The sequence below is a fragment of the Rhodococcus sp. MALMAid1271 genome (genome assembly GCF_049195265.1).
Lineage (GTDB): Bacteria > Actinomycetota > Actinomycetes > Mycobacteriales > Mycobacteriaceae > Rhodococcoides.
Genome location: NZ_JBMIRQ010000127.1, coordinates 1 through 57,671, shown reverse-complemented (window position 1 = coordinate 57,671; position 57,671 = coordinate 1). Strand labels below are relative to the sequence as shown.

General features: G+C 64.5%; 52 protein-coding genes and 2 tRNA genes (1 of these 54 running past the window's edge). 30 read left to right on the top strand and 24 right to left on the bottom strand.

Annotated elements, in window-relative coordinates; translation table 11 throughout:
• Together ACOQFP_RS25105 and rsmA are read left to right on the top strand one after the other, a co-directional pair.
• Positions 1–434, top strand: the 3' end of a protein-coding gene (locus ACOQFP_RS25105; RefSeq protein WP_206490107.1) for a resuscitation-promoting factor. 694 nt of this gene lie to the left of the window's left edge; 434 of the gene's 1,128 nt are visible here — the last part of the coding sequence; its start codon lies beyond the left edge, outside the window; its stop codon occupies positions 432–434.
• Between the two features lie 22 nt (positions 435–456).
• Positions 457–1,332: a 16S rRNA (adenine(1518)-N(6)/adenine(1519)-N(6))-dimethyltransferase RsmA gene (gene rsmA / locus ACOQFP_RS25100; RefSeq protein ID WP_421585820.1), complete on the top strand. Its 876-nt coding sequence runs from the start codon at positions 457–459 to the stop codon at positions 1,330–1,332.
• A gap of 8 nt (positions 1,333–1,340) precedes the next feature.
• Here rsmA and ACOQFP_RS25095 read toward each other — a convergent pair whose 3' ends face one another.
• Positions 1,341–2,192, bottom strand: coding sequence for a DNA/RNA non-specific endonuclease (locus tag ACOQFP_RS25095; protein ID WP_421585819.1), 852 nt, complete (start codon positions 2,190–2,192; stop codon positions 1,341–1,343).
• A 12-nt stretch (positions 2,193–2,204) separates the two neighbouring features.
• The gene (locus ACOQFP_RS25090; RefSeq protein ID WP_421585818.1) at positions 2,205–3,194 is read right to left on the bottom strand and encodes a helix-turn-helix transcriptional regulator; all 990 of its coding nucleotides are present in this window, start codon (positions 3,192–3,194) and stop codon (positions 2,205–2,207) included.
• 215 nt (positions 3,195–3,409) lie between these two features.
• Here ACOQFP_RS25090 and ACOQFP_RS25085 point away from each other — a divergent pair, with 215 nt between their 5' ends.
• From ACOQFP_RS25085 to ACOQFP_RS25070, 4 genes are all read left to right on the top strand, one after another.
• Positions 3,410–4,345 carry a 4-(cytidine 5'-diphospho)-2-C-methyl-D-erythritol kinase gene (locus tag ACOQFP_RS25085; protein WP_206490111.1) on the top strand — a complete coding sequence of 312 codons (936 nt, stop codon included), beginning with the start codon at positions 3,410–3,412 and terminating at the stop codon, positions 4,343–4,345.
• On the top strand, positions 4,345–6,141 hold the full coding sequence (locus ACOQFP_RS25080) for an ABC-F family ATP-binding cassette domain-containing protein (RefSeq protein ID WP_206490112.1): 1,797 nt from the start codon (positions 4,345–4,347) through the stop codon (positions 6,139–6,141). The genes ACOQFP_RS25085 and ACOQFP_RS25080 overlap by 1 nt, the downstream gene beginning before the upstream one ends.
• Before the next feature lie 179 nt (positions 6,142–6,320).
• Complete coding sequence (locus ACOQFP_RS25075; RefSeq protein WP_206490113.1) at positions 6,321–7,004, top strand: DUF4166 domain-containing protein; 684 nt, start codon at positions 6,321–6,323, stop codon at positions 7,002–7,004.
• Between the two features lie 46 nt (positions 7,005–7,050).
• On the top strand, positions 7,051–8,046 hold the full coding sequence (locus ACOQFP_RS25070) for an enoyl-CoA hydratase/isomerase family protein (RefSeq protein WP_421585817.1): 996 nt from the start codon (positions 7,051–7,053) through the stop codon (positions 8,044–8,046).
• 11 nt (positions 8,047–8,057) lie between these two features.
• On the opposite strand, the gene ACOQFP_RS25065 is transcribed toward ACOQFP_RS25070, so the two are convergent.
• The gene (locus tag ACOQFP_RS25065) at positions 8,058–8,411 is read right to left on the bottom strand and encodes a hypothetical protein (protein WP_241256956.1); all 354 of its coding nucleotides are present in this window, start codon (positions 8,409–8,411) and stop codon (positions 8,058–8,060) included.
• A 70-nt stretch (positions 8,412–8,481) separates the two neighbouring features.
• Here ACOQFP_RS25065 and ACOQFP_RS25060 point away from each other — a divergent pair, with 70 nt between their 5' ends.
• A complete protein-coding gene (locus ACOQFP_RS25060; RefSeq protein ID WP_241256957.1) occupies positions 8,482–8,706 on the top strand; it encodes a hypothetical protein in 225 nt (74 codons plus the stop codon).
• 164 nt (positions 8,707–8,870) lie between these two features.
• On the opposite strand, the gene pnuC is transcribed toward ACOQFP_RS25060, so the two are convergent.
• Both pnuC and ACOQFP_RS25050 read right to left on the bottom strand, forming a co-directional pair.
• Positions 8,871–9,524, bottom strand: coding sequence for a nicotinamide riboside transporter PnuC (pnuC, locus tag ACOQFP_RS25055; protein ID WP_341244438.1), 654 nt, complete (start codon positions 9,522–9,524; stop codon positions 8,871–8,873).
• Positions 9,525–9,548: 24 nt separating this feature from the next.
• Positions 9,549–11,141, bottom strand: a complete 1,593-nt coding sequence (locus ACOQFP_RS25050) for a peptide chain release factor 3 (RefSeq protein ID WP_421585841.1) — start codon at positions 11,139–11,141, stop codon at positions 9,549–9,551.
• Between the two features lie 251 nt (positions 11,142–11,392).
• On the opposite strand from ACOQFP_RS25050, the gene ACOQFP_RS25045 reads away from it, so the two are divergent.
• The gene (locus ACOQFP_RS25045; protein WP_206490118.1) at positions 11,393–13,027 is read left to right on the top strand and encodes a fatty acyl-AMP ligase; all 1,635 of its coding nucleotides are present in this window, start codon (positions 11,393–11,395) and stop codon (positions 13,025–13,027) included.
• A 91-nt stretch (positions 13,028–13,118) separates the two neighbouring features.
• On the opposite strand, the gene pth is transcribed toward ACOQFP_RS25045, so the two are convergent.
• The 3 genes from pth to ACOQFP_RS25030 all read right to left on the bottom strand — a co-directional run bounded on the left by pth (position 13,119) and on the right by ACOQFP_RS25030 (position 15,234).
• Complete coding sequence (gene pth, locus ACOQFP_RS25040; RefSeq protein WP_421585816.1) at positions 13,119–13,706, bottom strand: aminoacyl-tRNA hydrolase; 588 nt, start codon at positions 13,704–13,706, stop codon at positions 13,119–13,121.
• A gap of 87 nt (positions 13,707–13,793) precedes the next feature.
• Positions 13,794–14,441 (bottom strand): 50S ribosomal protein L25/general stress protein Ctc, encoded by a 648-nt coding sequence (locus ACOQFP_RS25035; protein WP_206490120.1) that lies wholly within the window; start codon positions 14,439–14,441, stop codon positions 13,794–13,796.
• A 196-nt stretch (positions 14,442–14,637) separates the two neighbouring features.
• On the bottom strand, positions 14,638–15,234 hold the full coding sequence (locus tag ACOQFP_RS25030; protein ID WP_421585815.1) for a TetR/AcrR family transcriptional regulator: 597 nt from the start codon (positions 15,232–15,234) through the stop codon (positions 14,638–14,640).
• 73 nt (positions 15,235–15,307) lie between these two features.
• On the opposite strand from ACOQFP_RS25030, the gene ACOQFP_RS25025 reads away from it, so the two are divergent.
• A complete protein-coding gene (locus ACOQFP_RS25025) occupies positions 15,308–16,255 on the top strand; it encodes a DMT family transporter (RefSeq protein ID WP_421585814.1) in 948 nt (315 codons plus the stop codon).
• Here the strand turns inward: ACOQFP_RS25025 and ACOQFP_RS25020 are convergent.
• Positions 16,198–17,367 (bottom strand): aminotransferase class V-fold PLP-dependent enzyme, encoded by a 1,170-nt coding sequence (locus tag ACOQFP_RS25020; protein WP_421585813.1) that lies wholly within the window; start codon positions 17,365–17,367, stop codon positions 16,198–16,200. The genes ACOQFP_RS25025 and ACOQFP_RS25020 overlap by 58 nt on opposite strands.
• 157 nt (positions 17,368–17,524) lie before the next feature.
• Between ACOQFP_RS25020 and egtA the strand changes: the two genes are divergently transcribed.
• The 4 genes from egtA to egtD are packed head-to-tail and all read left to right on the top strand — an operon-like array spanning position 17,525 to position 21,809.
• The gene (egtA, locus tag ACOQFP_RS25015) at positions 17,525–18,781 is read left to right on the top strand and encodes an ergothioneine biosynthesis glutamate--cysteine ligase EgtA (protein ID WP_421585812.1); all 1,257 of its coding nucleotides are present in this window, start codon (positions 17,525–17,527) and stop codon (positions 18,779–18,781) included.
• The gene (gene egtB, locus ACOQFP_RS25010; protein WP_421585811.1) at positions 18,778–20,082 is read left to right on the top strand and encodes an ergothioneine biosynthesis protein EgtB; all 1,305 of its coding nucleotides are present in this window, start codon (positions 18,778–18,780) and stop codon (positions 20,080–20,082) included. Before egtA ends, egtB begins: the two co-directional genes overlap by 4 nt.
• The gene (gene egtC / locus ACOQFP_RS25005) at positions 20,083–20,817 is read left to right on the top strand and encodes an ergothioneine biosynthesis protein EgtC (protein WP_421585810.1); all 735 of its coding nucleotides are present in this window, start codon (positions 20,083–20,085) and stop codon (positions 20,815–20,817) included.
• A gap of 17 nt (positions 20,818–20,834) precedes the next feature.
• Positions 20,835–21,809 (top strand): L-histidine N(alpha)-methyltransferase, encoded by a 975-nt coding sequence (egtD, locus tag ACOQFP_RS25000; RefSeq protein WP_341244444.1) that lies wholly within the window; start codon positions 20,835–20,837, stop codon positions 21,807–21,809.
• A gap of 132 nt (positions 21,810–21,941) precedes the next feature.
• Here the strand turns inward: egtD and ACOQFP_RS24995 are convergent, their stop codons facing one another.
• Positions 21,942–22,337: a RidA family protein gene (locus tag ACOQFP_RS24995; protein ID WP_421585809.1), complete on the bottom strand. Its 396-nt coding sequence runs from the start codon at positions 22,335–22,337 to the stop codon at positions 21,942–21,944.
• Between the two features lie 95 nt (positions 22,338–22,432).
• On the opposite strand from ACOQFP_RS24995, the gene ACOQFP_RS24990 reads away from it, so the two are divergent.
• A complete protein-coding gene (locus tag ACOQFP_RS24990) occupies positions 22,433–23,443 on the top strand; it encodes a helix-turn-helix transcriptional regulator (protein ID WP_421585808.1) in 1,011 nt (336 codons plus the stop codon).
• Here ACOQFP_RS24990 and ACOQFP_RS24985 read toward each other — a convergent pair.
• The 8 genes from ACOQFP_RS24985 to ACOQFP_RS24950 all read right to left on the bottom strand — a co-directional run bounded on the left by ACOQFP_RS24985 (position 23,407) and on the right by ACOQFP_RS24950 (position 30,974).
• Positions 23,407–24,786 (bottom strand): FtsX-like permease family protein, encoded by a 1,380-nt coding sequence (locus ACOQFP_RS24985; RefSeq protein ID WP_421585807.1) that lies wholly within the window; start codon positions 24,784–24,786, stop codon positions 23,407–23,409. The two genes, ACOQFP_RS24990 and ACOQFP_RS24985, sit on opposite strands and share 37 nt — an antisense overlap.
• Positions 24,783–25,535 carry an ABC transporter ATP-binding protein gene (locus tag ACOQFP_RS24980; protein ID WP_421585806.1) on the bottom strand — a complete coding sequence of 251 codons (753 nt, stop codon included), beginning with the start codon at positions 25,533–25,535 and terminating at the stop codon, positions 24,783–24,785. Before ACOQFP_RS24980 ends, ACOQFP_RS24985 begins: the two co-directional genes overlap by 4 nt.
• Positions 25,536–25,628: 93 nt before the next feature.
• The gene (locus tag ACOQFP_RS24975) at positions 25,629–26,291 is read right to left on the bottom strand and encodes a response regulator (RefSeq protein WP_421585805.1); all 663 of its coding nucleotides are present in this window, start codon (positions 26,289–26,291) and stop codon (positions 25,629–25,631) included.
• A complete protein-coding gene (locus ACOQFP_RS24970; protein ID WP_421585804.1) occupies positions 26,288–27,484 on the bottom strand; it encodes a sensor histidine kinase in 1,197 nt (398 codons plus the stop codon). Before ACOQFP_RS24970 ends, ACOQFP_RS24975 begins: the two co-directional genes overlap by 4 nt.
• Positions 27,485–27,502: 18 nt before the next feature.
• Positions 27,503–28,132, bottom strand: coding sequence for a hypothetical protein (locus ACOQFP_RS24965; RefSeq protein ID WP_421585803.1), 630 nt, complete (start codon positions 28,130–28,132; stop codon positions 27,503–27,505).
• Positions 28,133–28,386: 254 nt separating this feature from the next.
• Complete coding sequence (locus ACOQFP_RS24960) at positions 28,387–29,370, bottom strand: ribose-phosphate diphosphokinase (RefSeq protein WP_206490134.1); 984 nt, start codon at positions 29,368–29,370, stop codon at positions 28,387–28,389.
• Positions 29,367–30,851, bottom strand: a complete 1,485-nt coding sequence (gene glmU / locus ACOQFP_RS24955) for a bifunctional UDP-N-acetylglucosamine diphosphorylase/glucosamine-1-phosphate N-acetyltransferase GlmU (protein WP_206490135.1) — start codon at positions 30,849–30,851, stop codon at positions 29,367–29,369. Before glmU ends, ACOQFP_RS24960 begins: the two co-directional genes overlap by 4 nt.
• Before the next feature lie 52 nt (positions 30,852–30,903).
• Positions 30,904–30,974, bottom strand: a tRNA-Gln gene (locus tag ACOQFP_RS24950).
• Positions 30,975–31,265: 291 nt separating this feature from the next.
• Between ACOQFP_RS24950 and ACOQFP_RS24945 the strand changes: the two genes are divergently transcribed.
• The 4 genes from ACOQFP_RS24945 to ACOQFP_RS24930 all read left to right on the top strand — a co-directional run bounded on the left by ACOQFP_RS24945 (position 31,266) and on the right by ACOQFP_RS24930 (position 37,528).
• On the top strand, positions 31,266–31,904 hold the full coding sequence (locus ACOQFP_RS24945) for a TetR/AcrR family transcriptional regulator (RefSeq protein ID WP_206490136.1): 639 nt from the start codon (positions 31,266–31,268) through the stop codon (positions 31,902–31,904).
• A 190-nt stretch (positions 31,905–32,094) separates the two neighbouring features.
• On the top strand, positions 32,095–32,739 hold the full coding sequence (locus tag ACOQFP_RS24940; RefSeq protein ID WP_206490137.1) for a ScbR family autoregulator-binding transcription factor: 645 nt from the start codon (positions 32,095–32,097) through the stop codon (positions 32,737–32,739).
• 293 nt (positions 32,740–33,032) lie between these two features.
• Positions 33,033–36,611 (top strand): transcription-repair coupling factor, encoded by a 3,579-nt coding sequence (gene mfd, locus ACOQFP_RS24935; protein ID WP_421585840.1) that lies wholly within the window; start codon positions 33,033–33,035, stop codon positions 36,609–36,611.
• A 2-nt stretch (positions 36,612–36,613) separates the two neighbouring features.
• Positions 36,614–37,528 (top strand): MazG family protein, encoded by a 915-nt coding sequence (locus ACOQFP_RS24930; protein WP_206490138.1) that lies wholly within the window; start codon positions 36,614–36,616, stop codon positions 37,526–37,528.
• A 91-nt stretch (positions 37,529–37,619) separates the two neighbouring features.
• Here the strand turns inward: ACOQFP_RS24930 and ACOQFP_RS24925 are convergent, their stop codons facing one another.
• The 4 genes from ACOQFP_RS24925 to efeU all read right to left on the bottom strand — a co-directional run bounded on the left by ACOQFP_RS24925 (position 37,620) and on the right by efeU (position 41,856).
• Positions 37,620–38,261, bottom strand: coding sequence for a dihydrofolate reductase family protein (locus ACOQFP_RS24925; protein WP_421585802.1), 642 nt, complete (start codon positions 38,259–38,261; stop codon positions 37,620–37,622).
• A 295-nt stretch (positions 38,262–38,556) separates the two neighbouring features.
• On the bottom strand, positions 38,557–39,807 hold the full coding sequence (gene efeB / locus ACOQFP_RS24920; RefSeq protein ID WP_421585801.1) for an iron uptake transporter deferrochelatase/peroxidase subunit: 1,251 nt from the start codon (positions 39,805–39,807) through the stop codon (positions 38,557–38,559).
• Complete coding sequence (gene efeO, locus ACOQFP_RS24915; protein ID WP_421585800.1) at positions 39,788–40,927, bottom strand: iron uptake system protein EfeO; 1,140 nt, start codon at positions 40,925–40,927, stop codon at positions 39,788–39,790. The genes efeB and efeO overlap by 20 nt, the downstream gene beginning before the upstream one ends.
• 14 nt (positions 40,928–40,941) lie before the next feature.
• Positions 40,942–41,856: an iron uptake transporter permease EfeU gene (gene efeU / locus ACOQFP_RS24910; protein ID WP_421585799.1), complete on the bottom strand. Its 915-nt coding sequence runs from the start codon at positions 41,854–41,856 to the stop codon at positions 40,942–40,944.
• Positions 41,857–42,015: 159 nt separating this feature from the next.
• Here efeU and ACOQFP_RS24905 point away from each other — a divergent pair, with 159 nt between their 5' ends.
• The 6 genes from ACOQFP_RS24905 (at position 42,016) to ACOQFP_RS24880 (ending at position 46,398) form a co-directional block, all read left to right on the top strand.
• Positions 42,016–42,726, top strand: a complete 711-nt coding sequence (locus ACOQFP_RS24905; protein WP_307830834.1) for a lytic transglycosylase domain-containing protein — start codon at positions 42,016–42,018, stop codon at positions 42,724–42,726.
• Positions 42,727–42,813: 87 nt separating this feature from the next.
• On the top strand, positions 42,814–44,100 hold the full coding sequence (eno, locus tag ACOQFP_RS24900) for a phosphopyruvate hydratase (protein ID WP_206490144.1): 1,287 nt from the start codon (positions 42,814–42,816) through the stop codon (positions 44,098–44,100).
• A 130-nt stretch (positions 44,101–44,230) separates the two neighbouring features.
• Positions 44,231–44,842 carry a septum formation initiator family protein gene (locus ACOQFP_RS24895; protein WP_341245194.1) on the top strand — a complete coding sequence of 204 codons (612 nt, stop codon included), beginning with the start codon at positions 44,231–44,233 and terminating at the stop codon, positions 44,840–44,842.
• Positions 44,839–45,369, top strand: coding sequence for a DUF501 domain-containing protein (locus tag ACOQFP_RS24890; RefSeq protein WP_421585798.1), 531 nt, complete (start codon positions 44,839–44,841; stop codon positions 45,367–45,369). The genes ACOQFP_RS24895 and ACOQFP_RS24890 overlap by 4 nt, the downstream gene beginning before the upstream one ends.
• Positions 45,366–46,310, top strand: a complete 945-nt coding sequence (locus ACOQFP_RS24885) for an exopolyphosphatase (RefSeq protein WP_421585797.1) — start codon at positions 45,366–45,368, stop codon at positions 46,308–46,310. The genes ACOQFP_RS24890 and ACOQFP_RS24885 overlap by 4 nt, the downstream gene beginning before the upstream one ends.
• 11 nt (positions 46,311–46,321) lie before the next feature.
• A tRNA-Leu gene (locus tag ACOQFP_RS24880) sits at positions 46,322–46,398 on the top strand.
• A 180-nt stretch (positions 46,399–46,578) separates the two neighbouring features.
• Here the strand turns inward: ACOQFP_RS24880 and ACOQFP_RS24875 are convergent.
• Both ACOQFP_RS24875 and ACOQFP_RS24870 read right to left on the bottom strand, forming a co-directional pair.
• Positions 46,579–47,751 (bottom strand): MFS transporter, encoded by a 1,173-nt coding sequence (locus ACOQFP_RS24875; protein WP_421585839.1) that lies wholly within the window; start codon positions 47,749–47,751, stop codon positions 46,579–46,581.
• 49 nt (positions 47,752–47,800) lie between these two features.
• Positions 47,801–48,502: a GntR family transcriptional regulator gene (locus ACOQFP_RS24870; protein ID WP_032405656.1), complete on the bottom strand. Its 702-nt coding sequence runs from the start codon at positions 48,500–48,502 to the stop codon at positions 47,801–47,803.
• Positions 48,503–48,738: 236 nt separating this feature from the next.
• On the opposite strand from ACOQFP_RS24870, the gene ACOQFP_RS24865 reads away from it, so the two are divergent.
• From ACOQFP_RS24865 to ACOQFP_RS24840, 6 genes are all read left to right on the top strand, one after another.
• Positions 48,739–50,130, top strand: coding sequence for an MmgE/PrpD family protein (locus ACOQFP_RS24865; protein ID WP_421585796.1), 1,392 nt, complete (start codon positions 48,739–48,741; stop codon positions 50,128–50,130).
• Between the two features lie 46 nt (positions 50,131–50,176).
• Positions 50,177–51,313, top strand: a complete 1,137-nt coding sequence (locus ACOQFP_RS24860) for an ABC transporter ATP-binding protein (RefSeq protein WP_421585795.1) — start codon at positions 50,177–50,179, stop codon at positions 51,311–51,313.
• Positions 51,310–53,079: an ABC transporter permease gene (locus tag ACOQFP_RS24855; RefSeq protein ID WP_421585794.1), complete on the top strand. Its 1,770-nt coding sequence runs from the start codon at positions 51,310–51,312 to the stop codon at positions 53,077–53,079. The genes ACOQFP_RS24860 and ACOQFP_RS24855 overlap by 4 nt, the downstream gene beginning before the upstream one ends.
• A gap of 25 nt (positions 53,080–53,104) precedes the next feature.
• Positions 53,105–54,247 (top strand): ABC transporter substrate-binding protein, encoded by a 1,143-nt coding sequence (locus ACOQFP_RS24850; protein ID WP_421585793.1) that lies wholly within the window; start codon positions 53,105–53,107, stop codon positions 54,245–54,247.
• 67 nt (positions 54,248–54,314) lie between these two features.
• Entirely contained in the window at positions 54,315–55,478 is a 1,164-nt protein-coding gene (locus ACOQFP_RS24845; protein ID WP_421585792.1) for an acyl-CoA dehydrogenase family protein, read from the top strand.
• On the top strand, positions 55,475–57,535 hold the full coding sequence (locus tag ACOQFP_RS24840; protein WP_421585791.1) for a 3-hydroxyacyl-CoA dehydrogenase NAD-binding domain-containing protein: 2,061 nt from the start codon (positions 55,475–55,477) through the stop codon (positions 57,533–57,535). Before ACOQFP_RS24845 ends, ACOQFP_RS24840 begins: the two co-directional genes overlap by 4 nt.
• Positions 57,536–57,671: the final 136 nt, after the last annotated feature.

Below are 57,671 nucleotides of genomic sequence, written 5' to 3'. Positions count from 1 at the left end.
ACATGAGTCGGACGGTGGTCGAGGACCCCGGCGCTCCGGGTGTCTCCGACATCACCTGGAAGATCAACATGGTCAACGGCGTCGAGGTCGGCCGTGAGAAGGTCGACGAAGAGGTGAAGGTGCCCGCTCAGCCCAAGACCGTGCGCGTCGGAGCCAAGCCCGGCACCGAGGTGCCGCCAGTGGAGAACGGTGCGATCTGGGACGCGCTCGCACAGTGCGAGGCCACCGGTAACTGGGCCATCAACACCGGCAACGGCTTCTACGGCGGCGTGCAGTTCGATCAGAACACCTGGGAACGCCAGGGCGGACTCAAGTACGCACCGCGCGCCGATCTCGCCACCCGCGAAGAACAGATCGCCATCGCATCGGTGACGCAGAAGTCCCAGGGTTGGGGCGCATGGCCTGCCTGCACCTCCCGACTGGGTTACCGCTGAGCGCCTGCGTAGAGTTTCGGCTGTGTCCGAACATGTGAGGGGATCTGCGGCACTGCTCGGTCCCGCCGAGGTCCGCTCCCTCGCCGCCGAGCTCGATGTCCGACCCACCAAGCAACTCGGCCAGAATTTCGTCCACGACGCCAACACCGTTCGACGCATCGTCGCCTCGGCCGGCGTCGGCCCACAGGACTCGGTACTCGAGGTCGGCCCCGGACTCGGTTCGTTGACGCTCGCACTGCTCGACGTCGCGGAGTCGGTCGTCGCCGTCGAAATCGACCCCAAGCTCGCGACCCGGTTGCCCATCACGGTGGCAGAGCGGGCTCCGACTCTGGCCGACCGACTGACCGTGATCGAGGCGGACGCCCTGCGCGTGCGGGCCGCAGACATCGCAGGGGAACCGACAGCGCTGGTGGCGAACCTGCCGTACAACGTCGCGGTGCCGGTCCTGATCCACTTGTTCTCGGAGCTGCCGAGTCTCCGCGTTGCCGTGGTGATGGTGCAGGCCGAGGTGGCCGATCGGCTCGCGGCAGTGCCGGGCAGCAAGATCTACGGCATTCCGAGCGTCAAGGCCAGATTCTTCGGTGACGTCAAAAGGGCAGGCGCTGTGGGGCGTTCGGTGTTCTGGCCGGTGCCCAAGGTCGAGTCCGGTCTGGTGCGCATCGATCGGTACGCCGAGCCGCCGTGGCCGACCGACACCGCTCATCGCAAGGCCGTGTTCGCGGTGATCGACGCCGCATTCGCGCAGCGACGCAAGACCTTACGTGCCGCCCTGGCCGGGTGGGCCGGCTCTCCGACTGCCGCCGAGCGCCGACTCCGCGAGGCAGGAATCGACCCGACGGCGCGCGGCGAAACCATCGACGCCGCAGCCTTCGTCCGTTTGGCCGCCACCGAAGCCTGAGGGCTGCTCTACAGGTGGATGTCCGACAATCGCGTCAGCTCGGTCCACCTCGACGCCTCCGCACGAGCGGCGGCCACCGGTGCATAGCGATCGGCGTCGATCAGCACCTCCAGATCGAGACCGGTGGCCGAGGAGATATCGGCCACCGGTACCTGATAAGTCCGGTAGGGGCCGAGCGGCGGGGGATCGGTCTCCACTCGCAGGGGTTTGTCGAGAATCGGATCGAGGGACGGCGACTGGTCCAGCACGTAACCGGTGCAGGCGGGAGCCGCATCCTGCGACCACACGGCGATCTTGAAGAACCGCCGCGGAATGGCGAAGCCGCGGTACCCCGGATCGTCCTGCGCGAAGATGCATCCGCTGAACACCGAAAGGCGTCGGCCGTACTGCTCGGCGTAGCCGAGAACGTAGTCCTCGAGCCCGAGCCAGAGCGTCTTGGACTGGTTCAGGGTGGCCGTCTGTGGAGCGCACACCGTGTAGTGGAAGGTGTCGGCGTTGGCGCGCCGTGCTACCGACAGCTCACCCCACACCGGATCTCGCCTGCGCACCAGATGTCCGCGATCGAGGTCGTTGTTCGAGTACAACTCGTTGCCGGCCTGCTGCGACGCGGGAAGTCGGTCGTCCAACCTCCAATTGTCGCTCCGCGCAACATCCTTCAGGCTCCCACCGTCGATGTTGACTCCGGTGACCGCCGCGAGGCGTCGGGCAGGATCGATGGACACCGAGAAGTGCGTGTACGCAAGCGTCACCAGGTCGGGGTGATCGGGCAACCTGGGCCGATCGGGCGACCTGGGCCGATCGGGCAACGGAACGTCGACATCGGCCAGAAACTTCGGGTCGAAACCGAGGGCTGTCGTCATCGCTGCATTGACTCACGTTCCGGTTACCGGCACGTGAACCGCCGCACGATAGCGTTCGGTCAGGCGTGCGTGCCGCTCGGCGACCAGCCGGCACTCCTCGCGCAGCTCCGGTGGATCGAGCACGGTGAAATCGGTGTCGAATGCCGCCAACCACCGCGCGATCGACGGCAGCGAATCACCCGAGAGCACCACAGCACATGTGCTCTCGTCGATGGTCTCGAGTGCGCCCCACTGCTCGTCCACCATCGGCGCGATCGTCTCGATAGGGGCGTGCAGCGCGATCCTCGCCTGCACCACTGCGAATGCCCGATCGATTCCTCTCGAGACGAACGCGGCTGCGCCACCCTCCGGCAACTCTCGCGGGGTGAACCGAGGACCCGTGGGAATCTTCGGAACCAGCCGATCCACCCGATACGATCGCCAATCCTCCCGCAGCACATCCCAGCCCAGTAGATACCAACGGGCACCCGCCCGCACCAGGCTGTACGGCTCCACCTCGCGCCTGGACTCCGAACCGTCGTGCTTGCGGTAGTCGAAGCGCAGCCGCTCATGCCCGTGGCACACCGCCGCCACCGTCGACAGCACCGAAGCGTCCACCGCCGAGCGCGGGGTGCGTTCGACTACATCGATGCGCAGAGCATCGAGTCGATGCCGAATGCGCGAGGGCATCACCTGACGCAATTTCGTCAACGCCCGCAACGACGCCTCCCCGATGCCCGCCACCGACCCACCGGCCGCCGACTGCAACCCGAACGCCACGGCGAGGGCCTCGTCGTCGTCGAGCAGCAACGGCGGCATCTCGGCACCGGGACCAAGTTGATAGCCGCCGCCCACTCCCGGCGTCGCATTGACCGGATAACCGATCTCACGCAGCTTGTCCACATCGCGCCGCAGCGTCCGAGGAGTGACATCGAGCCGTTCCGCCAACTCGGAGCCCGCCCAATCGCGACGGGTCTGGAGCAGAGACAGCAGCCGCAGCAGCCGAGCCGAGGTTTCTTTCATACCGACACACTGCCACGTAATGCGGACATGTTCGGTCCGCTTTCCCGCCTCGATACCGCCACCGCAGTCCACTCGATGTGACATCGACCCCCGAAAAGTGCTCGATGGTCGTTCCGCGGGCTCCACTCCAGTCCACTGAACGTCACATCGAGTACTCGATGGCGGCCGCCCTGGTGGTGAACTCAGGCCTCGTTTCTCCACTACTGTGGTTACCCGTGCTGTCTGTCGTTCCCACACCCGTCGTCGTTCGGGCCCCCTCGAAGGTGAATCTGCATCTGTCGGTCGGTGACCTGCGTCCCGACGGCTTTCACGAGTTGACGACGGTGTTCCAGGCCCTCTCGCTCTCGGACGAGCTGTCGGTCGTTCCGGCGAAAGCTCTGTCGGTGCGGGTCCGCGGCGACGACGCGAGGGTGGTTCCCACGGATTCGCGAAATCTCGTGTGGAAAGCAGCGGAGCTGTTGGGGCGTCGAGTCGGGCGCGAGCCGTTGGTCGAGATCACCATCGACAAGGGCATTCCGGTTGCAGGCGGGATGGCAGGCGGCAGTGCCGATGCCGCCGCGGCGTTGGTCGCGCTCAATTCGATGTGGCATCTGGACCTGTCGCGTGACGAGTTGGACGAGGTCGCCGCTGAGCTCGGCAGCGACGTGCCGTTCTCGCTGCACGGCGGCACCGCTGTGGGGACAGGTCGCGGAGAGAAGCTGCTTCCGGTGCTCTCGCGCAACAGTTTTCACTGGGTGCTGGCATTGGCGAAGGGTGGTCTGCAGACGCCTGCGGTGTACAACGAGCTCGACGAGTTGCGGGCCAAGGGCGATCCGCCGCGTCTCGGGGGCACCGAAGACCTGATGCATGCGCTCGCGTCCGGCGATCCGCGGGCGCTGGCACCGTTGCTCGGCAACGATCTCCAGGCTGCGGCGGTGTCGCTGATGCCACAGTTGCGTCGGACATTGCGTGCGGGGGTCACCGCGGGCGCGTTGGCGGGAATCGTGTCCGGTTCGGGACCGACCTGCGCGTTCCTGTGTGCCGATGCCGATGCGGCGGTGTCGGTGAGTGCTGAATTGTCCGGTGCAGGCGTATGCCGCACCGTCCGCGTTGCGAGTGGGCCGGTTCCCGGTGCTCGTGTTGTCACTAGCGAATCGATTGGTTCTTCCTGATGGTCAATCTCGTCAATCTCGAAAACGTCAGCAAGTCTTTCGGCGTCAAACCTCTGCTCGACGGTGTCTCCCTCGGCGTGCAAGAGGGCGAACGCATCGGCATGGTCGGCCTCAACGGTGGCGGTAAGACCACCACCCTCGAGGTTCTCGCCGGCATCGAACCGCCCGATTCGGGACGCGTCAGTCGGGTCAACGGCCTGCGGATGGCGGTGGTCACCCAGCGCGGTGTGCTGCCGCCCGGGTCGACTGTCGGCCAGGTGGTGCTCGACCCGCTCGGTATGGCCGAGCACGAGTGGGCAGGCGACTCGAGGGTGCGCAACATCTTGACCGGTATCGGTATCGCCGATCTGGGGCCGTCGGGCAGTTCGGGGCTCGACGCGCCGATCGACAACCTCTCCGGTGGCGAGCGTCGACGAGTTGCGTTGGCTGCGGCTCTGGTTCAGGATCTCGACCTCCTGGTGCTCGACGAGCCGACCAACCACCTCGACGTCGAGGGTGTGCAGTGGTTGGCCGCGCACCTGGTCAGCCGTCGTAGCGCGCTGGTGGTCGTGACCCACGATCGCTGGTTCCTCGATACCGTCGCCAATCGGACGTGGGAAGTGGTCGGCGGCGGGGTCGAGGCCTACGAGGGTGGCTACAACGACTGGGTGTTCGCTCGCGCCGAGCGATCCCGCCAGGCGGACGCGTCCGAGGAGCGGCGACGCAACCTCGCCCGCAAGGAATTGGCGTGGCTGCGCCGCGGCGCTCCGGCCCGTACCTCCAAGCCGAAGTACCGCATCGAAGCGGCCGAGGCCCTGATTGCCGACGTGCCTGCACCCCGCGACTCGGTGGCGTTGGCGTCGTTCGCTCAGCGCAGGCTCGGGAAGGTCGTTATCGAACTCGAAGACGCTCGCCTGGAAACCCCGGACGGCCGCGAGTTGGTGAAGGATTTCACGTGGCGGCTGGCACCGGGGGAGCGCGTCGGACTCGTCGGGGTCAACGGCTCCGGCAAGACGACTTTGCTGCGCACCCTCGCCGGAGAGCTGCAGCCGGCTCGGGGCAAGCGCATCCAGGGCCAGACCGTCAGCATCGGTTGGCTCAAGCAGGAACTCGACGACCTGCCCAAGAACCTGCGGGTGCTCGACGCGGTCAAGGAAGTCGCCGAGCGAATAACGCTGGGGGACAAGGAAGTATCGGCCGGTCAGCTTGCCGAGCGGCTGGGCTTCACCCCGGCTCGCCAGCGAACTCCCGTCGGTGATCTTTCCGGTGGTGAGCGGCGTCGGCTGCAACTGACGCGGGTGCTGATGGCCGAGCCCAACGTGTTGCTGCTCGACGAGCCGACCAACGATCTCGACATCGACACCTTGCAACAGCTCGAGGATCTGCTCGACGGCTGGGCAGGCACGTTGGTGGTCATCAGCCACGATCGATACCTGATCGAGCGCATCTGCGATTCGACCTGGGCGCTGTTCGGCGACGGCAAGCTCACCAACCTGCCCGGCGGAATCGACGAGTATCTGCGTCGACGTGCGGTCCTTGCCGCCGAGGCCACGCCGGATTCACTGACCACCGGTAGCGTGCCGCGCAAGGCGACCCGTGATGCCGCGTCCGAGCGTGCTGCTCGCAAAGAGCTCAGCAAGCTCGAGAAGCTCGTCGTCCGGCTGTCCAAGCGGGAGACCGAATTGCACGCGGAGCTGGCGGAAGCGGCCACTGCGCCGGACAAGCTGGTGGTGCTCGACACCGAACTCAAGCAGGTCCTCGCCGACAAGGACGTCGCCGAGGAGCGCTGGATGGAACTGGCTGCCGAGTTGGAGTGAGCCGCTCCGCCGCATGTGCGTGACTGAGAAAAGGGTCGTTCCGCAGGCTCCACTCCTGGCATAGCGGGTCGTTCCGCAGGCTCCACTCCCGGCGTAGTGGGTCGTTCCGCAGGCTCCACTCCCGGCTCTCAGCCCCGCTGCGAAGTTTCGTGCACATGCGCGCAGCGCATACTGGAGGCATGGCATCGGTCGTCGCGAAAGTACTGGGCTCGGATTTTTCCCGTCTTCATCCCAAGGTGCAGTGGCGTTTCGGGTTGCAGTCTTCGGATGACCTCGCCCAGTTCGGGGTGGGTGTGATGGAGGAGATGACGCATTCGCGTCTGGTTCCGCCGCCGTTGTTGTGGGCGGGCCGTACACGCGGCCTCTTTCCGGCCGGTGTCGGTAAGGACGTGCCGTTCACTATCGCCAACTATGCGTATGTCGACGAATTGGGCCGCGAGACTTTGTCTTTCGTGCGTCGCTTCGCGTTCCCCGGCCGTCCGCAAGGGATGAATTCGGTGATGGTGTCCTCCGCCGTGTCCGACGCCTATGCCCTGGATTATCTGGGATTCTCCTCGGACATGGTGGTGCACACCACGTGTCGGGTGGACGACGAGGGCGGCCTGGTGCTCGAGAGCGAGGTGCCGCGATTTCTGCTCGGTCCCGTGGCTCCGAAGTTACCGAAGGTGGCGTCGGCTGTGACGATCGGTCGGGAGTGGTGGGATTCGGCCGAGGAACGACATCGCATCGAGATCGAGGTGCAGAGTCCTGTTCTCGGGCAGCTGTTTCTGTATCGCGGGTGGTTCACTGCGGAGGAGCGGCCGTGCCGGTCGGCAGATGTTCCCGAACAGGCGCGTCCGAGATCGGTCGAGTCTCGCGAATAGCGATACTCTTACGCCTCGGAGGATCTGCGGGGTGAAGGAGCGAACAGTGGCCGTTGTCGAAGCCGAGGTTGTCGGCGGGGTGGGGCATATCGTCCTGAATCGGCCGGAGGCGCTGAACTCGTTGAACAGTGCCATGATCGACGGTATTCGGGCCGCACTCGATGCTTGGCGCGACGACGACGCGGTTGCATTGGTTCTGGTGACGAGTAGTTCTCCGCGGGCATTCTGTGCGGGCGGAGACATCAAGGCTGTTCGGCAGGCTGTGGTCGAGGGGGATCGTGCGGCGGGTCCACGCTATTTCGCAGCGGAGTACGACCTCGACGAGATCATTGCGCATTACCCCAAGCCGTACATCTCGGTCATCGACGCGGCGGCGTTCGGCGGAGGTCTGGGCATCTCGATCCACGGCAGTATTCGGATCGTCACGGAGAACGCAGTGCTGGCGATGCCGGAGACAGCGATCGGATTCGTGCCGGATGTGGGATCGAGCTATTTTCTGTCGCGGCTTCCCGGTCATATCGGGCGCTATCTGGCCTTGACCGGTACGCGCATCACCGGATCGGATGCGCTTGCGCTGGGTTTGGCCACGCACTTCTGCCCGAGCGACGCAGTGGGTGCGCTCGAGTCGGAGATCCTCGGTGGCACCGATATCGAGGACGTGCTCAGCCGCTACACGATATTGCCAGCGACCGAGTTGTCGTTCGGTGCGGAGGCGGTGGCAGCGGTATTCGACAGGAAGTCGCTCGTCGACATCATCGATGCCTTGCAGTGCGACACACCGTGGTCTCGTGTGACCAAGACCCAGCTTGCGACACTGTCGCCGACATCGTTGATGGCCACGGACGCCTTGATCGCGCATGGTGCTCGGAGCACGTTGCGTGAATGCCTCGACCGGGAACTGCGGGTCGCGACATGGGTCATCGACCAACCGGACTTCGCCGAGGGAGTGCGTGCGGTGTTGGTCGACAAGGACCGAGCCCCGCAATGGAAGCCTCTGGTACTCGAGATGGTGCGACCAGAGGCATTCCAGCAGTTGTTGTGACCGTCAGCGGATCAGCGGTAACCCTTGGCCGGGTTCTGCAGGTCCAGCACGATGGTCTGACCGTTGGAACGCACGTGGATCTCGGGGTTCTGCAGGCCACCCGAGACGAGGTACTCGCCGAGGAGCTGGAGCAGTTCGTCGGGGCCGACGGAGGTGTCGGGCGTGCGGATGTCGCCGGTGCGGCTGCCGAGCTCGTTCTGCGTCAGCCGGCCTGCGATACGCACGGATGCGACGCCCATCGCGGTGCGACGGTCCGGTGCCTGGCCGCGACCGAGCGTCGGCGAGGAGCTGGAGTTGGATCCGTGAGACGTGGAGCGGCCGTTGGTGGGCAGGCCGTGTTCTGAGATCTGATCGCTTGTAGTCACTTCAACCTCGTTCGATTCCTTGGCGGGCTTCTCTGGAAGACGTCGGTCCGCGCGGGAAGGCGTTGACTCCGTGCCGGACGACGTTGCTGGTGTTGGCGTTTTTGCGGACGCCTTCTCGGTGGACGCGGGCGCTACCGACGACTTCTCGGTGGTAGCGGACTCGACCGGCTTCTCGGCGGGGGCTGCCGCCGAAGAATCGGAGCGGGCACCGGCGGGCGAAGCAGAGTCGGACCTGGATGGCGTCGCCAACCGATGGGCGGGAACGCCACCGACCTTGATCCCGGCCAATGGGTAGTTCGATCCCTTTGTCATGTCGTCTTCCACTTCATCGTGATTCCCAGGTGGTTCCGCGCCGAGATGTCACGATCGAGTACCGATCGCAACGAACAACTCGACGTCGAGCACGTGAAAACGTACTCGAAGTTTGTTCGGACACTCTGAGAGTAGCATCACGATTGTTTAAGACGCCATTTTTTGACCGATGTATTTGTTCTGGATCCTGAACCACACCGCGAAACCCCAGGCCACGAACGCCGCATATATCAGATAAAGCACCGCGGACGGGTAGAAGCCGGCGACGATCAGCAGGGGAACGCCCACCACGTCGACCGCTATCCAGATCAGCCAGAACTCGGTGAGACCGCGCGCCATCCCGAAGGTCGCCAGCATCGATCCGGTGAAGATCCACGCATCGGCCCACTTGCCGAACGAGCCGAGGTAGCCGAACAGTTGCGCGAACACCACCGTGCCGACGATCGCGACGACGAGCATTGCCGACCGCTCACGCGCCGTGGCCCAACGCGGAAGCACCGCAGCCCCCGTGCGCTTGGAATCTCGTAGCCAGCGCACCAGTCCGTAGACACTCACGGCGATGAACATCAACTGACGTCCCGCCTGACCGTAGAGATCGAGCGCCTGCGGCGTATGGAACACGCCGCCGAGAAAGACGGTGAACAGCAACGCATTTCCGATGATCCCCACCGGCCATGCCCAGACGACGCGTCGCATTCCGCCGATTGCCGAGGCCAACCCGAAGCCGTTGCCGACCACCTCACGCCACAGCACGGGATGGCCGAACACGCTGAATTCGGCGTTCAGTAGCTCGATCAGCATGAGGCAGCAACGAGCGAGAGCATGCTACTGATCGCCGGCGGCGACGAGTGGCTCCAGGGTCAGCTCGGGCATCTCCTTCTGGAGGTACTGCAAGCGCCACTTGTCGCTCACCAGTGCCAGAAGCGCGCCATCGGTGCGGGTGAAGATCTCGACACCACGCTGACGACCCAGTTCGGCCGCGGAGGCCGCGTCGGTCCGCCGAGCCAGCGAGTACCCGAGGGGTTCCATGCGGGCGTCGACGCCGAACTCGGTCTTCATTCGAGCGGTGACCACCTCGAACTGCATCGGACCGACGGCCGCGAGGACCGGCGACGCGTCGCCGCGAACGTCGTTGCGCAGTACCTGCACCACACCTTCGGAATCGAGTTGCTCGACGGCGCGGCGGAACTTCTTGTACTTGTCTGCGCTGTCGACCCGCAGTGCGGAGAAGTGCTCGGGCGCGAACGACGGAATCGGCGGGAACTCGACCTTCTTGTCGGTGTAGAGCGTGTGGCCCGGGGCGAGTGCGGTGGCGTTGACCAGGCCGACGATGTCTCCCGGGTAGGCGTGCTCGACGGTCGTGCGATCGCGTCCGAACACCGTCAGTGCATATTTGGTGGTGAACGGCTTCTTGGTCTGGGCGTGAGTGACGACCATGCCGCGCTCGAAGACTCCGGAGACGACGCGCATGAAGGCCAGTCGGTCTCGGTGCGCGGTGTCCATGCCTGCCTGCACTTTGAACACGACAGCGCTGAACGGGTCGGTCACCTTGCGCTCGCCGCCCGAGGCGTCTTCACGAGGTCCCGGCGCGGGTGCGAGCGCCACCAGGGTGTCGAGGATCTGGCGGACGCCGAAGTTGAGCATCGCCGAGCCGAAGATCACCGGCGACGTCTGACCGGCGAGGAACATTTCCTGATCGTGCTGCTGGCCGCTCGAGAGCAGCAGATCGCTCTCCTCCACGGCGGTGTCCCAGTCGACGCCCTCGCGTTCGGCGGCGGCCTCGGCCGTCATCAGTTCCTCGGGTGCGATGGTCGCGCCACCGGCGGTGCGGGTGAAACGGATGTAGCTGCCGTCTCGCACGTCGAGCAGACCGCGGAAGTCGCCTGCGATGCCGACGGGCCAGTACAGCGGCGTCGGGGTGAGGCCGATCCGTGACTCGATCTCGTCGAGCAGTTCGAGGGGTGCCTGGCCAGGGCGGTCCCACTTGTTGATCACGGTGATGACCGGAATGCCGAACTGACGGCACACCTGGAACAGCTTGAGGGTCTGCGGTTCGAGGCCCTTCGCTGCGTCGATGAGCATCACGGCTGCGTCGACGGCCGTGAGCACGCGGTAGGTGTCCTCGGAGAAGTCGGCGTGGCCGGGAGTGTCGACGAGGTTGACGACGTTGGTGATCTCGACATCGGGGGAGGTTTGATAGTTGAACTGCAGTGCGGTCGAACTGACCGAAATGCCGCGCGCCTTCTCCATTTCCATCCAGTCGGAGACGGTCGATCGCCTGCCTGCTTTGCCGTGGATGGCACCGGCCTCGGAAATGACGCGCGCGTGCAGTGCGAGGGCCTCGGTGAGTGTCGACTTGCCTGCGTCGGGGTGAGAGATCACCGCAAATGTTCGACGTCGGGCGACCTCGGTCTCCACTTCGGTTGCCGGGTTCCGAGACGAGCCGCCGTTCGATCCGGACCCTTCGAGCGTTGCATCGACGTCGGGGGTACTGGACGGGGTACTCACTGAAACCTCATTCTTCTGGCAAGGGCTGCACCGACAAGGGTCATCGGGCAGAAATCCGGCGGTCGAATTCATAGGATACGCGGCCTGTTGTGCCCCGCGATCGGGGCAGGACTGCCTAGTGTGAAGGGTGGGGCGGGGCTGACCTCACGAGGAGAAGCGCGTTGAGCAAGTTCACCGAGGAGATGTTCGAGACGGCGAGCTCGAGCAAGCGTGGTCTGGTCACCGGCGAGCCCGACGAAGCGCTGCGGCAGTCCTGGGGAGAAATTCACGAGCAGGCGCGTCGTATGGCGGGTGCTCTGGCCGATGCGGGCGTCGAACACGGAGATGCCATCGGCATTCTGGCGGGCCAGCCCGTGGACATCGCGCCTGCGTGCCAGGCGACGTGGATGCGCGGGGGATCGGTGACGATGCTGCATCAGCCGACACCGCGAACGGATCTGGCCGTGTGGGGCGCGGACACCGAAACCGTGGTGCGGATGATCGCGGCCAAGGCGGTGATCCTCGGGCCCCCGTTCGACATCGCCGCGCCGGTGCTCGCGGAGCGCGGCATCACGGTGCTCTCGATAGCGGACATGAAGACCGGTCGCGACATCGATCCGGTACCGACGGCCGAGTCCGATATCGCGTTGCAGCAGCTCACATCCGGTTCAACCGGTTCGCCGAAAGCGGTACGGATCACGCACGAGAACTTCTACGTCAATGCATACGCCATGATCGATCGCATCGAGTTCGACGTCGATTCCGATGTGATGGTCAGTTGGCTGCCGCTGTTCCACGACATGGGGATGGTGGGTTTCCTGTCGGTGCCGATGCAGGTCGGTGCCGAGGTCGTCAGCATCACGCCCCTGGACTTCCTGCGCTCCCCGCTGTTGTGGGCCAAGCTCATTCACAAGTATCGCGGAACCGTCACGGCGGCACCGAATTTCGCGTACTCGTTGCTCGCCCGGAGACTGCGTCAGGCCGAGGACGATCTGGATCTGGACCTGTCGACGCTGCGGTATGCCTGGAACGGAGCCGAACCGGTCGATCCGGAGACCATGATCTCGCTGGCCGAGGCAGGCGCTGCATACAAGCTCGATCCGCTCGCGCTGGCACCGGTGTACGGGATGGCGGAAACGACTCTTGCGGTGTCGATTCCGGATCCGGGGCGGGGGCAGGTGATCGACGTGGTCGACGCGGACCTGCTCGAGACGTTGGGGCGCGCTGTCCCCTCCACCCGGGGAAACACCCGATCCCTCGCCACTCTCGGCAAATTCGTTCCCGGTCTCGAGGGTCGCGTCGTGGACAAGGAGGGGCAGGTGCTCACCGCTCGCGGCGTCGGCATCATCGAGGTGCGGGGTAAGGCGGTCACGCCCGGATACATCACCGTCGACGGTCCGGTCTCGACTCTCGACGAGGACGGCTGGCTCGATACCGGCGACGTCGGCTACATCACCGAGGACGAACTGGTGGTGGTATGCGGACGTATCAAGGACGTCATCATCATGGGTGGCCGCAACATCTATCCCACCGACATCGAACGGGCTGCAGGCACCGTCGCGGGTGTGCGACCGGGAAATGCCGTCGCGATTCGGCTCGATGCCGGGGACAAGCGCGAAAGCTTTGCTGTGGCAGTGGAAACCAACGACATCGGCAATCCGGACGAGGTCAAACGCATCGAACGTGAGGTGGTCCACGCGGTGCACTCGGAGGTGGGGGTGCGGCCGCGTACCGTCGCCGTGCTCGGGCCGGGCAGTATTCCGAAGACATCGAGCGGCAAACTGCGACGAGCGAACTCGGCGTCGCTGCTGAACTGACGCGGCTGGAGACCTCACACCCTTTGTGCCGGGTGCGCGCGTGTGCTCGGTGGCGAGAACGGGCGCGCACCTCACAACAGGGGTGTGAGGTTCAGCGTGGATGCACCCTGTTCTGCGCTGCTTCGAGGCCGGCCGAGAGCAGTAGCTCTGCGGCATCGGCAGCTTCTTCGACGACGACGCCGAGATCCTTGCGCTCGGCTGCGGAGAACGGTTTGAGGACGAACGACGCCGGATCCATTCGGCCGGGTGGCCGCCCGACGCCGACGCGAACCCGCAGGTAGTCCTTGGTGCTCAGGTGCTGGGAGATCGAGCGCAGTCCGTTGTGGCCGCCCTCGCCGCCGCCGAGTTTGAGTCGGAGAGTGCCGAAGTCGATGTCCAATTCGTCGTGGACCACCACGATGTTCGCCGGTTCGATGGAGAAGAAGCGCGCCAACGCCGCCACCGGTTGGCCCGAGAGATTCATGAACGTGCGCGGCTTGGCGACGACCACGGAGCGAGCGCCCAGGCGGGCCTGCACGATGTCGGAGTTGGACTTCTTGTGCGAGGAGAACGTCGACCCGACGCGTCCGGCAAGCGCGTCGGCGACCATGAAACCCACGTTGTGGCGGGTCTTTTCGTACTGTGGGCCGGGATTGCCCAGCCCGATGATCAGGGCAGGCGCTTCGGGGTCAACACTCACGGTCTCGATTGTCTCATCACGCCTTCGAAACGAACGGCGCGCCGCTCCCGGGGGAGACGGCGCGCCGTTGTACGTGCTGGGGTGGAATCAGCTCTCGTCAGAAGACGCTGCTTCTTCCTGGGTCTCGGCCTCGCCGGTCTCGGAGACAGGCTCGGTGCCTTCGCCCTCTGCCTCGAGCTCGTCCTCGGACGGTGCCTCGACGACGTTGACGAGCAGGAGCTCCGCATCGGAGATCAGCACGACGCCGTCGCCGAGCTGCAGGTCACCGGCGGTGATCTGCGTGCCGATCTCGGCATCCTCGACGGAGACGGTGATGGACTCCGGGATTTCCAGGGCGTCGGCTTCGATCTCGACGTAGGTGGAGTCGACGGTAACCAGCGTGCCGGGAGCGGCGTCGCCCTCGACGACGACGTTGACCTCGACGGTGACGCGCTCGCCCTTCTTCAGGACGAGGAGATCGGCGTGCTCGATGGTGCGACGGATCGGGTGCACGACGACCGACTTGGTCAGTGCGACCTGCTCGGCACCTGCGATGTCGAGTGTCAGCACAGCGTTGGTTCCGCTGTTACGGAGCACGGCTGCGAACTCGCGCGCGTCGAGAGCGAGGTGGCGGGGATCGGTGGCGTGTCCGTACAGAACGGCGGGGACGAGGCCGTCGCGACGTGCGCGGCGAGCGGCACCCTTGCCGAATTCGGTGCGGACCTGCGCGGTGAGATTGTTTACCTTCGATGCCATGGTGCTACTGCTCCTGATTGCTGTGATCTGTGGTTCGTGCGGCTACTTCGTCGGGCGGTCAAGCTCGTCGGGGCGGACACGTACGAGCGCGGCCAACGGGGCCGAGCCGCGTCGATAACGGTGGATCCGGAAATCGTGGATCTACCCTCGCCGAGACAACCTGGAAGACAATACACGATGCTGCGCAGTGGCTTGGTTATGTGCCCCCTGGGGCACCTACGCGTGCCATTGCGAGCGCAGCGAGCAACTCGGCAGCCACCGACCGCGCCACCGCGATCGCATCGTCTCGTCCCCCTGCGGTCCCCATCACGACGGCACCTTCGTGCAACAACGACAACCGGGTTCCCAGGTCTTCTGCATCGGGGTATCCGGCCTCCGTCGCCAGCCGCGCAAACAATGATCTCGTCCACGCCTTCTCGGATTCGATGATCGCGAGTACGGGGCTGTCGGTGCCGCCGAACTCTGCGAATGCGTTGACGAACCCGCAGCCGCGACGGTTGCCGCGCATCCAGGCATCGAGTGCGTCGTACACCCCGAGGATGCGGGTGGAGCCGGGTTCGAGGGTGTCGACGTACTGCGTGACGTGCTCGCACCACAGTCGGTATCGACGAGCGAGATAGTGCTGCACCAGGCCGTCCTTGGAGCCGAAGCGGTCGTACAGGGTTTTCTTGGTGGTGCCGGCTTCCTCGGCGATGAGGTCGACGCCGACGGCCCGGATTCCGTGGGCATAGAACAACTCGCTGGCGACGGTGAGGATGCGTTCGCCGGCGGGGGTGAGCGGCTTGTCGAGCATGGTTGCCTTTCGAAAGCGCTGGTCAGTCTGGGGTGCACTGCGAGTATACAGACCTGTATGTTTACATCTGCTCATGAAAGCAAATGTCGATGTCTTCGCGGGAACAGCCCTGGTGGTGCTGTGGAGTTCCGGGTTCATCGGTGCCGAGCTCGGCACGGCCGAAGCGCCCGCTCACACACTGCTGGCCTGGCGCTACTCCGCAGCTGCGGTGCTGCTCGTCGCCTGGTGTTGGTACCGGCAGCTGAGACCGACCTGGCACGCCATCCGAATCCACACGATCATCGGCCTGCTCTGCCAGGTCCTGTACCTCGGTGCCACCATCACCGGCATCGGGATGGGCGTGCCGCCCGGAGTCTCCGCGTTGATCGCGGCGCTGCAGCCGCTGGTGGTCGCGGTGGCGTCGAGCGGAGTCTTCGGCGATCGCATCGGGCGAGTGCAGGTGCTCGGGCTGCTCGTCGGAGTCGCGGGAGTCTCGATCGTCGTGGCCGGCGACCTGTCTGCTGCCGGTCTCTCTTGGCCGGTCTATCTGCTACCGGTCGCCGGAATGCTGGCGTTGTCAGCGGGAACCATCGGCCAGCGAACACTGGCACCGAAGGAGCCGATCGCACTGTCGATGGCCATCCAATGTTCGGTCAGTGCGGTGAGTTTCATGACCTGGAGCGTGCTGGCGGGAGATGCAGCGCCACCGATGACGGGTGGTTTCGGGGCGGCCATCGTCTGGACGGTCGTGCTGTCGACCTTCGGGGCGTACGGCGCGTTCTTGTACGTGGTGCGCCGTAGTGGACCCACCCGCGCCAGCGTGCTGCTCTACCTCACGCCGCCGACGACGATGCTGTGGGCCTGGCTCATGTTCGGCGACGCGATCACCTGGTTCGGAGTCGCCGGACTGATGGTCTCGGCAGTCGGGGTCGCGCTGTTCCTGCGCAGACCCCAGGTGAGCGGAAGTATCGATCGGATTTCCTGTCACTCACCTGCCAGCGCAGCGAGCATCGTGTCCAGTTCTGCGAAGGTGACGAAATAGTGCGCAGATGCGCGGACGACGGAGTCCAATCCCCGGTCCGTCATGTCCAGTCGCGTCGAACTGCGGTAACTCACTCGCACGCTCACACCCTGCTCTCCCAGCCGGTCGCGAACAGCCTCGGGCTCCTCACCGTCCACGGTGAACGAGACGATGCCGCTCTTGCGATCGCCGAGATCGCGCACGGTCACTCCGGGAATCTTCCTGAGTCCGGTGCGCAGGTATTCGGCACGCTCGACCACGGCCTGCTCGACCTGATCGATGCCGAGTTCGAGCAGATAGTCGACGGCAGCACCGAGTGCCAGCCTGGCGGCCACGTCGCATTCCCAGAACTCGAATCGTGTGGCGTCGTCGGCCACGCGATACCTCTGCGCGTCGATCCACTGCGCGCTGTGCAGGTCCAGAGCCGGGGGATGCAGCGTCGACGCCAATCCAGGACGCACATACAGAAATCCTGTTCCGCGGGGCCCGCGGAGCCATTTGCGACCGGTGGCCGACAGAGCGTCGACACCGAGTTCCTCGACGTCGACGCGCAGCTGCCCGATGGATTGGCAGGCGTCGAGCAGGACCAGTGCGCCGTGTCGGTGGGCGAGGTCTGCGATGGCGCGGGCGGGGTTGACCAGCCCACCGTTGGTGGGCGCGTGCACCACCGAGATCAGTTTCACGCGATCATCGAGCATCGCCTCCAGGGCCCGGACGTCGATTTGCCCCGACTCGTCGCTCGCTATCACCTCGACGGTCGCTCCGGTGACCTCGGCGCGGTGTAGAGCGGAGATCGCGTTGCTGGCATATTCGGCCTCGCACAGCAGGATTCGGTCACCGGGTGCCAGCGGCACGGAGTAGAAGAAATCGGTCCAGGCGCGCGTCGCAGAATCGGACAGTGCAATGCTCGACGCCTGCGCTCCGATCAAGGTTCCGATCGAGGTCTTGACGGCAGCGAGCTCGGTCGCTCGTTCGGCCGCGGCGGAGTAGCCACCGATTTCTGCTTCCCGACGCAGGTGCGCGACGGCGGTGTCGACAACGACGGTGGGGGGAAGCGAGGACCCGGCGCTGTCGAGAAATACTCGACCCGACGACCCAGGGGTATCGCGGCGAATGCGGTCGTGATCGAGCATCGATTGTCCTTACTCGTGGATCAGGCACGAACTCTCGGGCATCAGGGTTCCACAATCGGTAGCCTCGATCGGAGGCGGGATCACCGCGTTTTCGATCCTCGCAGCTGGGTACGTTCGGAAGCAGAGAACGTGTTGAGTGCGGAAGGTAGGAACGGCAGTGTCTTCCAACGAGAAGTCCCTCGGGCTGAGTTCGCGCCCAGCAGCAGAGGCATACATATCGAAGGTGTGCTTCAAGCAGGGTCCACCGGCTCTGATCGGTGTCGAACTCGAGTGGCTCACCGCCCTCGATGACGGAACGCGACCCACGCTCTCTGCTCTGTCCGCTGCGCTCGGTGTCCACTCCCCACGCAGCCTCGATCCTCGGTCACCCGCCCTGACGTTGCCGGGCGGAAGTATCGTCACCGTCGAACCCGGCGGCCAAGTCGAATTGTCCAGTTCGCCTTGTACATCCGTTTCTCGTCTCGAACCGATGCTCGACGCCGATGCGCGGTTGTTGCACGACCTGCTTGCCGATGCCGGCATCACGATCCTCGCCGCTGCGGCCGATGTCGATCGCGCTCCCGAGCGGCTGCTCACACTGCCGCGGTACTGCGCGATGGAGACTCGGTTCACCACCATCGGCCCTTACGGCAAACTGATGATGTGCAGTACCGCTGCGGCGCAGGTCAGTGTCGACGCCGGTCGTGATCGGGCCGAGATCGGCGCGCGGTGGCGCATGCTACACGTCATCGGCCCGGCGTTCGTGGCCGCGTTCGCGCGCTCTCCGAAGCTCGCAGGCGCGCCCGCCGGGAACTGGGTATCCCAGCGGATGCGGACCTGGCTCGAACTCGATTCCAGTAGAACCGATTCCACCAGAACGATCGCCTCCGATACTGCAGATCCGATCGCCGAGTATGCGCGGTGGGCGCTCGACGTTCCGCTGTTGTGCATACAGGGCGTCACGCAGAATTGGGAAGCACCCGCGGGGACGACGTTCGCGCACTGGCTCGATGATCCCGATGTCGTGGGACGGCCGCCCACGTACGGCGATCTCGATTATCACCTGACCACCTTGTTCCCCCCGGTGCGGGCCTGCGGGCACCTCGAGATCCGCTATCTCGATGCTCAGCCGGACGGGCAATGGGCGGTTCCCGCGGCGGCATTCGAGGCGCTGTTGTCCACTCCACAACTCGTGGCCCGTGCCACCGAGATCGGTGCCGAGACGGCCGGGCGGTGGCTCGACGCGGCCCGCGTCGGACTCGCGGATCGCGATCTGCGCACGGCTGCAACCGGATTGCTGAACCTCGCGGCGGAGTCCAGCGGCGAGTACGCCGAGCAACTGTCGGCCGCGTCCCGCCGGTGCCGTTCCGGCCTGCCGCCCAGCGAATTCGACGCGAGGTCGGCAGCATTCGAGAGTCGAAAGGAATCGGTGTGAGCCCCGAACAACTCAGGAACCGGATCGAGACGGTCCTCGTGCGAAGTCGAAACCGCAGTGCTGCGCTCACCGACTGCATCGACGAGACCGAACTGATGGCGCAGCACTCGCCGCTGATGAGTCCGCTGGTCTGGGATCTCGCCCACATCGGGAGCCAGGAGGAGCTCTGGCTCGTTCGCGACGTCGGTGGCCGTGACCCCGTGCGTCCCGATATCGACGAGCTGTACGACGCATTCAAGCACTCGCGTTCGTCACGCACCTCGCTGCCGTTGCTCACTCCGGAGGAGGCGCGTGCCTACGTCCAGACTGTGCGCGACAAGGCCTGGGATGTGCTCGACCACAGCACTTTCGAGGGTAGGCCGGTGGAGAAACACGGCTTTGCGTTCGGCATGATCGCTCAGCACGAGCAGCAGCACGACGAGACGATGCTCGCGACCCATCAATTGCGTTCGGGGCCCGCGGTTCTGACGGCTCCTGCTCCGCCGGACCCGGAGGTGCCGGTATCGGGTGAGGCGGTCATCGCCGGTGGCCCGTTCTCGATGGGGACCTCGCTCGACCCGTGGGCACTGGACAACGAGCGGCCTGCTCATGTCGTGCATGTGCCGACCTTCGCGATCGACCGAGCCCCGATCACCAACGGGCAGTTCATGACATTCATCGCCGACGGTGGTTACGAACGCCGCGAACTCTGGTCCGAGAGGGGCTGGCAGCATCGCCTCGACGCCGACCTGACTGCTCCGCAGTTCTGGGAGACCGACTCCGACGGCACGTGGTGGCGTCGCAGCTTCGGGGTACGCCGGCCGGTGCGAACCCGGCAACCGGTGGTGCACGTGAGTTGGTTCGAGGCCGATGCGTACGCCCGCTGGGCAGGCAAGCGGCTGCCGACGGAGGCGGAGTGGGAGAAGGCGGCGCGGTTCGACTCCGAGACGCGAACCAGTCGCACCTACCCGTGGGGCGATGCCGAACCCACTGCGGCGCATGCGAATCTGAATCAGCGTCACCTCGAACCAGCAGATGTGGGCGCATACCCGGTCGGTGCGTCTGCGGCGGGCGTGCATCAGCTCATCGGCGACGTGTGGGAGTGGACGTCCTCGGATTTCGAGCCGTATCCCGGGTTCGAGGCGTTCCCGTACGCCGAGTACTCCGAGGTGTTTCTGCGCGGGGACTACAAGGTGTTGCGCGGTGGATCTTTCGGCACCGACGAGGTGGCGTGCCGGGGCACGTTCCGCAACTGGGATCATCCGATCAGGCGGCAGATCTTCAGCGGATTCAGGTTGGCTCGCGACGTGGAGCACAGCTGAATGTGCCGACATCTCGGGTACCTGGGGGTGGACACCTCGGTGGGGTCGCTGCTGACCGAGGGTGACCATTCGCTGCGGGCCCAGTCCTACGCGCCGAGCGAGATGCGTGGCGGTGGCACCATCAATGCCGATGGATTCGGTGTCGCTTGGTGGGACGGCGACCGAGCCGCGCACAGCTATCGCAATCCGATGCCGATCTGGACCGACCCTGCGGTCGACGACGCCTTGCGTCAGATCCGGTCGGGGGCTGTGATCGCCGCGGTGCGTTCGGCAACGGTCGGCATGCCGGTCGAGCGCAGCGCCTGTGCTCCGTTCACCGACGGCCGATGGGCGTTCAGCCACAACGGTGTGGTGTTCGGCTGGCCGCACTCGATGGCCGAATTGTGGTCGGAGGTACCGCCGATCGACGCCTTGGCATTGCCCGCGCCCACCGATGCCGCCGCCCTGTGGGTCGTGTTGCAGAACCTGCTGCGTACCCACGATCCCGAGTCGGCTCTCCGGATTCTGGTTCAACGCGTCGAGGCGAAGTCACCGGACGCCAGATTGAACCTGCTGCTCGCCGATGGCGAGACCCTGTACGCCACAGCGGCTTATCACTCGCTGTCCGTGCGGCGAACCGAAGACGCGGTCATCGTTGCGTCCGAGCCCCTCGACGATCATCCGGACTGGACCCCCGTCGATGATCGACGCATGGTTGTCGCCACGAGAACCGATGTCACTGTCTCCCGCCTGTAGCCCATCGAAGGAGCGTCATGAGCACCATGGATGTACATCTGGCAGATTCGGCCCTGGTCGAGGAACTGCGCAAGGACGTGCGGGACGGGCTCACGGCCGATTCGAAGTGGCTCTCGCCCAAGTATTTCTACGACGCGGTGGGTAGCGAGTTGTTCGAGCAGATCACGGAGCTGCCTGAGTACTACCCCACCCGCACCGAGCGCGCGCTGCTCGAGGCGCATGCCCTCGACATCGCCGAGGCAACCGAATCCACGATGCTGATCGAGTTGGGCTCCGGCTCGTCGGAGAAGACGAAACTGCTTCTCGCTGCGGGCGTCAAGAACGGTTCGCTGAAAACTTATGTGCCGCAAGATGTATCCATTACAGCGCTCGAAGGGGCAATCGAGCAGATCTCGCGGGAGTTCCCGACCCTTCACGTGCACGGCATCGTCAGCGATTTCACCGACACCCTGCACAATCTTCCGTCGGGGCAGGGGAGAACCATCGCCTTTCTCGGCGGCACTCTGGGCAACCTCATCCCCGAGGAGCGCAAGGAATTCCTGGGTGCCATCGCAGGCGCCCTGGATCCCGGAGAGTACGTGCTGCTCGGTGTCGGTCTGGTCATCGACCCGTCGGTTCTCGTTCCCGCCTACGACGACGCGGCAGGTGTGACGGCGAAGTTCAATCGAAACGTGCTCTCGGTGATCAACTCTCGTCTCGGTGGCGACTTCGATCCCGATGCCTTCGAACATGTCGCGCTGTGGAATGCAGAGAACGAGTGGATCGAGATGCGGTTGCGGGCACGCTCGCCGCAGCACGTGCACATCGCCGAGCTCGATCTCGATGTCCGCTTCGATACCGGCGAGGATCTCCGCACCGAGATCTCGGCAAAGTTCCGCCCGGAAGGCATCACCGAGGAACTGGCCGCAGCGGGGTTCGGCGTCGAGCATCTCTGGTCGGACGCAGAATCTCGGTTCGCGCTGGTTGTGGCCCGTCGAGTGAACGAGCGCTGACCTCTCGGCGTCAGCGCGCACACCTGTCGCAGATGGCGGGACCTGCACCCACGCCTGAACCCGCTGCGGCCGGCCGGATTCGGTAGCCGACCGGCCGCGCTCGTGGTCGTTCGAAAGGGGCCGAACGAGGGATCAGGCCACGGCAATCCCGTCGATCTCGATCATCTGACCCGGGACCGCCAATCGGGATACCTCCACCATGGTGGTGGCCGGAGTGACTCCTGCGGCAAGCAGTCTCGACATCAGTACCCCGTAGTGCCGAAACAGCAGGTCGATGTCGGTGGTGTAGATCCCCAGCTTCACGAGGTTCGAAATCGACATGGCGGCCTCGGCGAGCACCGCATCCAGATTGTCGAGAGCGAGCGACAGCTGGGCTGCCATGTCACCTTCGTGCTCGGGGGCGCCTTCGCTGTTCATGGCGGTCTGCCCGGAGCAGTACAGAGTCCGGCCGGGATCGGTGACGAGTGTGCCCTGCTCGAACCCGAGGGCCACCGACCATTGCACAGGATTGATCGCAGTTCGTTCCATGGTGTGTTCTCTCCGTCTCGCGTCAGGACTGGTACGTGAGAAGGTTGACAGCAAATCACGACACCCACTGTCGTGTATTTCGGTACCGTTCTCGCATGCGCGCCGACAGGCTGGTCTCGCTGGTACTTCTGCTGCGTCAACGCGGCCGAATGACGGCCGACGCCCTCGCCGCCGAACTCGAGGTGTCGACGCGCACCGTGCTCCGCGACATCGACGCACTCTCGACCGCAGGCGTCCCCGTCTACGCCGAGCGCGGCAGGCGGGGAGGGTTCGCCTTGTTGCCCGGCTTCAGAACCGAATTCCCCGGTCTCAATCACGACGAGGCGCTGGCGTTACTTGCAGCCCTCGAATCGAGCGGCGGAGAGCGCACACTCGGCCTCGGGTCGGCCGTCGCGTCGGCCCTGCGAAAGGTGATGGACGCGTTGCCCGACGGCCATCACGACACCGCACGAACCTCAGCTCGCCGGTTCCTCATCGAACCCGAGGCAGACCTGCTCTCGCGTCGCACGACTACCGAGCAGATACCCGCCGACGTCATCTACCCTGTGCGCAGAGCGGTGCTCGACGGAAAGAAGCTGCACATCCTCTATGCCCCGACAGGCCGAGATGCGCAGTGGCGCACGGTGGACCCCATAGGACTCGTCACCGTGCGAGGCCAGGGCTACCTGCTGGCCACCCGAGACGGCGAAGACCGCACCTACCGACTCTCTCGGGTGCAGGACGCCGAGGTGCTCACCGAACCGGCACAACGGCCGGACAGCGTGCATCTCGGCCGGATGTGGGTCGAGCGCGGTACCCGATTCAGGAACGGCGGCGACCCCGTGACGGTGTCGGCGCTCATCGATCCGAGGCGACGGGAAGAACTGGCAGAGACCGCATTGACCGTCACCGACGAGGAACTCGACGGTGACGGTCGGTTGCGGATGACCCTGACGTTCCAGGATGCGCGGCATGCAGAGTGGGCGCTGTGGCAACTCGGTACCGACGCGGAGGTCATAGGGCCGCAGTCGGTGCGGGATGGTCTGTACGGCCGGGCCCTGGCAATCGCCGAACGCTACGGACCTCGAGATCAGGCGTCCGCCAACGCGAGTACCGGCGAGATCTGATTGGCCCGACGCGCCGGGGTCAGCGAGGCACCGAGGGCGAGCAGTCCACCGCACAGCACGGTTCCGGCGATGACCGCCCACGGCAGCGTGGGTGCGGTCAGACCGCGGTCGCTCAGAGATCCGAGAAGCGATTGTGCTGCGGCCCAGCCGTAGACGATGCCGAGGATCAGCCCGAAGCCCATCGACGCGACCACCATCTGCGTGCTTTCCGAGACGATCATCGACCGAATCTGCCGACGGGTGAATCCGAGTGCCCGCAGTAGACCGATCTCGCGGGTGCGCTGCAGGATGCTCAACAACAGGTTGTTCACCATTCCGACCGCTGCGATGACGGCCGAGAAGCCGATGAGCCCGGTCATGATCCCGACGGTCACGGTGAGAACCTGCCCGACGGTGGCCTCGTCGTACTCGTCGACGAGCATCGTCCGGTAGCTGTACATGGCGACCGCGAACGTGGTCACCAACGTGACCCCGATCAACAATCCCACCGCAGTGCGAGTACTTCGATCCGGATAGCGAAGTGCATTGGCGGACGCCAGACGTGCTGCTGGGCCACGGCCCGACAGTCTCCCGACCAGCCGCAGCGTCGCGGGAAGAATGCGGTACGCGCCGACCATGACGCCGGTGAACGACGCGACACCACCGACAAACGCCACCAGGACGCCGCCCGGGTTGACCATCCCTATCAGAACTCCGAGACCGAGCAGTGCCACACCGCCTGCGATCAGCACGATCGAGAGGGCGGTTCTGATTCGACGCGATCGCGGAGCTTCGACGCCGGAGTCGACGGCACCTCCGGTGGCCTGGACGGGTGTGACGTCCAGAACCTTTCGAGACCCCACGTACGAGGCGAGGGTCGTCGTGAGCACCACGGTCACGACAGGCAGAACCACCAGCGGCTGAACGGACGTGTACGACACATCCGGCAACTGCCCGGTCGAGACCGCGACAGCCCGAGCCAGATGGCTGGCACCGATCCCCAGAACCATACCTACTGCGCCGCCGAACAATCCGACGACGAGCCCTTCTCCGGCCACCGATCGACGCAGGTCTCGGGAGCGGGCACCCAACAGTCGTAGCAGCGCGATGGTGCGGGTGCGGCCGGCGACGATCGTCGCGAACGTGTTCGAGGTGACCACCGCCGCGACGTATAGTGCAAGTCCGATGAACACCAGCGCGACGCTGTACAGCGCGGTGATGGCAGCGCCGTCCGTGTCCCCGAAGATGTCGACCAGAAATGCGGTCGCCTGAATCAACACGACACCGAAGAACGACGCGAGGGCAGTCACCAGAATGCTGGCCCCGTGTTCCTTCGAGGCCCGAGCAGAAGTGGGCACACTCATCGGACGCGCTCCATTCCCAGCATGTAGCTCGAAATCTCTTCCGCGCTCGACCGCCCGAGCTCGTCGACGATTCGGCCGTCGGCGAGGAAGACGATGCGATCGGCGTAGCTGGCTGCGATGGGATCATGAGTGACCATCACGATCGACTGCCCGTATTCGCACACCGCTGCGGCGAGTAGACCGAGAACCTCACGCCCGGTGCGGGAGTCCAGGTTGCCGGTGGGCTCGTCGGCGAAGATCAGGTGCGGGCGCGTACCCAGTGCGCGAGCGATGGCGACGCGTTGCTGTTGTCCACCCGAGAGCTGATGGGGACGGTGATTCACGCGTTCCTGCAAACCGAGCGTGGCGATGAGCCGATCGATCCAGGCGGACTCCTGCGCAGTCGGTGCTCGGCCGTCGAGCTCGAACGGCAGCAGAATATTTCCTCTGACGTCGAGGGTCGGAACGAGATTGAACGACTGGAAGATGAAGCCGACCTGCTTGCGTCGCAATGTCGTCAGAGCATCGTCGTTCGCGGAGGTGATATCTGCGCCGGCCAGCATCAGTTGCCCCGAGCTCGCGTTGTCCAACCCCGCCATGACGTGCATGAGGGTCGATTTGCCGGAGCCGGACGGTCCCATGATGGCGGTGAACCGGCCGCCGTGGATGTCGAGGGAAACGTTGTCGAGGGCGCTCACCGGGTTGGCCGCGTCGCCGAAGTACTTGCTTATCTGGAATGCCCTGGCGACCAGGGGAACTGTTGTCGTCATGGTCACAACGCTAGGAACGGACGAACCCGAAGTAATCAGGCGCGAGTCTTCGCGTCGTACATCTCGAGGATGATGTCGGTGTCAGTCCCGAGGTCACGGGGAGTTCAGCCCGTGCTCGAAGGCGTACACCACCAACTGCACCCGGTCGCGGAGGTGGAGTTTGGCGAAGATGCGGCTGATGTGCGTCTTCACGGTCGCCTCGCTCAGGTACTCGCGCTCGGCGATCTCGGAGTTGCTCAACCCCCGTGCGGTGAGCTCGAACAGTTCCTTCTCGCGTGCTGTCAGGGACGCGAACTCCGCCGGTACCTTCGGTTGCGCGGGGCTCGGGGTGAAGTGCGCCAGCAAGCTCGTCGTTGCCGACGCGGCGATCACCGAGTTACCTGCATGGACGGTGCGGATCGCGGCGAGCAGAAACTCCGGATCCGCATCTTTGAGCACGAATCCACTTGCTCCCGAACGAATTGCCCGTGCTGCGCTTTCGTCGAGGTCGAACGTGGTGAGAACCAGTATTCGCGGAGGGCTGTCGGAGGCCGCCAGTATCTGCTCGGTGGCGGCGATACCGTCGAGCACCGGCATTCGGACGTCCATGAGCATCACGTCCGGTGTCGCCGACGCGGCCAGCTCGACGGCTTCTACGCCGTTGCCTGCTTCCCCGACGAACTCGAGATCGGACTGTGAGGAGATGAGCATACGAATGCCGGCCCGGAACAACTGCTGATCGTCGACCAGCGCAACTGCGATGCGATCGGAACTCACGTGATGCCTTTCGCTTGTGGGGTGCCTGCCGGTAGCCACGCCGTGACAGTCCAGTACGAACTGTCGCCGGCGGCGGTGCAGAGACCACCGGACAGGCTGGCGCGTTCTTTCATCCCTGCTACTCCGTGGCCGGAGGATTCCGGTGCTGTGCGACCGGGGACCACACTGTTGCGCACGGTCAGTTCGACGCCCTCGGAGTTGGATTCGATGCCGACGGTCACCGGCCGGGTCGTGTCACCGTGACGCAGGGCATTGGTCAACGATTCCTGCGCGATGCGGTACAGCGCCAGGTGCGTTCCGGCACCCAACGAGACCCCGGATGCGTCGATCGAGGAGTCGATGCTCAAGCCGGTGGACCGCATTTGATCGCACAGACGCTCGAGGTCGCCGGGGCCTGGGGTCGGCAGATCCCCTTGGCTGTGGCGCAGCTGTCCCAGGAGTACTCGTACGTCGGACAACGCGTCGCGGGCGGTATCGGAGATGGTGGTCAGCGCGGTGTCCACTGCTTCGGGGTCCACCGAACGCACGTACCGCGCGCCGTCGGCCTGAGCGATCACCACGGCCAGTGAATGCGCCACGATGTCGTGCATGTCGCGGGCAATTCGGTTGCGCTCTTGCTCGATTGCCACTTCGTGCTCGGCACGGGCCTGATGCACCTCGGCGAGCTCGCGGGCGTGAGCGGACTCGATGGCGGTGCGCCGCGCATACGCAAGGCGTCCCAGTGCCCACGACAATCCCAGCATTGCCCAGAGACCGACAAGCAGTAGGGCGAACTGAGCCAGGCGCGGCTCCTGGACCGCTTCTTCCGTGGGGTTTCCGAAGGGGTTGCCGTCGACGTACGCCAAGTACAGGGCGGCGATCAGTCCGCCGAGGACGGCAGAAACGAGCCCGAGGCGTCGAACCAGGTTGTCTCCGTACGCTGCCGAGCAGTACAGAATTGCGAATATCGCGGTGTTCGCCGAGAGCGGGAGCACACCGGCAGTCATCTGCACGATGGCGAGCACCCAGGCGAGCGCCAACGACCATCGCGGTGAGAGACGTCGAATGGCAAGGGCTACGCCGAAACCGACCAGTACTCCCGCGCCGGCGGAACCGGAAGGTCCGTTGAGGGTGGACGCGAGCAGCAGCAGAACGAATACGACGGCGTAGGCGGCGTCGAGCACCTGCCGTGAGATCGAACGCTTGCGCAGCACTCGATCAGACTACGTGGATCAGTTGGTGCGCCTGCGAGCCTTCTCCAGGGCGGCGAGGGTCGTCAGCACGGTGGTTCGCTGACGTTCGAGATCCTTCATGCGAGCACGGGCAGGGAGGCCCTGTGCTCCGTCGAGTGCACTGATCTGCTCGTCGACGGCGGTGAGCTGTCCCAGCAACTTCTCCACGCGGGACTGCAGTTCGATTGCGTCGATCCCGGTGACACCGGCCTGAGACTTCTTGGCCGGTGCCTTCGCCGGAGAGGCAGACGTCGTGGATGCCGGTGCGCTCACAACTGCAGCAGCTCTGGGGCGCAACGCTTTGCGGACTGCAGCGGCATCGGGGAGCTTCTCGAGGCGGATGCGGTTGAGCACTTCCCGTGCGTCGCGCGCGGTGACGCGGTACTCGCGCTCCTCCTCGTCCTCGGACGCGAGCGTGCCTCCCAGGGGCCGCAGACCGTACATTCCGATGAAATGCTTGGCCTCGTCGATGACGGCTTCCTTCTCACGGCACAGGCCACACCGCGGCTCGTTGCGGAAGGTCTCGACAGAGTCGGTGCTACCGCACCAGACGCATCCGCCCGGTGTCCATCGAGCAATTCTGACCGTTGTGGTTCCAGCCGGGCCGTGGGGGGAGTCTGCGTCGATCACGACGAGTCATCTTAGGTGACAACGAAACCCGCCCCACACACCCCCACCTCGCGAGCTGCATGTTTCGATCGTCGACGTGACGTAGTTCATGCAGGGCGGGTAGGGATCGTGTGGGGCGGGTTTGCGGATCGAGCGAAACAGACTGGATGTTATGCGGGAGTGGAGCCTGCGGAACGACCCGGTTTTAGGCGGGAGTGGAGCCTGCGGAACGACCCAGTGTCAGGCGGGAGTGGAGCCTGCGGAAGGACTCAGTATTAGGCCGAGCCGTTGAAAAGGCTGGTGACCGAACCGTTTTCGAAGACCTCGCGGATGGTGCGGGCCAGCAGCGGCGCGATCGAGAGCTCGGTCAGCGTGGAGAATCGCTTCTCGTCGCTGATCGGCAGGGTGTTGGTGACGACAACTTCCTTGGCTCCGCAGTTGGCGAGTCGCTCGGCGGCCGGGTCGGACAGCACACCGTGGGTGGCAGCGATGACGACATCGCCTGCGCCTGCTTCCTTGAGCACCTTGACGGCTCCGGCGATGGTGCCTCCGGTGTCGATCATGTCGTCGATCAGGATGCAGGTGCGGCCCTCGACCTCGCCGACGACGCGGTTGGACTTGACCTGGTTGGGCACCAACGGATCACGCGTCTTGTGAATGAACGCCAGCGGTGCACCGCCGAACGAGTCCGCCCACTTCTCGGCGACGCGGACGCGGCCCGAGTCGGGGGAGACGACGGTGATGTGCTCGAGGCTGTACTTGCTGCGGATGTGATCGGCCAACTGGCTGTGGGCGTGCATGTGATCGACGGGGCCGTCGAAGAAGCCCTGGATCTGATCGGTGTGCAGGTCGACGGTGATGATGCGGTCGGCACCTGCGGTCTTGAGCAGATCCGCGACGAGGCGGGCGGAGATGGGCTCGCGGCCGCGGTGCTTCTTGTCCTGGCGGGCGTACGGGTAGAACGGCAGGATCGCGGTGATGCGCTTGGCGGATCCACGCTTGAGCGCGTCGATCATGATGAGCTGTTCCATCAACCAGGTGTTGAGCGGGAACGGGTGCGACTGCAGAACGAATGCGTCCGACCCGCGGACCGACTCCTCGAAGCGAACGAAGATCTCGCCGTTGGCGAAGTCACGTGCCGTCTGCGGCGTGACGTCGATTCCGAGTTCCTTGGCGACCTGCTCGGCCAACTCCGGATGTGCTCGACCAGAAAACAACATCAGGTTCTTCTGGTTGTCGATCCAATTAGGGGTGGTCACTGCTCTTCGCCGTCCTTTTGTTCGTACGCGTGTGCCGACTCGGCTGCCCGAGCACGTGCCGCAGCGTCTGCTGATGCCGTGCCGGGACGCTTTTTCTCGACCCAGCCGTCGATGTTGCGCTGGGAACCAGCGGAGACGGCGAGCGCCCCCGGTGGTACATCGTTGCGGAGCACTGTTCCGGCTCCGGTGTAGGCGCCGTCTCCCACTCGAACAGGAGCCACGAACATGTTGTCCGAGCCGGTCCGGACGTGGGAGCCGACCACTGTCCGGCTCTTGTTCACGCCGTCGTAGTTCACAAAGACGCTCGAAGCGCCGATATTGGTGTGATCACCGATCGTCGCGTCGCCGACATAGGTCAGATGGGGGACTTTGGAATGATCGCCGATCGTCGAGTTCTTCGTTTCCACGAAGGTGCCGATCTTGGAGCCGGTACCGACGCGGGAGCCGGGACGCAGATAGGCGAACGGCCCGATGGTGGCATCCGGTCCGATCACGGCCTGCTCGGCGTGTGTGCGGACCACCGAGGATCGTTCGCCGATCTCGACGTCACGCAGAGTCGAATCGGGCCCGATGATCGCGTCGTCGCCGATATGGGTCTTGCCGTGCAACTGGACGCCGGGTTCGAGGCGGACGTCCGCACCGAGGGTGACATCGATGTCGATCCACGTGGTCGACGGGTCCACCACGGTGACGCCCGCGCGCATGTGCCGCTCGATGATGTGGCGATTGAGTACCGACGTGACATGAGCCAACTGCACTCGATCGTTGACGCCCACCACCAGGTCCGGATCGGCGAGCTGGGTGCCGTAGACGGCTTTGCCGTCGGATTTGCTGATCTTGACGACGTCGGTCAGGTACAGCTCGTGCTGGGCGTTGGCGGTGCTGAGCTTGCCCAAGGCGGTCCGCAGTGCCACCGCGTCGAATGCGTATACGCCGGAGTTCACCTCGCCGATCAGCACCTGAGCAGGGGTGGCGTCGGCATGTTCGACGATCTCGGCCACTTCGCCGTCGTCGGTGCGGACGATGCGGCCGTAGCCGTTCGCGTCATCCGGAAGGAAGGTCAGCACCGTCGCGGCCGCAGGCCGGGGAGCGCTCAGATGCTCGTCGAGCAGGGCTTTGAGCGTGTGTCCGTCCAACAGGGGAACGTCGGCCGCCGTGACGAGGATCGTGCCCTCGAAATCGTCCGGCAATGCAGTCAGACCGCATTGCACCGCATGTCCGGTGCCCAACTGTCGATCCTGAACGGCGGTGTGAATGCTGCGGCCCAGGGTGTCGGCGAGATCGTGCACAGCGGCGGACACTCGCTCGCGATCGTGTCCGACGACGGTCACGAGATGGTCGGGTCCCAGGTCGGCGGCCGCGTGCAGGGCGTGCGCGAGCATCGTGCGGCCCGCCAGAGGATGCAGAACTTTCGGAGTCTTCGAGCGCATGCGGGTGCCTGCACCCGCAGCGAGAACGACCACGGCGGTCTGCACAGGCATTGAGCTCCTCAGGCGGTAACGCTAAGACGGCATGCATGAATAATGTTGCTCGCTCCGCCGCCAGGACTCGAACCTGAACTATCTGAACCAAAATCAGAGGTGCTGCCATTACACCACGGCGGATAATCGGCCAGCGGTGTTGCCAGTGGCCTACGAACCGAACGACGCGTTCGTCAAGCCGCTGCGCTCCCACTGAGCGCAACGATCCTCGCATGAGAGGTGGCGGTGAGTCGAACCGCAACGGATAACAGACCGACTACGTCGTTCCGGCAGGCCCCCGGTTCGGACGCGTCGGGTCGTTCCGCAGGCTCCACTGTCGCCGCGCGAACGGGATGGATCGGGCGTCGCTAGTCTTGAACCGACGTCGACTCCGGCGTCGGGACATGCACAGGTCGGCAACGGAAGCGGATATCCATGTCAGGCGCAGCCTCCGAGCAAGAACGCACAACCAGGGTCCGAATGACCGGTACTCAACGGCGCGAGCAGTTGATCGAGGTGGGTCGGACTCTGTTCGCCGAACGCGGTTACGAGGCCGCGTCGGTCGAGGAGATCGCCGGACGGGCCAACGTGTCCAAGCCGGTCGTCTACGAACACTTCGGCGGTAAAGAGGGCCTGTACGCCGTCATCGTCGATCGTGAGATGTCGACTTTGCTGGGCATGATCACCAAATCGCTCGACCTCAATAGATCCCGGATCCGCGTCGAGCGCGTCGCACTCGCGCTGCTCACCTACATCGAGGAACGGACCGACGGTTTTCGTATTCTCGTGCGCGATTCTCCTGCCACTGCCGAGGACGGAAAGTACTCGTCGTTGCTCAACGAGGCCATCGGGCGTGTCGGGCCCATGCTGGCCGAGGACTTCTCGCGCCGCGGTCTCGATCCGGAGTTCGCGCCGATGTACGCCCAGGCCTTGGTCGGGATGGTGTCGATGACGGCACAGTGGTGGCTCGACGTGCGCACTCCTTCGAAAGAAGTGGTTGCCGCGCATGTGGTCAACCTGTGCTGGAACGGTCTGACAAACCTGGAGGCCGAGCCTCGATTGACCGAGTATTGAGTACCCGGTTTCGTCTCCTCGGGGAGAAAGTGGGAGTAACGTCCCCTTTGTCGGCCATGAGTGCTGTGTGACTCCGGTCATAGGGCTCAAGCGGACCGATGCACGTTGGTATGAGACGTAAAGCCGCTCAGTGGTACCGTTCGGGCGTAATTTGCGCAGTGGCAGTACAGAATTGCGAAGGCGGATCCCCATGGTCAGGCAGGCTCGCGCTGAAATCACCCGCGACACCGTGCTGGCTGGCGCAGCGCATGTATTCCTGCGCCTCGGGTACGCGAACGCGAGTCTCAGCGAGATCATCTCTCAATCCCAGGTCACCAAGGGTGCGCTCTACTTCCATTTCGGTTCCAAGGAAGAACTGGCGCGCGCAGTGATCGACGAGGGCAACGCGCGTCTGACAACCGCGTGCTCGCAGTTCAACGACGGCCGCATCCCCGCCCTCGAGGCCGCGATCGGCATCTCGTACATCGTCGTCGACCTGTCGGTCAGCGATCCCATGGTCTCGGCCATGCTCCGGTTGAGTCATCAGATCGGCGACTACCGGGGTACCGAGGGCAACGTCATGGCCGGATGGAGCGAATCGTTCGACCGGCTCGCCGCCCAGGCCATCGCACAGGGCGATATCGATCCCAACTCGGACTCGCGGACCATCGGCTCGCTTGTTCTCGAGATCCTCACCGGCGTGCACATGGTGGCGGTCGCCACGTCCACCACCGAGGAACTGCCCTCGCGGATGGAACGTCTCTGGTACTACCTGCTGCCTGCGCTGGTGCCTGCCAACAAGCTCGACTACTTCCGCGAGTTCGCTGCGCGCCGAGTCATCCGCTTCGGACCGTAACTCACGAGTTCTCGGCAACGAATTGCGCAATGTCGTCGCGCAGTCGATCGGGATGCTCGACGCAGCTCTGACGTAGCCCGTCGGTATCTCCCGGCTGCTGGCCTGTCGGTGTACTCCCATAGACTCGTTCACGACTGTGCGTGAGCAGCCATCGCCTCGACACGCTTGTAGGAGTATTGCTGTTGTCTTCCGATTCTCTGCCTGCCATTTCTCCATCCGGGCCGGCCACGATCGTTCCCGACGCGGCGCTCCAACTCTCGGGTCTGGCCAGTATCGCGCTGACGGACTCGTCGATGCTGGCCGTGGCCGACGCGATCGGCACCGCCGAACACACTCTGATCGGTCCCCACTCGGTGCGTCCGTTCGTCGCGGCTGCGATCGCCCAGCACACCCAACTCCTGATCGTCACCGCGACCGGACGGGAGGCCGATGACCTCACGAGTGAACTCGGCCAGATCCTCGGCAACGGTGTCGCGATGTTCCCGTCCTGGGAGACGCTTCCGCACGAACGGCTGTCCCCGAGCGCCGACACCGTCGGTAAACGCCTCGATGTGCTCCGCAGGCTTGCTCGCCCCGGCGATACCGACTACGGCGACCCGCTGCGTGTCATCGTCACCACCGTGCGTTCGCTGGTGCAACCGATGGCCCCGGGCCTGGGCGAGATCGAGCCGGTGACGTTGAAGGTGGGGCTCGACATCGACTTCGACGGCCTGATCCACCGTCTCGTCGAATTCGGATACCTGCGGGTGGACATGGTCGGCAAGCGCGGCGAGTTCGCCGTCCGCGGCGGCATCCTCGACCTCTTCTCACCCACCGCGGACCATCCGGTGCGGGTCGAGTTCTGGGGCGACGAGATCACCGAACTCCGCGCGTTCGCCGTCTCCGACCAGCGTTCGTTGCCCGATCACGAGGTAGATCTCGTCCTTGCACCGCCGTGTCGCGAACTGCTCCTCACCCAGGATGTACGCGACCGGGCGGCAGCTCTCGCCGCTGACAATTCCGGCGACACTGCCCTGGTGGAGATGCTGGACAAGCTGTCCGCCGGCGTCCCGGTCGAGGGCATGGAGGCGCTGCTGCCGTTGCTGCAGCCAGGCGAGCTGCAACTGCTGGCCGATACGCTCCCCGCAGGAGCCCACGTACTGCTCTGTGACCCCGAGCGGATCCGCACCCGAGCAACCGACTTGGTGCGCACCGGTCAGGAATTCCTCGAGGCGTCCTGGACGGCCGCATCGATCGGCGGAGCCGCACCGCTCGACACCTCCACTCTCGACACCTCCAGTCTCGAGGGCGCATCCCTCGATCTCGGTGCGTCGGCGTATCGGTCGCTTCGGCAGGTTCGCGAGTCTGCCCAGGCCCACGGCCGGCCGTGGTGGACCATCAGCCCGTTGGCTTCGGGCAACGGTGAGGAAGTAGAACTCGCCGTCGATTCGGTGCCGGAGGTACGCGGATCCGAGGAAGCGTTGACGGCACTGTTCGCCACACTGCGCGCGCACATCGCGACCGGTGGGCGCGCAGTGATCTCCGTGGCGGGTGCAGGCACTGCCACCCGCATCATCGAACGCCTCGCCGAGGCCGAAGTTCCTGCAGCACATCTCGATTCCGGTGCGGTCCCGGTGGCGGACGTCGTCAATGTGCTCTGTGGATCACTGCACGACGGTCTGGTGTTCCCCGATGCCCAACTCGTCGTCGTCACCGAAGGTGATCTGACCGGCAATCGCGTCGCGGCCGCAGCGGAAGGGCGCAAGCTCCCGGCCAAGCGACGCAACCAAGTCGATCCGCTCGCCCTCGTTGCAGGTGACAGTGTGGTGCACGATCAGCACGGCATCGGCCGATTCGTCGAGATGGTCGAGCGCACCATCGGCGGTGCGCGACGCGAATACCTCGTCGTCGAATACGCACCCAGCAAGCGCGGACACCCCGGGGACCGGCTCTTCGTCCCGATGGATTCGCTCGATCAGCTCTCGCGCTACGTCGGCGGTGAGCTGCCGACGCTGAGCAAGCTCGGCGGATCCGACTGGGCGAATACGAAGCGTAAGGCGCGCAAGGCTGTTCGCGAGATCGCCGGCGAGCTCGTGCAGCTGTACGCCGCTCGCCAAGCAGCCCCCGGCCACGCCTTCGGTGCCGACACCCCGTGGCAGCTCGAGATGGAAGACGCATTCGGTTTCACCGAGACGGTCGACCAGATGACGGCCATCACCGAGGTCAAAGCCGACATGGAGAAGGCAGTCCCGATGGACCGCGTCATTCTCGGCGATGTCGGATACGGCAAGACCGAGATCGCGGTGCGCGCAGCGTTCAAGGCGGTCCAGGACGGCAAGCAGGTTGCCGTGCTGGTTCCGACAACGCTTCTGGCGCAACAGCATCTGCAGACCTTCACCGCACGGATGGCGTCCTTCCCGGTCACGGTGAAGGGGCTCTCCCGTTTCACCCACGGTGCCGACTCCAAGGAGGTCATGGCCGGGTTGGCCGACGGCACCGTGGACATCGTCGTCGGCACGCACCGGTTGTTGCAGACCGGTGTCGCCTGGAAGGACCTCGGGCTGGTCATCGTCGACGAGGAGCAGCGCTTCGGCGTCGAGCACAAAGAGCACATCAAGTCACTCCGAACGCACGTCGACGTGCTGACCATGTCGGCGACGCCGATCCCGCGAACGCTCGAGATGAGCCTGGCCGGCATCCGGGAGATGTCCACCATTCTCACCCCGCCCGAGGAGCGGCACCCGGTGCTCACCTATGTCGGCGCGTACAACGACAAGCAGGTCGCGGCGGCCATCAGGCGCGAGTTGCTGCGTGACGGTCAGGTGTTCTTCGTACACAACAGGGTCAGCTCGATCGACAAGGCCGCCAAGAAGGTTCGTGATCTGGTACCCGAGGCGCGGGTCGCGACAGCACACGGTCAGATGAACGAGGAAACACTCGAACGCACCGTGCAAGGATTCTGGCAGCGCGAGACCGATGTTCTGGTGTGCACCACCATCATCGAGACCGGCCTGGACATCTCCAACGCCAACACGTTGATCGTCGAGCGCTCCGACTCGCTCGGCCTGTCCCAGCTCCATCAGCTTCGCGGGCGAGTGGGACGTAGCCGCGAGCGCGGCTACGCGTACTTCCTGTATCCGCCGGAGAAACCGCTCACCGAGACCGCCTACGACCGATTGGCGACCATCTCGCAGAACTCCGATCTCGGTGCCGGTATGGCCGTGGCGATGAAGGACCTCGAAATCCGTGGTGCCGGAAACGTTCTGGGCGCAGAACAGTCCGGCCACGTTGCTGGTGTCGGATTCGACCTGTACGTGCGGCTCGTGGGTGAGGCCGTCGAGGCCTACCGCGCTGCGGCCGACGGAAAGCCCATCACCACCGATGAGGCTCCCAAGGAAGTGCGCATCGACCTACCCGTCGACGCCAACATTCCACCCGACTACGTCACCAGCGACCGGTTGCGGCTCGAAGGCTACCGAAAGCTGGCTGCTGCAGCTGATTCCGAAGGAATCGATGCCGTCATCGACGAACTGGTCGATCGATACGGCCCGCTGCCCGAGGAGGTCGGACGGCTGGTCTCCATCGCGAAACTGCGGCTGATCGCCAAGGAATACGGCTTGACCGACGTCAACGTCGCCGGAACTCAGGTGAAGCTGGCCCCGATGGAGCTGCCGGACTCCAAACAGATTCGACTCAAGCGGCTCTATCCGAGCGCGGCATACCGCGCGACAACGGGAGTGGTGCAACTGCCACTGCCGCGCGTCGAGGGTGGCGGCGTCGGCGCGGCGCGCGTACGCGACGTCGAATTGGTGCAGTTCATCGCCGATCTCATCCTATCCTTGGATGGGAAGCCATCTCGGTCGGTCAAGTTGGAGCACACAGTGGGGGTGTAGCGGTGACGATAGTTCTGCTCGACCCCGTTCGTCCGACACAGGTTCCGGTGGACGCCGTCGAATTCCTCGGCGGTGCGGTGCAATTCACCGAAGAGGTACCGGTGCGCGTGCGATGGCTGTTCGCCGGTACCGCTGCCCCCGAGGACGTCGACGCCGTCCTGGTCAGCACCGACCGCGCCAACCCCGAGGTTCAGGACCGGATCGCCAGCGGCGAACGCGTCATCGCTGCAGACAAGCTTCCCGGCGACGACCTCGTCGCCGCAGTGCATCTGATGGACCGGCTACGCACCCTCGGCGGATGGGAAGCGCAGCAGACCCACGACTCGCTACGCGGCTACCTGCTCGAAGAAACGTACGAGTTGCTCGACGCCATCGCAGCAGGCAACCTCGACGACCTCCGCGAGGAACTCGGCGACCTACTGCTCCAGGTGCTCTTCCACTCCCGGATCGCTCAGGACGCAGAGACGAACGCCTTCGATGTCGATGACGTCGCTGCGGGCCTGGTCGCGAAGTTGACCCATCGAAGCCCGCATCTCGGCCGGACGGACGCAGGTCCCATCGACATCGCCGAACAAGAGCGAGCCTGGGAAGAGAAGAAGGCCTCGGAGAAGGCGCGAGGATCCTGCATCGACGGAATTGCGCTGTCCCAGCCGTCACTGGCTCTGGCACAGAAAGTGATCGGCCGGGCCACCAAGGCAGGCTTGCCCGACGAACTCGTTCCCGACGGCCTACGCGTCGTGCACATCGGGCTCGATCACTCGCACGGCGGCGAGAGTGCCGAGGATGCGCTGCGGCGTCGGGTACTGGACTTCGCGTCGCTCATCCGAAACGCCGAGGCCTCGGCCCGTAACGCCGGCATCGAGCCGGGGGAGATGTCTGCCCTCGACTGGATAGAGCACTGGGGTCTACGGGGCTAGATCCGCAGACCCCGTCCCTCTTCCCTCGGGTTGGGATAAATGTGGGTTTCAGTACGTCAGAGTGCAACGAAGTCGCAATGACCCAGATCGGCTACCGGCGCCAGAACAGGTGATGGGTGATTCCACTGCTACTCGGGACGACTTCGTGCTCGAGTCTGTCGTTCATCTCGTCGGGCGAATCCCACAATTTCAGCCCCGAGCCGAATTCGATGGGTGCGACCGCGATGTGCATGGTGTCGACCAGATCGGCGTCGAGGAATTCGCGGATACTCGTGACGCCACCGCCGAGTCGCACGTCCTTTCCGTCGGCTGCCTCCTTCGCCTGTTTCAGTACCTCGGCGGGTTCGCCGTCGACGAAGTGAAACGTGGTGTCGGAGAGGGTGATCGTAGGGCGTTCGTGGTGAGTGAGCACGAAGACCGGTGTATGGAACGGCGGCTCGTCACCCCACCAGCCCTGCCACTCGTGGTCGGCCCACGGTCCGCGTTGCGGGCCGAACTTGTGCCGGCCCATGATCTCGGCACCGATGTTGTTGGAGAAGTCGCGGGCGAAGTGGTCGTCGAGTCCGCGGCTACCGCCCGAACCGGCGTTTCCCGGAAAGCTGGCGGTGCCGAAGAGCCAACTCATCAGTGCCAGATGATCGAGACCGAACGGGCTCTCGAAGCTCTGGTCCTCTCCCGCCGCGATCCCGTCGCTCGAGATGGTGAAATTCTGTACCCGAACCAGCTGACCCATGTGTGCTCCCGATGTAGATGACGAAATGTACGACGGTGTAGACCGAACCGCGCACACGAACTCACCGCCCCCGCCCCGCGTCAATGGACCCTTGCAGCGGTCAGACGTATGCAGTGAACCATCGACGCAGACCAGTTTTCTACGTGAATGAACCTTTGTAGCGGTCGGACGTATGCAAGGGTCCATTCACGCGAGGGGACCGGTGACGCGCGGGGGGCCGGTGACGCGGGGGGGCCGGTGACGCGGGCGGGACGGGTGACGCGGGCGGGACGGGTGACGCGCGGGGGGGACCGGACTACTCGAACAGCGTCGAACCCCAGTAGTCGGATTCGCCGAGTCCGGGTGGGCAGGCGAACACAGCCGATCCGACATGTTGGATGTATTCGTTCAGTGCGTCCGTGCGGGAGAGCGCCAGTTGCATCGGAACGAATTGGGTCAGGGGATCGCGGCAGAAGGCGATGAAGAACAGTCCGGCGTCGAGGTGGCCGAAACCGTCGGATCCGTCGGTGAAGTTGTAGCCCCGACGCAGGAGCTGGATTCCGCCGAGATTTTCTTTCGACGCCAGCCGTACATGGGCGGCCTTGTCGATGAAAGTGCCTTCGGGACCTTGGGATTCGAAGTCCAACGCATCGAATTCGTCCCTTTGGCCCAGTGGCGCGCCGGTTCCCTTGCTGCGCCCGATCACTCGTTCTTGTTCCTTGAGTGTGGTGCGGTCCCAGGACTCGATCAACATCCGGATTCGACGCGCCACGAGGTAGGAGCCGCCTGCCATCCATTCCTGATCGTCACCGGAGGCAACCCATACGTTCTCGTCCAGTAATGACGGGTCCTCGGCCTTGAGGTTGGCCGTACCGTCTTTGAAGCCGAACAGGTTTCGTGGGGTGGCCTGGGTGGTCGAGGTGGACGAGGTGCGGCCGAATCCCAATTGCGACCACTTGACCGACACCGTGCCGAAGCCGACGCGGGCAAGATTGCGGATGGCGTGGACGGCAACTTGAGGATCGTCGGCGCAGGCCTGGATGCACAGGTCGCCGCCGGAGCGTCGCGGGTCGAGGTTGTCGGCCGGAAAATGCTGCAGATCGGCCAGCGAGGTAGGTCTCTTGGACGCCAGATCGAATCGGTCGAACAGTCCCGGCCCGAATCCGATGGTCAGCGTCAGCGACGATGCGGTCAGGCCGAGTGCCTCGCCGGTATCCGACGGCGGGTTGTACTCGCCGTTGTCCACAGCACCGCCGTCGAAGGTCTCCTCACCGCGCACCAAGCGCTCGGCCATGAGGGTCCACTTCTTCAGCAGCGCAACGAATTCATCGCGCGAGTCGGTGGTGATATCGAAGGCAACGAAGTGCATTCGGTCCTGCGCCGGGGTGACGATTCCGGCCTGATGGTCTCCGCGGAAGTCGACCACACCTGAGGCCGATGCCTCGGTGCCGGAGGCCGTGGCATGTCCGGCGAGGGCTCCGACACCGACGAGCGCAGCACCGGTTCCGACGGCACCGAAGAGGCGTCGCCGCGAGATATGTCCAGTTTTACTGTCCGGCGACGACACCCTGCACCTGACTTACTTCGGCGGAGACCGCATCGATCTTGTTGGACAGTTCCTGGCGCTGAGGTTCGGTCACGGTGTCGTAGGAGACGAAGCCGTCGCCGTTCCGGTACTTGGCGAGTTCGGCGTCGAGTTCGGCGAAACGCGCGTCGATGGCGGTGCCCAATTCTGCGTTGCGCTCGTCGAGGATGGGGCGAACGGCGGCAATGGCTGCTTGGGAGCCGTCGACGTTGGCCTGGAAGTCCCACAGGTCGGTGTGGGAGAAGAAGTCCTCTTCTCCGCTGATCTTGGTCCTGGCCACCTCGTCGAGCAATCCTTGCGCGCCACCGGCCACCTGGATCGGGTCGATGGTGAAATCCTCGGCCTTGACCTTGTCGGCGAGTTCCGAGATATCGGCCTCGAGCTGATCGGCGATCGTGTTGGTATCGGGCTGCAGTCCCTGAGACCACAGGTCCTTCTCTATGCGGTGGAAACCGGTCCACTCGGCACCGGGCTCCACGTCCGGCTCGCGCAGGTCGATGCGGGGGTCGAGGTCGTCGGGGAAGCTCTCGGCAACAGGCTCGATGCGTTCGTAATAGCTTCGCGCAATGGGGAACTGGGCTTTGGCCGCAGCCACGTCACCGCTCTTGACTGCGGCGACGAACGAGGCCGTGGTGTCCTGCAATGCGTCGATCTGGCTGACGACGTAGCGCTTGTATCCGGCGGCCGCCTCGGTGAGGAGGCCGTCCTGGTCGGCATTGCGGACCGAATCTCCGGTGACGACGAAATCGGCTCGAATGCCGTCGCCCACCATGCCTGCCTTGCATGCGGTCGTGTAGGTGCCTGGGTCGGGCAGAGCCACGATCAGCTGACGCGTCAGTCCCGGTCCGATGTTCTCCACCTCGCCCATGACGCGGTCACCCTCGCCGTAGACGTAGAACTCGGTGACCTTGCTGCCGTTGTTGGTGATCTGGAATGTCGAGTTGCCGGTGGTGGCCTCGGACGCGCTGACCTCGCAGGACGAGTCGGTCGAGGTGACGGTGATGTCGCCGGCCGCGGCGTCGACGGAGGACTTCTCGGTGCACGCGACGAGAGTCATCGGCAGAGCTGCTACGGCGGCCAGAGCGTAGGTGGAACGTCGCATGGTGGTGGTGCCTTTCAGGAGGAGTGCAATGCAGGTTCGGCGGTCGCGGCGACGCGGGCCGGGCGGAGGAAGAGACAGAGGACGACCACGATGTAGAGCACCCACGCGATGGCTTGGAGGACAGTGGGTTCGGGGCGGAAGTTGAAGATGCCGCCGAGGACGGTGCCGTACCAGCTCGAGGCGTCGAAGTGAGCGGTGATGTCGAAGGCGACGGTGCTGCCGCCCGGGAGTACGCCGCCGATCTGCAGTGCGCGGATTCCGTAGGCGAGGATTCCGGCGGCCACCACGATGAGGAAGACGCCGGTGTACTTGAAGAACCGTGCGAAATCGATGCGGACCGCTCCGAGGTACAGCAGCACTGTCAGCACAGCGGCAACGACGATCCCGAGTAGAAGTCCGAGCAGCGGCCACAGGCTGCCGTTGGTGTTCTCGGCGTAGCCGACCATGAGCAACGCGGTTTCGACGCCTTCGCGGCCGACGGCGAAGAAGGCGAGCGTCAGTACGGCAGCAGGCCCGACGGTCAGTGCCTGCTCCATGCCTGCACGTAGTTCGCCGGAGATGTTCTTCGCTGCGGTGCGCATCCAGAGCACCATTGCTGTGACGATTGCAACGGCAACGAGTGATGCTGCGCCCGCGATGATTTCGGCCGTCAGTCCGGTGACCGTGGAAGTGCCGTAGTGAATGACGAAGAAGATGGCGGCCACCATCGCGACGGCAAGGCCTACGCCGAGCCACACCCATTTGAGGGCGTCGCGGCGGTCGGCTTTGGCGAGAAACGCGACGAGGATCATCACCACGATGCCGGTTTCGAGACCTTCTCGGAGCCCTATCAGGCCACTGCCGAACATTTGGGTGGCTGTCGACGGCGCAGATCCTGCGGCGGCGAGAACGGCTGTGGACACGGGCGGGGCTCCTGAGGCGTCGGGCATTGGTTCGCCTTCCCTCTCAAAGGGTAGGCGACCCTCACGAGTGAAGGCTGCCCAAACATACACCGTGTGTGACTTGCCAAAGACCCGCTCCGGGTAGTTTTTATCGGCCTTTAGCTTTCTATTACCTTCGATGTGCAGGATGGTGAGGTGATCTCACGAATCTGCGTGGCTGCGACTGTCGCGCTCCTGCTCCTCCTGACATCGTGCGGTAGCGGTGCCCCCAAGCGTGAGATTCCCGAGGGCATCCCGCCCGGTCCGGGTACCCCAGTTCCGGTCATCGACTTCAACGCGCCGGGCCGCACGGCAGACCTGCTACTCGCCTGGGCCGAACCGCAGTCGGACGCACTGGGCATCTCGGTGACCGCACTCGCGTCGTACGGTCACGCAGCGGCGATCATGGCCGAGACGGACACGGACTGCGGAATCGCGTGGACGACACTCGCGGGCATCGGATACATCGAGAGCCGGCACGGCACCTACCAGGGTTCGTCCGTGCAACCTGATGGCCTGGTCTCGCCGCCGATTCGCGGCATTCCGCTCGACGGCGGACCGGGCGTCGCCGAGATTCCGGACACCGACGGTGGTGTGCTGGACGGTGACACCGAATTCGATCGCGCGATGGGACCCATGCAGTTCATCCCCGAGACCTGGAAGAAATGGGGCGTCGACGCCAACGGGGATGGCATCGCCGACCCGGACAACATCGACGACGCAGCCCTGACGGCGGCGCGATATCTGTGTGCCCGAGGCGGTGATCTGCGGACCGCGCAGGGCTGGGAGACGGCGTTGATGGCCTACAACCTCTCGGGTCAGTACCTCCGTGATGTGCGCGATCGGGCGGCCGCGTACTCGGTGGGCACCAGGCCGTAGAGCTCGATGGATCGCGGGCAGTGCGGGTGAGCGGCTAGTCTTGCACCCGGCACAGTCCGCCGGTCCCCGTTACTAGGAGAAGCATTCGTGGCCATCATTGAGCAGGTCGGAGCTCGCGAGATCCTCGATTCCCGTGGCAACCCCACGGTTGAGGTCGAGGTCGCATTGGACGACGGGACGTTGACCCGTGCAGCCGTTCCCTCCGGCGCATCCACCGGCGAGCACGAGGCCGTCGAGCTTCGTGACGGCGGAGACCGCTACGGCGGCAAAGGCGTCGAGAAGGCCGTCAACGCGGTGTTGGACGAGATCGCGCCTGCGGTCATCGGCCTCGACGCCATCGAGCAGCGCGCCGTAGACCAGGCTCTGCTCGATCTGGACGGCACTCCCGACAAGTCTCGCCTCGGCGCGAACTCCCTGTTGGGTGTCTCGCTCGCCGTCGCCAAGGCTGCTGCCGAGTCCACCGGGCTCGAGCTCTTCCGCTACCTCGGCGGCCCGAACGCCCACATCCTGCCCGTTCCGATGATGAACATCATCAACGGCGGCGCACACGCAGACAGTGGCGTCGACGTGCAGGAATTCATGATCGCACCGATCGGTGCGTCCACGTTCAAGGAGTCACTGCGCTGGGGTGCCGAGGTCTACCACGCACTCAAGTCCGTGCTCAAGGCGAAGGGCCTGTCCACCGGCCTCGGTGACGAGGGCGGCTTCGCTCCCGACCTCGCCGGCACCAAGGCTGCACTCGATCTGATCCTCGAGGCCATCGGCAAGGCGGGCCTCGAGCCCGGCCGGGATGTCGCCCTCGCACTCGATGTGGCAGCGACCGAGTTCTACACCGCGGGCACCGGATACGCATTCGAGCGTGAGACCAAGTCCGCCGAGCAGATGTCGGCCTTCTACAGCGAGCTCGTCGACGCCTACCCGCTGGTCTCCATCGAGGATCCGCTCGACGAGAACGACTGGGACGGCTGGGTTGCACTCACCGAGTCGATCGGCGACAAGGTTCAGCTCGTCGGCGACGATCTGTTCGTCACCAACCCCGAGCGTCTCGAAGACGGCATCGTCAAGGGCGCGGCCAATGCACTGCTGGTGAAGGTGAACCAGATCGGCACGCTGACCGAGACCCTCGACGCCGTCGATCTGGCGCACCGCAACGGTTACAAGACGATGATGAGCCACCGGTCCGGCGAGACCGAGGACACCACCATCGCTGACCTGGCGGTTGCCGTCGGCAGCGGCCAGATCAAGACGGGTGCTCCGGCTCGAAGCGAGCGTGTCGCCAAGTACAACCAGTTGCTTCGTATCGAAGAAGCTCTGGGTGACGCGGCGCGTTACGCCGGCGAGTTGTCTTTCCCCCGGTTCAATTACGAGGGATAGCGAACAGGCACGTTCGGCACGAAGTGGAGAGTAGATGATGGCACGGCGCGGCAGGTCCGGGACCAGTCCAGGTGGACGTGATCCCAGACCCCGTGGCCGGTCGTCGTCGGGTCGCTCCCGGGCCGGAGGTGTGTCTCGAACCGAGAAGACCTCCGGCCGTCCCGCCACCCCGCCGGAGCCGTCCGAGCAGGTGCGCGACGCGGTTGTCGGCGGCAAAGCCGCTCCCCGCCGCGTCGGTGCTCGTCGGCCCAAGCTGCCCGAGCGGACGTTCTTCGGGCTTTCCACCGGCCGGGCCGTCATCCTCGGTGTCGTGGTGTGCGCGCTGGCGTTGACGCTCGCGATGCCGTTGCGGACGTATTTCTCCCAGCGCAGTGAACTCGATGCCGTGTTGGCCGACCGCCAGGCGTTGCAAAACCAAGTAGACGACCTGCAGAAGCAGAAATCTCAGCTCAACGAACCGTCGCGTATCGCCGCCGACGCTCGCGAACGGCTCCGCTTCGTGATGCCGGGGGAGACGCCCTACCAGGTGCAGCTGCCCGGCGATTACGGGAAGACCCCGGAGCAACTCGTCACCGAGAACGCACCGTCGGGTCCCTGGTACACCGACCTGTGGAATTCCGCCGTACAGCCCCAGGGTTCGGGTGAGCAGCCGGAGCCCACATCCGCGCCGATGCCGGTCGTTCAGCCAGAACCCGTGCCGGACCCATCCGCACCAGAACAAGAAGGAGGACCCGTCGGGTGAATTCCTCGGCAGTCTCGCAGGAAGATCTCGATGCGGTCGCATCGCAGCTCGGACGTGAACCGCGTGGCGTACTCGAGATCGCATACCGATCTCCGGACGGAAGGCCGGGCGTGGTGAAAACCGCCCCGAAGCTGCCCGACGGTACGCCGTTTCCAACCCTGTTCTATTTGACGGACCCTCGGTTGACGGCCGAGGCGAGCCGTCAGGAATCGGCGGGCGTGATGCGGGAGATGACCGAACGCCTGGGCACCGATCTCGAACTGGCTGCCGCCTATCTGCGCGCCCATCGGTCGTATCTGGCCGAGCGTGACGAGATCGAATCTCTCGGAACGGATTTCAGTGGCGGCGGCATGCCCGATCGGGTCAAGTGCCTGCACGTGCTGATCGCGCATTCGTTGGCCAAGGGCCCCGGCGTCAACCCGCTGGGTGACGAGTCGGTCGCGCTGGCTGCGGAGAACTCGTTGCGCGGCAGGGCAATTCCGGCCGACTGGCCGACCATCGAAGAACTACGTGCGGAGAAGCAATGACCAGGGTTGCAGCAATCGATTGCGGCACCAACTCGATCCGCCTGCTCGTCGCCGACAACAACGGAAAGTCCCTCGCCGACGTCGCCCGCGAGATGCGAGTGGTGCGGCTCGGGCAGGGCGTCGACGCGACCGGCGCATTCGTGCCCGAGGCGATCGAGCGCACCCGGGTGGCCTTGGTGGAGTACGCGGAGATCATCCGCAAGACCGGGGCCACCGCTGTGCGCATGGTTGCCACCTCGGCCACACGGGATGCGTCCAACCGGGAGGATTTCTTCTCGATGGTGCGCGAGGTACTCGGCGAGGTCATCCCCGGTGCCGAGGCCGAGGTGATCACCGGCGACGAAGAGGCGCGGTTGTCCTTCGCCGGTGCGGTCGGTGAACTCGATTCTGCGGCAGGGCCATTTCTCGTAGTCGATCTGGGTGGCGGCTCCACCGAGCTCGTACTGGGCGATGCAAAAGGTGTGAAATCTGCGTTCTCTGCGAACATCGGCTGCGTGCGCCTGACCGAGAGGTTCCTGCATTCCGACCCACCCACCGCGGACGAAATCAACGGTGCGCGTGAATATGCCCGCGAGAAACTGGCGGAGGCCTTCGAGGAAGTATCGATCGGCGACGCATCGAGCTGGGTAGGCGTGGCCGGGACGATGACCACCATCGCCGCCATCGCCAAAGAGCTACCCGAGTACGACGCCGATGCAGTGCACCTGTCCCGTGTGCCCTTCTCGGAGTTGTTCGAGGTATGCGAGGACCTGATCGGCATGACGCACACGCAGCGAAGTGCGTTGGGGCCCATGCACCCCGGACGGGTCGACGTCATCGGCGGCGGTGCCATTGTGTGCAGTGTGTTGGCCGAGGAATTCGAACGACGCGGTGCCGTAAGCTCTTTGACGGTCAGTGAGCACGACATCCTCGACGGCATCGCGATGTCGATCAAGATCTGACCCGCAGTACGGCCCCTATAGCCCAATTGGCAGAGGCAGCGGACTTAAAATCCGCACAGTGTCGGTTCGAGTCCGACTGGGGGCACCAGAGTCCATATGGTTCCAGATTCGTGGACAGGGACAGTGTATTTCAGATCCTACCGACAGTGGCTGCGAGTTCTTCGAGGGCTATGTCTCGGAAAACGACCTCCGAACCGTCCCGCGGGCGTTCGAAGTGGTTCGCAGATGACGGCGTCTGAAATGTGAATTCCTTACTGGAGGTCAGTGTTCAGGGAGATCGAGTTCGAAACAGAGCCCGCCACGTCGATACTGCGGCTCCGGCCAACAGCCCGCCCGTGAGATAGAAGACGGCACCCGCTCCGGCCGAGCCGGCAAAGGTGCCTGCGACGAGGGGAATGACTACCTGCCCGAGGCGATTGCCCGTCAGGCGAAGCGAGAGAGCCGACGCACGGTTACGTGGGTTGGCCAGTCCGGCAACCCAAGTCATGGTCAGTGGTTGTGCAAGCCCCCAGAAGAATCCGGCGATCGCGATCAGTGAACCCACTACCCATTGGTTCGGCAGGATCGGAATCAGAACCATGGGAAGAGCGGAGCAGAGGCTCCCGGATACCAAAAGCCACTGTCTGGGAGCCACTTTCAACAGCTGAGTGAGCAGCGTACGTGAGATGATGGCGGCGACGGAGCGAGCTGTCAAGATGACTGTCACTGCCACGACGCTGTATCCGTACTGCTCTCCGAATACTGGCAGATATGCGGTCATCAGGTCCATGGACGTCAGAATGATCAAACTCGAAAATACTGCTGGACGCATGCCATGTATCGTCAACATCGTTCGCGTGGACTGCTTTTCGTGCTGCTTGCGCGCGCTGACCGAGGCCCCGGTGATGCTCAGTGAGGGCGCCAACGTGAGGATCGACGCCACGACTGCGACGCCGAACATGGCAATCAAGGCTCCCTGTGTGTCCACATGGCCGACGTCGCTGCGTGAGGCGATGAAGCCGACGATCGGTATGCCGATCGACTGGCCCACCGATATCCAGACCGTCAATCCCCCGAAGCGTCGGTCGTAGTCGTTCGGTTTCGACCGGACGGGGATGTAGCCCTGGCTGGACACCATGGTCAGGATGTGGCTGAAGCCCAGCAAGATACAGCCGGCAGCCAGAACCACGATTCCCGAGCTCACGATGACGACTGCGACGGCGATGAGTGAGATCGCGGTGCCCAGGCGCAGCATGGTCGCCGCCCGGCGCCCGTCGACCGCCCGTCCGATCTGCATTGCCGCGACCAGTGGAAGCAGCAAATACAGGGCCGTGAGGACTCCGACCGTCAGGGCATCGCCGCCGAGTTCCAACGCTTTGTAGGTGATCATCACACGTACTGCTGCGTACACCGCTTGGATGAGTGCCGTTGTGGCACAGAGCATCACAAACCAAGACTTGATCATCTTCGCTCAGTGTCCCGTGCCGGTTTCGACGCAACCGACAGGGAGGTCACTCATTCGAGAAGTTCTCGATTTCGTCGGCTCCCGCAGCCCGAAGGTCGGGCTCCCGTTCGCGGATACGGCTGGCGCGGGCCACGTGTTCGGCGGTCAGTCGCCCGGCCTCCTCCGCATCTCCTCGCTCGATCGCGGCGAGAATGCCGTCGTGATCGTGCTGAAGCTCGGCCGCATCGGCCGGTCGTCGCCACACGGTGGTGCCCGGAGTAAAACGGGCCCACAGAAGTTCGAGGTGCTGAACGATCAGTGGGGACGTCTGGCCGTAGATGGCGAAGTGAAAGGCTCGATTGAGAACCGAGAGTTCGGCCGGAGTGCTGGTGCCCGCTTCCTGGGCGGCGGACAGCTCGGCATGTGCTGCCCGGATCGCGTCGAGTCCACGCGGCGTCATTCTCTCGACGGCCATTTCGGCGGCCGTGCGCTCGGCCGCGGCACGGAGGCGATAGAGGTCGCGGGCGGTGTCCGGCGTCATTTCGCGCACCGACGCCCCCTTGTGCGCGTCGTAGGAGACAACTCCGTCGGCCTCGAGCATGCGCAGTGCTTCGCGGACCGGTGTGGCGCTGACTCCGTATCGCTTGGCGAGAACGGTTTGTTTGATCAGCTCGCCGGGCTTGATCGCACCACTGGCCACGTCTTCCTTGAGGCGATCGACTACGTATTTCGTCCGGCTCACTGGCGGGGCGGAACTGGAAACGCTCATGCCGGGGACCTCTCTTCGTGCGAAGTGCGCTCTATTTTGTCTACACCATCGTGTGTTGACTTTACGCATAAACAGACGGTTGCACATGGACTATGGACAGTAGACAACACTCTATAGAGTGTGTAACGTGCATCACCAGCGCAGGGGAGTGTGACCGGCAACTCGCTGTTCGATAACGATGCAGGCCCATCCCGCCGGCGAGACAATCACTGACGAGACCGATTACGGAGATGTACATGAGCTCCCAGGACCATCTGACACAGGACATTGCCGACTGGATCGTGAGGCAGAGCAATGCCCTACTCCCGGCGAGCATGGACCACCATGTTCGGCGCATGCTCCTCGATCACCTGGCCGGGGTGGCCGCAAGCGCGGTAGGAGATGTGTCGCGCGCCGTCGGGGTGCACGTCTTGCGGTCGTACACAGGCTCCACGTCCACTGCGATCGGCCACGGTCGCACGTCTGCCCTGGGCGCAGCGTTGCTCAACGGAACCAACGGCCACGGAATCGAGTCGGACGAGGGTTACACACCGGGTTCGATGCACCCGACCTCGGTGGTGTTCCCGGCCGTGTTCGCAGTCGCTCAGGAGCGCGGGATCAGCGGTGAGCGAGTCCTGATCGCCTCCGCCATCGGAATGGAGTTGGCGTGCAGAATTGCCGACGCAGGCCACCCCGCAACGCGCAACCGCCATTTCCACAACACCCCGATCGCCGGAGTCTTCGGGGCTGCTGCCGCCGTCGCGGTTCTGCTCGGGCTCGACGCGAACGGCGTTGCCAACGCGCTCGGCCTCGCCGGCTCGCACGCCAGCGGCGTCTTCGAATTCCTGGGCGGTTCGGCCGAGGTCAAGCGCTTCCATCCAGGTAAAGCTGCCCGTGACGGCATCGCCAGTGCCGACCTGGCCGAGGCCGGCCTCACCGGGCCCACCACCATCTTCGAGGGTCGCGACGGTTATTTCGCCGCCTATGCGGGGGACGAAGGCACGGACTGGTTCGCCGACACCCTCACCAGAGGACTCGGTGAGGACTGGGTTCTCCTGCGCACCTACGTGAAGCCGTATCCGTGCTGCCGACACCTGCACGGCGCGATCGACGCAGTCCTGGCGCTCCGTAACGAGCATGCCCTCGATGCTGCCGACATCAGCTCGATCGACGTCGGTACCTTCGCCATCGCCACCCGGCACGCCGGCAGGGTTCTCGACACCATCCTGCAGGCGCAGCTGAGTCTTCCGTTCACTGTCGCCGTGGCAGCTGTTCGCGGAGCAGTCACCATGACGGACTTCGCCGAACCGACCCGGCAGGACCCGCAGATCGTCGCGCTCATGGAGACGGTGACCGTTCATCTCGACGAGGCCGCCGACGCGTCGTACCCCAAGACCGGACGTCCGGCAGAGGTCGCGATCACCACCAAGGACGGACGGCACCTGGTGCACCGCGTCGAGCAGCCGTACGGGGAACCGACCAACCCCATGTCCGACGCCGACCTCGAGATCAAGGCCCGCGGACTGGTCGAACCACTGATCGGTGCCGACGGAGCGAAACAGCTGATCGAATCCTGTTGGAACTTCGACACCCTCACCTTCCTCGACGATCTCGACGCCGCAGTGCGCGCGTACTCCACCACCACCTAAGACATCCACTTCCGCGGGCACCCGTCGGATACAGAAAGGACCTCTCATGGAGGTTGCAGTTCACGATCTCGAACTCGCCTACGGCGATTTCGTAGCCATCAAGAGTCTCGACCTGATCATCCCGGACGGTGAATCGGTCGTCCTGCTCGGCCAGTCGGGTTGCGGCAAGACCAGCACGATGCGCTGCATTGCCGGCCTCGAAATGCCCACCGGCGGAACCATTTCGATCGGTGACAAGACGGTGTTCGACGGCAACTCCGGCAAAGTGGTTCCGGTCTACAAGCGCAACGTGGGCATGGTCTTCCAGTCCTACGCCGTGTGGCCGCACAAGACCGTCCTCGAGAACGTGGCGTTCCCGCTGAAGATGAAGGGCGTGGCGAAGTCCAAGCGCCGGGCAGAGGCGCTCGCCGTACTCGAACTCGTAGGACTCGCACATCTGGCCGACCGCGGAGCGAGCATGCTCTCCGGTGGGCAGATGCAGCGCGTGGCCCTCGCACGGTCCATGGCGATGGCCCCGAGCGTGCTTCTGCTCGACGAGCCGCTGTCCAACCTCGATGCCAGACTGCGCGACGACCTCCGCGTCGAGCTCCGCAGAATCCAGACCGAACGCGGCCTCACGAGCCTCTACGTCACCCACGATCAGCACGAAGCGCTCGCTCTGGCCGACCGGATCGCCATCATGCAGGAGGGTCGCATCAGCCAGCTCGGCACTCCCGAGCAGATCTACGGGTCGCCGGTGAGTGCCTCGATCGCCAGCTTCCTCGGCGTGACCAATGTCTTCTCGGTCGCGGCCGACTCGACGTCTCGGTCGCTGCAGCTCACCGGATCTCAGGTCGTGCTTCGGTCCACCTCCGCCGTGCCGACGGTGGCGTCGAGCGCCTGCATTCGGCCCGAAGACATCGTCGTCACGCTCGATCAGCCGCGCGACGCTGCCCTTTCCGCAAGCCATTCCGATGCGAGTCTCCTCGACGGCGTCGTCGAGATCGCCGTTTTCCAGGGCGCAACGATTCGGTGCAAGGTCAAGCTCGACGGCGGAATGCAGCTCGACGCAGTGTGTGCACCGCCCACCGACGGTATGTTGGCCCCGGGTGCCCGCGTCAAGGTCACCATCGCGGCGGACGCGGTCAAGGTTCTGCCCGACGAGGCTCCGGTCGCGGATTCCCGCGAGGCGGTAGCGGCATGAGTGCGTCTCTTCTCGAAAAGGCGGCACCGGAGGCACCGCTCTCACTCGTACCGCGCAAGCGCAACAAGAAGATCGGCCGGCGAGGTAAGTTCGGAAGCCTTCCTCTTCTCCTCGTCGTCGCGTTCCTCGTGCTGGTGCCTGCAGGGTTCGTCCTGCTTGCCGCATTCAGCGAATCCGTCCCGCGGCCCGGCAGCATCTCGTTCGACCTGACGCTGAAGAACGTCGACGTCCTCCTCGAGGCCGGCGTTCTCGGAGCGACCGCGAACTCCTTGCTCATTGCGGTGTCCGCGACAGCAATTGCCCTGTGTATCGGCGGTTTTTTGGCATTCATCACCGCCAGAACGAACGTCCGCGGAAAGTCCTTCGTCTTTCTCATCGGTCTCATGCCGATGTTCCTGCCGTCGTACGTGGGTGCACTGGCATGGTCAATTCTCGGCAGCCCGGGAGCAGGTCTGCTCAATGTCGCGGGCCGAGATCTGGGAATGGGCAGCCCGGTCAACATGTACTCCACCGGGGGCGTCGTCACGGTGTTCGCGATGTACTACGCACCGTACGCCTTCCTACTGATTCACGCCTCGATGTCACTGATGAACCCCGACCTCGAGGATGCGTCCAACGTGCACGGAGCGTCCACCTGGCGCACGATTCGCTCGGTCACCACGCCATTGGCGCTGCCTGCGATCCTGGGTTCGGGTCTGTTGATGTTCATTCTGATCCTCGAAAACTTCCCTGTTGCACAGGTATTGGCAACCCCCGGCCAGATCGACACTCTGCCCACCTTCATCTACAGGTTGATGAACACCTCGCCGTCACGCGGCAACGAGGCATCGGTCATCGCGATCGTGCTCGTGGCCGCTGTCATCGCCATCACGATCGTGCAGCGCAAGGTGTTGGCGAAGCGTTCGTACACCACGGTCTCGGGCAAGGGAGTCAAGGCTCGAACCCTCGACCTCGGCAAGCTACGCACACCGGCACTGCTGCTGGCGCTGCTGTATTTCGTTCTCGCGATCGTGCTTCCGCTTCTCGCGCTCTTCCTGTCGGCCATCCGCAGCTCTCCCTACATGCAGTCGTTCGGTTCCCTGACCGAGCCGGGCGCGCTGGACATCACCTCGTTCACAGAAGTGTTCTCCTCGGAGACCTTCCACACCGCAGCGACCAACAGTGTCCTGGTGTCGGTCATGGCGGCGGCAGGCGGAACGGTGCTGGCTTTCCTCGTGGGGTACACGGTCTATCGCACCAGCTCGTATGCACGCGGTCTGCTCGAAGCATTGTCGATGGTGCCACTGGCCATCCCGGCAATCGTTCTCGGTATCGGGTTGCTCTGGACGTGGTTGGTCATGCCGGTCCCCGTGTACGGCACGCTCTGGGTTCTGATCATCGGCTTCGTCGCGGTGCAGATGCCACAGGGCTTCCGCGGTATCGCTGCTGCCATCCAGTCGACGGATCGCGATCTGGAAGACAGTGCAGTCCTATTGGGCGCACGCCGCTTTCGGGCCATCAGCTTCGTCACAATTCCGCTGCTCCGCGTCGCGGTGTCCTCGACGTTCCTGATGCTGCTCATGCTCAGCATGCGAGAGCTCACCGTGCCTCTGTTCCTGTACACCACCGACACCCGCATTCTCTCGATCGCCATCTACGACCAGTTCGAGAACGGTGGAGCGCTCCGCGAGGCTTCCGCGTTGGCCCTGATCTACTGCGCGATCATGTTCATCCTCAGTTACCTGCCGCGCCGGATCGGTGCCAAGAGTGGGTCCGGTCATGCATAGGGAAACCGGCTCGAAAGGAATCGAAATGACTACTCGGAAGGGACGTCTCCCGCGGCTGGCCGGAGCCCTCGTAGCAGCGACCGCACTCGTCGTGACGCTGACAGCGTGCGGCCAGGAAGGCGGCGGCAAGGACGAACAAGCTCGCGAGCTGTATCGGGCTTCGGAGGTAGACACCAGCAACGGTCTCGTGATCGACGGGGAACTGGTTGCGGACAAGGCACTCTGGGATGCGGCGAAGGGGGGAGTGGTCAAGCTCTACTCCGGTACCGGAAAGGAAGCCGAGGACCTCACCGCGGCGCGATTCAAGCAGGAGACGGGCCTCGACATCGAGCTGACGCGCCTTCCGACGAACAAGCTCGCCGAGCGGGTTCTATCCGAGCAAGGCGCAGGCAAACTCGGTGCCGACATTGCGCGTGTGACCGATCCCCGAGTGGCGAAACAGTTCTCCGAGCAGGGTGTATTCGTCCCGTACGCAACCCCTTTCGACGATGTGCTTCGTCAGCAGAACACCGGTCTGCGCGAGACCTATCTCAACTGTTACTACTTCGTGAACGCAATGGGATACAACGATGCGATCGTCGAGGAGGATCGGCCCACCCAGTGGGAGGATCTGATCGATCCGAAGTACAAGGGGAAGCTCGGTGTCGTCGCGGTGACCACCGGCGGAACGCTCAATGCGTTGGCCAACTTCCAGATCTCCACACTCGGTGAGGACTTCCTGAAAAAGCAGGGAGAGCAGAATCCACGCATCTTCGATTCGACGTCCACCGAGGTCGATGCTCTCGCCCGCGGCGAAATCTCCATCGCATCGCTGAGCTTCAACAACGCTTTCGCGGCCGAACTCGCCGGAGCGCCTCTCGAATTGGTAATTCCCGACAAGGGCGTGTCGGCGTCGGAAAACTTGATGGGCATGACTGCGAACGGTCTCGCCAATCCAGCCGCGCAGGTGTTCATGAATTGGACGATGTCCAAGTCTGGGCAGGGATTCGCAGCGGCGCAGGGGTTCGTCCCGGCGCGTACCGACATGGACCCGATCAAGGCAGGCGACAAGTATCAACTGCCGCACGCAAATTCGCCGCAGTTCCATCTCTTCACCGAAGAGGAGTACGACGAATTCGCGGCGCGCGACGAAGAGATTTGGAAACAGGCGTTCGGTTATATGGGCTGACGTGGCCGTAATCGAGAGCGATCTCGCAGACTTCATGAATCTATAGAATATCGAGAGAAGGACAATCATGACCGCAGTGATGACCGACCGTGATGCACTGGTGGATTCGGTTCGCGCCTTCGCGAAACGGCACCTCGCCGACGGAGCCCTCGAACGTGCCCATGACCCTGCCTACTCGTGGGACATCGCTCGCCTGCTGGGCGCGCAGGATCTTCTGGGCCTGACCATCGCCGAGAAGGACGGTGGCCAGGGAGCATCCTTGGCCGACGCGGTGGCCGTCATCCAGGAAGTTGCTCGCTCGTGCCCCAAGAGTGCCGACATTTTGCAGGCCGGTAACTTCGGCGCGATCCGTACTTTCGCGGAGTTCGGTACCGAGGAGCAGAAGCACAAGTACCTACCGGACCTGTTGTCGGGCAATGCCCTGATCAGCCTCGGCATGAGTGAGCCGGGGGCAGGTTCGGCGGCAACCGAGCTGGAGACCTCGGTGACCGAGGACGGTGACGGGTACCGGCTCAACGGCACCAAGATCTGGGGCACCCACAGCGTCGACGCCACGTTGTTCCTGATCTACGTCCGCTTCGGCCCCGGCACTCGCAACATCGGCTCCGTTCTCGTCGAGCGCGGTGCCGAAGGACTCTCGTTCGGTAAGCCCTCGAACTACATGAGCGGCGAACAGTGGTGCCAGCTCTACTTCGACAACGTGTGGGTGCCGCGCGAGAACATCTTGCTCGGACCGGGTGGGTTCAAGAAGCAGATGAGCGGGTTCAATGTCGAGCGCATCGGAAACGCCTCGCGCGCATTGGCTCTGGGACGCCTGGCCTTCGACACCGCTCGTACCCACGTGGGCGAGCGCACCCAGTTCGGCCGTACCCTCAACGAATTCCAAGGCTTGCAGTGGAAGTTTGCCGAGGTCGCGGTTGCCCTCGACGGTGCCGAGCTGCTGCTCGAGCGCGCAGTCCGCAATGCCGCGGCCGGCCTGCCGTCCGCGTACGAGACCTCGGTGGCCAAGCTCGCCGCCAACGAAGCAGGATTCCTCGCCGCCAACGAAGCAATGCAGGCGATGGGGGCACTGGGCTACAGCTGCGAATCCCTGGTCGAATACTGCATGCGCCGTACCCGCGGCTGGATGATCGCCGGAGGATCGATCGAGATGTTGAAGAACCGCATCGCCGAGGAAGTGTTCGACCGGAAGTTCAGCCAGCGTGCACCGAGGCAGGAAGACGCCCGATGACCTCGACGCCGGTGGCGGTGCGAAGCGTCGTGTCCTACGAGGTCGAGGATGGGGTGGCGGTTCTGACGATCGACAATCCTCCGGTCAATGCGAGCAGTGCAGCAGTTCGGCAAGGGCTCTTGGATGGACTCGGAGCCGCGAATGCAGACGGTGCGATCGAGTCGATCGTGATCGTCGGAGCGGGCACACACTTCGTATCCGGCTCGGATCTGAAAGAGTTCGACGGGCCCGTCCCAGAGCCGACATTGCCTACGGTCATCGCGGCAATCGAGGTCTCTGGCAAGGCTGTCGTCGCGGCCATCTCCGGCTCGACGCTGGGCGGTGGCTTCGAGTTGGCGCTCGGCTGTGACTATCGAATCGCTGCGCCCGGGACAGTCGTGGGATTGCCGGAGATCGGCCTCGGAATGATCCCCGGTGCAGGCGGCACTCAGCGACCACTGCGCATCATCGGACCCTCTCGAACTCTCGAGCTGATCACCTCCGGTAAGTCGATGCCGGTGCGATGGGCTGCTGACAACGGCCTCGTCGACGGCCTCGCCGACGGTGATCTTCGTTCTGCTGCAGTGTCGTTCGCTCGGAACTGCTCGGGTAAGCGTGTTCTGATGGACCTTCCGATCGTGTCGGTCGACGCACCGGGTGAGCTCGAGCAGACCGCACACACTGTGCTGACTCGGGGACGCGGGCGACCGCAGTACGCGGCAGCGGTGACGGCGATTCTCAACGGCGTTGCGCTGTCTGCGCCGTCCGCGCTCGCCTTCGAGCGAGCCGAATTCACCAGACTGCGCAACGGTCCGGAAGCCGCGGCTTTGCGTCACCTGTTCTTCGCCAGACGCGAAACGGCGAAGGCGAACAAGCCGACGTCACCGCGGGAGGTCGATTCTGTGGGTGTCGTCGGCGCAGGAACGATGGGAGCCGGCATCGCTCGTGCCTTCGTCGAGGCGGGGAAGTCCGTGGTCCTCGTGGACAGGGATCCCGACATGGCGGTGCGGGCAACCGAGAAGTTGCGTTCGACGTACGAGCGGTCGGTAGCGCAGGGGCGGCTGAGCCAGCACGATGTCGACGAGCGCATGATGCTCCTGAGCCCTGGTCGTTCGGTGGAATCCTTGGACGAATGCAACCTTGTCATCGAGGCTGTCTTCGAGGACATGGCGGTCAAGAAGGAACTGCTGCAACGGCTTCAGAATGTGGTTCGTCCGCATGTCACTCTGGCCACCAATACGTCGTATCTGGATGTCGACGAGCTTGCGACGGCGGTCGATCGTCCCGGTCGGGTAGTGGGGATGCACTTCTTCAGCCCTGCGCACCGCGCCGCGGTGCTCGAAGTAGTGCGAGGCCGAGAGACCTCGCGAGAAGCATTGGACCGAGCGTTGACAGCGGCGACCGTGTTGAAGAAGCTGCCGATCGTTGCGGGCGTGTGCGACGGGTTCATCGGGAACCGGATCTACAACGCGTATCGTCGCCAATGCGAGCTGATGCTCGAAGAGGGTGCCTACCCGGAGCAGGTCGACCGGGCGTTGGTCCAGTTCGGTTTCGCGATGGGGCCGTTCGCTGTCTCGGACATGTCCGGGCTCGACATCGCCTGGCGGATGCGGCAAGCGAGAAGTGCCGATCGCAATCCCGCCGAACGGTATCCGGACGTCGCGGACACTCTGTGCGAGCAGGGCCGATTCGGCCAGAAAACCGGCGCAGGTTGGTATCGCTACGTCGACGGTTCTCGAACCGCGATCGCCGACCCGGCCGTCCACGAGCTGATCGACCGATCCGCAGCGCGAAAGGGAATCGAACGCCGTCCGTTCACCGAGGACGCGATCGTCGACCGCGTTCTGTTGTCCATGGTGAACGAGGCATCGTTGTTGTTAGCCGAAGGCATTGCCGATCGTTCCGGCGATATCGACCTCATGCTGACACTGGCCTACGGATTCCCCGCCCATGTCGGCGGCCTCGGGCCGTGGGTATCGAACCAGGATCCTGCCGAGCTCTCGGAACGGCTCGAGCGTCTGGCCGCGGTGGTCGGACCGGGCTTCACCGTCGGTGAGCCAGCCGTTCTGCGCACTTAGCCTGAATCCACCGATGAGCTTGTGAAAGTTGATCCGAATCGACGACACGAGCAAGAACTGTTTCCAGGCAGGGCGTGACCGCTGGTCTACCCAGCTTTTCCACGATTGACGAGTGTCGGGCCGCTGTCGGCGATTC

Excerpts from the sequence above, each read along its gene's own strand:
- glmU (WP_206490135.1), bottom strand. The coding sequence starts at position 30,851 with ATGCCTGTGCAGACCGCCGTGGTCGTTCTCGCTGCGGGTGCAGGCACC.
- efeU (WP_421585799.1), bottom strand. The coding sequence starts at position 41,856 with ATGCCCGACGCCTCAGGAGCCCCGCCCGTGTCCACAGCCGTTCTCGCC.
- mfd (WP_421585840.1), top strand. The coding sequence starts at position 33,033 with ATGCTGGCCGTGGCCGACGCGATCGGCACCGCCGAACACACTCTGATC.
- ACOQFP_RS24995 (WP_421585809.1), bottom strand. The coding sequence starts at position 22,337 with ATGGAACGAACTGCGATCAATCCTGTGCAATGGTCGGTGGCCCTCGGG.
- ACOQFP_RS25090 (WP_421585818.1), bottom strand. The coding sequence starts at position 3,194 with ATGAAAGAAACCTCGGCTCGGCTGCTGCGGCTGCTGTCTCTGCTCCAG.
- ACOQFP_RS24945 (WP_206490136.1), top strand. The coding sequence starts at position 31,266 with ATGTCAGGCGCAGCCTCCGAGCAAGAACGCACAACCAGGGTCCGAATG.
- egtD (WP_341244444.1), top strand. The coding sequence starts at position 20,835 with ATGAGCACCATGGATGTACATCTGGCAGATTCGGCCCTGGTCGAGGAA.
- pnuC (WP_341244438.1), bottom strand. The coding sequence starts at position 9,524 with ATGCTGATCGAGCTACTGAACGCCGAATTCAGCGTGTTCGGCCATCCC.
- ACOQFP_RS24840 (WP_421585791.1), top strand. The coding sequence starts at position 55,475 with ATGACCTCGACGCCGGTGGCGGTGCGAAGCGTCGTGTCCTACGAGGTC.
- ACOQFP_RS24885 (WP_421585797.1), top strand. The coding sequence starts at position 45,366 with ATGACCAGGGTTGCAGCAATCGATTGCGGCACCAACTCGATCCGCCTG.
- ACOQFP_RS24980 (WP_421585806.1), bottom strand. The coding sequence starts at position 25,535 with ATGACGACAACAGTTCCCCTGGTCGCCAGGGCATTCCAGATAAGCAAG.
- ACOQFP_RS24865 (WP_421585796.1), top strand. The coding sequence starts at position 48,739 with ATGAGCTCCCAGGACCATCTGACACAGGACATTGCCGACTGGATCGTG.
- ACOQFP_RS25035 (WP_206490120.1), bottom strand. The coding sequence starts at position 14,441 with ATGGCATCGAAGGTAAACAATCTCACCGCGCAGGTCCGCACCGAATTC.
- efeO (WP_421585800.1), bottom strand. The coding sequence starts at position 40,927 with ATGCGACGTTCCACCTACGCTCTGGCCGCCGTAGCAGCTCTGCCGATG.
- ACOQFP_RS24990 (WP_421585808.1), top strand. The coding sequence starts at position 22,433 with ATGCGCGCCGACAGGCTGGTCTCGCTGGTACTTCTGCTGCGTCAACGC.
- ACOQFP_RS24850 (WP_421585793.1), top strand. The coding sequence starts at position 53,105 with ATGACTACTCGGAAGGGACGTCTCCCGCGGCTGGCCGGAGCCCTCGTA.
- ACOQFP_RS24855 (WP_421585794.1), top strand. The coding sequence starts at position 51,310 with ATGAGTGCGTCTCTTCTCGAAAAGGCGGCACCGGAGGCACCGCTCTCA.
- ACOQFP_RS25075 (WP_206490113.1), top strand. The coding sequence starts at position 6,321 with ATGGCATCGGTCGTCGCGAAAGTACTGGGCTCGGATTTTTCCCGTCTT.
- ACOQFP_RS24870 (WP_032405656.1), bottom strand. The coding sequence starts at position 48,502 with ATGAGCGTTTCCAGTTCCGCCCCGCCAGTGAGCCGGACGAAATACGTA.
- ACOQFP_RS24845 (WP_421585792.1), top strand. The coding sequence starts at position 54,315 with ATGACCGCAGTGATGACCGACCGTGATGCACTGGTGGATTCGGTTCGC.
- ACOQFP_RS24985 (WP_421585807.1), bottom strand. The coding sequence starts at position 24,786 with ATGAGTGTGCCCACTTCTGCTCGGGCCTCGAAGGAACACGGGGCCAGC.
- ACOQFP_RS25020 (WP_421585813.1), bottom strand. The coding sequence starts at position 17,367 with ATGCTCGATCACGACCGCATTCGCCGCGATACCCCTGGGTCGTCGGGT.
- ACOQFP_RS25025 (WP_421585814.1), top strand. The coding sequence starts at position 15,308 with ATGAAAGCAAATGTCGATGTCTTCGCGGGAACAGCCCTGGTGGTGCTG.
- ACOQFP_RS24860 (WP_421585795.1), top strand. The coding sequence starts at position 50,177 with ATGGAGGTTGCAGTTCACGATCTCGAACTCGCCTACGGCGATTTCGTA.
- ACOQFP_RS24925 (WP_421585802.1), bottom strand. The coding sequence starts at position 38,261 with ATGGGTCAGCTGGTTCGGGTACAGAATTTCACCATCTCGAGCGACGGG.
- ACOQFP_RS25080 (WP_206490112.1), top strand. The coding sequence starts at position 4,345 with ATGGTCAATCTCGTCAATCTCGAAAACGTCAGCAAGTCTTTCGGCGTC.
- ACOQFP_RS24940 (WP_206490137.1), top strand. The coding sequence starts at position 32,095 with ATGGTCAGGCAGGCTCGCGCTGAAATCACCCGCGACACCGTGCTGGCT.
- ACOQFP_RS25030 (WP_421585815.1), bottom strand. The coding sequence starts at position 15,234 with ATGCTCGACAAGCCGCTCACCCCCGCCGGCGAACGCATCCTCACCGTC.
- egtC (WP_421585810.1), top strand. The coding sequence starts at position 20,083 with ATGTGCCGACATCTCGGGTACCTGGGGGTGGACACCTCGGTGGGGTCG.
- ACOQFP_RS25095 (WP_421585819.1), bottom strand. The coding sequence starts at position 2,192 with ATGACGACAGCCCTCGGTTTCGACCCGAAGTTTCTGGCCGATGTCGAC.